The sequence below is a fragment of the Bradyrhizobium sp. UFLA05-109 genome (assembly GCF_054185165.1).
Genome location: NZ_JBBIAR010000063.1, coordinates 1 through 53,991 on the forward strand (window position 1 = coordinate 1; position 53,991 = coordinate 53,991).

Here is a 53,991-nt window from a genome sequence, read left to right on the forward strand (position 1 = left end):
GGTTCCGCAGGCTTCCATGCCGACCAGGCAAGGAGGAATCCTGCTAAAGAAGTCGATGACCTGCTTGCGCCGCAGCTAACCAATGATCTTGCATGGTAGGCGTTTCTAAACATGCGCGCTCGCCAGCGGCCTGTTCTCGCAAGAAGTCAGTCCGGCGCTTCACGCCCCTGGGTAGTCAGTTCGTATCGATCGCCGTTCTTCGTCAGCCAACCGCCCTCAACCATGCGGAGCACAAACGATTTCGTGCCAACTGGGTGAAAGGTGCCCGGGTGATAGATCTGGTTGTTTCGCTCGACCAGGTAGCCATAGAGCCGAGCCTGCCGCAGAATCTTTTGCATCCCTAATGAGAGAACCAACATAACAATTGTTCAAGCATCGGCTTGAAAGAGTGTTCCAAGGGTGGCGCGACATTGTCGGCGTGTTTTATTGCCGCACGCAGTCACAGCTCCCGCCCTATAGCCGGATGGATTCGGTTCTTGACCTTGATCCAGAATTTCTGCCGACCTGCGCGGTAAGGTCGATCGCGATGTTTAGAAACCAGAGCCTCTAACCCCATTCGGCAGGCGGCCGGGAATAGGTCTGGGCCGATCTCGTCCCGCTCGAAGGCAGCAATCGTGATCCCGTCCGCCAGCAATTGCTCGAGGTTGGTCTTGCGCATGTGTAAGGGCAGGGACCGCAGATCATTGCCGCCCAGGGCCAGAATGTCGAAGGCGTAGAGTTGGACTTCGTGATCGTGTTTGCGGGAGTCAGTGCATTGAAATCGGAAATGCCGTCAACGCCAAGGATCACGGCCTCGCCGTCAATGACGAAATGCTTCTGCCGGTTCTTTAGCGCGGCCCCAGCAATCAATGGATAGCGCTTTGTCCAGTCGCTGCCGTTCCGCGAGAGCAGGCGCACGCGCTCGTCCTCCCGGATTACCAGCATCCGGTAGCCGTCCGCTTTCACCTCATGAAGCCAATCCGGGCAGGACGGGACCCGCTTGCCGGCGGTCGCCAGACAGAGCTCGTACGCCATGCGCATAAAGCCAAAGATAGGGATTTGCTGATTATTTTGCGAATCGAGGAACGCGCCCGAGCTTTCGCCGTTCTGGATCTTCGGAGCGCATCTGGAAAACAGCAGCATGGCGGCCTCAGCTACGCTCCACGAGCTGGGGCCGCTTTTTGCGGCGCGCAGACACACGTTCTGTTCTTTTGCGACTGCAAAAGCACATTCAGATTGGGTCGTCGAGAATGAAACAAATCGAATCCGTCAGGCCCGAGGCGGTGGATCAGGGGCCCTGCCTTGTTCGCCGATCTCCGCCATGGTGCGTTCCGCTTCTGCCGCTAGCACCCCTTCTCAACCGAAAGACCGGCCACCGCATCAAGTACGCCAAGGTGGACGCTAATACAGGCGAGGAGGTCGACAAAGAGGACATCGTCAAGGGCTACAAGGTCGACACCGACACATTCATCGAGGTGACGAAGGAAGAGCTCGAGAACGTCGCGCTGGAATCGACGCGAACGATCGAGATTGACGATTCGTCGACCGCAGCGAGATTGATCCAAGAGATCTGATCCGTCCCTACTATCCGCGACCCGACGGTAAAGTTGGGCACGACGCTTTCGCGGTCATCCGCATTCGCGCGGTTCGCGATTGCGACGTATTGGAGCGCGAAGGAAAGCGAGAGATCAGAGACAATCCTCGATCCGGATTGGCAGTTTGCGTACGCGCTTGCCGATGGCATCGTGGACGGCGTTGGCGATCGCGTTCATCATGCTGGGCCAAACCATTATCCCAAGCAAAAAGTCAAACGCTTGACCGTACCTACGGATGCGGAGCGAAAGAGAACGGAACCGACTCGTGAGCCGGCGGTTGCGGCGTAGCGCCGCCACCTGAGCTCCCCGCAGAGCTCCATAAATCGGCGTCAAACGGATCCTGGCAGTACCCGCTAACAATCGATGTCCGCTTCGGTCTCGATTGCGACCGCTTTTGAGGACGCAGCAAATGATGCGAGGAGCCATAAGCTGACAAGTCACTTTTCCACAGAGTATGATATACAAGCGGCTCCGTCGTCGGAGCGACATAAAGGGAGCAGATTGACGCTCGATCGTTCAAAGGGCGGATAGACTGGGCTGGCTACGAGCTTTTCTTAGTTGGCAGGTGTTGCCACACCCTCAAAAATTCAGGATGAGCGGGGCTATTTTTTCTTGAGATAGGCAATTTCGATCAGCGCGAACGGCATACTAATAGTAACGGAGGCAGATATGAGCAGAATGTTTGTGGATTGCCGAGATTACCCAAGTGAGATGAACTGCACGGTCGCGATTTCAGCTGATACTAAAAAAGAAGTGTTGGAAGCGGCGGTGCAACACGCTGTTTCGGTGCACGGCCATCAAGATAGCCCACAATTGCGTGAGGAATTGGCAAAGATGATCAAGGCCCAATAGGCAGTCAGATTGGTCCGTGATCGCCACAAAAGCGGACAGTCAAGCGCTCGGTGCTTTGCCAATGCATGCGCGTTTATCTCGGGAACATTATTTACCAAGGGAGAAGAGCGTGACTGTGACGGCTTTCAATACTGTGCGCTTTCGCGTGAAGGCGGGGCGCGACCAAGAATTTTTGGACGCACACAAGACGATTGGAGTAACTTGGCATGGTCTACTCCATGCCAACATTATCAAGACCGGCGACCGTTCCTATTGCATTATCGCCGAGTGGAAAAATATGGACGCATGCATTGCCGCGCGACCTGATATGATTTCGACTCTAAATTCTTTTCGCGATACGCTCGAAGATCTCGGCGGCGGGCTCGGCGTGACTGATCCGGTTGCGGGTCCGGTCATCTTGTCTTTGAAATAGCGATTTTACTGTGCGGGGTGCTGGCCGACGAGGATTTCGTCGCAGAGCCGGGTAATCAGATCGTGAGCTTGAGCGGGCAACCGGCCGCCGGCTGGTTGGCGGCGGCAGCGCAGCGCTTGAGAATTGCGTAGGCGGTGATCATCTCGCGGGGGATCAGGTCGTGACCGACGCTGAAGTGCTCAAGGGAACGTTGCGTTTGCGCTCCCCACAGTTTGTGTGCCGGTACTTCGACCTTGCCCAGACTGTCCGATTCTACTCTGATTGCGGTCATGTTAGATCTGTCCGGTTTTGATGTGCGGTTAGTTTCGACGTGGTGAAAGATGCGGGACTAGGCTCAACGCCACGGCGAGGAGTGCGAGGCTGGCAGGCAGCACGACCGCTTTCAGTCCGAGAGCTGCCTCGCACACCCCGCCAAGGATGCAGCCGACGAGAAATCCAAGGATTGCCGGCCATGTATGGCTGGCGCGACGGCGCGCGGTTGCAATGCTGACCGCATTTCGCCCGAGAAAGATTTCAGCCACGTCGATCGCATAGAGGGTGACGTTGGTGGTCATGATCGCCGTGCCCGGCGCTTCCCTCAAGGAAAGTCGTACCAGGGCATTCTGAACGGCCATCGCCAAGACACCCAGCATGCCGGCCAGCGTCATGATTGCGGCGTCGTGACCGACATGGGGACCGGCGTCGAGGCAGACAGCGAGAAACGCCAGGAGCAAGACGAATTGCAGCAGGAGCAGGGGCGCCAGCGAAGCGATCCCAATTCGCTCCAAAGCGGCCGCGAGCACCTTGGCAAGAGCAAGACCGACTATGAAGACAGGAACTGCGATCAAATATGACATCGGCGCCTGCTCGCCAGCGACAAGCCTCGCGGCGAGAACCACGAGATTGCCAGTGACATGCGCGGTGAACAGTCCGTTCAGCCCGAGAAAGCCGATAGTGTCCGTGCTCCTGGCGATGATGCTCAGTAAAATCGGCAGCGCCCATCGCAAGAGAATCATCAACCGACGGCATTCGCCCGCCCGCGTCCCAATCGTGCGGAGGGGCAATCCCCGCACGGACACTTCCCGACCCAACAAGTTTCTGATGTGGCGGCATGCGAGACGACTTGATGTCCGTAAAACATCCGGAAATGTCCAAGGGCACCCCTTCATCAGGGGGCTTCAATTCCCGTTCATGAAGTCGAAGATAGCGACGCGACTGGTCGCAGGCTTTTCATCGCTTGCTGTGGCCTTGTCATCAGTTGATGACGAGATCGAAGCATGAGCGGACGACCTGCAGGTTCGTGCCAGATGTCGAAGAGGATCGCCGACATCCACTGACGAAACATCAAATCGTCTGTTGCCGCCAAGCTATTCAGGCGATCGGGCGACTAGAAAAATGCCGAACGCTAAGAAATGACAATGCCTCATCAAGCTACGCAAAGCCAAGACTGTCGAATCCTGAATTAATGGAATCATCCGGGCCGATTCAATCAGGATGCACATCAAGTTTGTCTTGATCGCTTTCGTTTTTCGGACCGCGCGGTCGAGGACACCAGCAACGGTGAGATCTCGTAGCTACGCCCCCCTTTGAAGGTGATGAACATGACCCAGGTATACTTCCACTGCTCCAATACAAGGAAGGTGTTCCTCGATCACCGCGGCGCCGTGGTAAGTGACCTCGCTGAGGCGCGCGATTATGCGACGCGCGTCGTGCAATCCTTCACCAACGAGCGCAGCCTTGAGGATTGGCGTGACTGGGTGCTGCATGTCAGCGGCGATGAGGGCGATGAGCGCTTTGTCGTGCCCTTCAGTTTCGTGCTCGGCATGCCACACTGAGCGGCGCCGCCCTCCGAGCGTTCGCCGTGGCCCCGGCAAAGTCCTCTCCCTCCCGAGGATCGACTGCGCCCTGCTCGAGGGCTCGCATGTACGTAGACTTAGAAAGCAAGGTCGAACAATTTCGGTGTACTTCATGACTTATGATCATTTCTTTTCCGCTGCACTTGCCGGCTGCACGCCGAGCGGCGCCACCGCGTGTTTGCCGATCTCGAGCGAATCGCTGGGCGATTTCCGCACGCAATATGGCATTCCCCGGACGGCCGACGCCCGGTAGTGATCTGGTGCTCGAATGATCACCTTGGCATGGGCCAGCACCCGAAGGTGATCAGCGCGATGGTCGAGGCAACCATTGAGATGGGCGCTGGCGCGGGCGGCACCCGCTACATTTCAGGCACCCACCATCCGCTCATCGAATTAGAGCGTGAGGTCGCCGACTTGCACGGCGAGGAAGCGGCGCTGGTCTTCACCTCGGGATACGTGTCCAACGAGACTGGCATCGCGACGATCGCCAAGCTGCTCCCAGCGCGAAGCTGATCCCGGAGCCCACGGAGCCAGACCCGTATATCGAGGAAGCCTATCGGTTGTGGGACCTCAAGCAGCGGGGCAAGTGAGAGCGCGCGGGGGGGCGATCTGCCCCCGCACCTCAGCATATCTTCGCATTGTCGGCCTCGTCGCAAATGTGGCCGGGCCAGCCCCGGACCGATGGACCGAACCATATTGGAATGCCGTCCCAGATAATCCAGCGGCCATCCGGTTCAACCGGAAGCCTCATGGGCATGCGGATTTTGACGCGCGGCTCGCGCGCCACGGCGGACGTTGTGAGCATGGCGATCGCGATCAATCCAATCGACAAGAGTTTGATTGTAGTCATTGAACTTGCCTTTTGGCCCTTGATGGGGCTGCAACCTTAACCCGTTTCTTCAACCTCGTTGCAGGCGAACCTGTGCCGCCGCTTGGTACTCAGCTTCGGCACGGGTACTTTCCCAACCTTGCAAGACGGCGTCGCCTAAGGAGTCACATACCCGCCATTCCCACTTACGAGGACGAGCAGTCTGTCTGTTGATCGCCCCATATATAGTAGTCTGACTTATTGCGAGGTTCACCATGAGGAAGACGTTATTGGCTCTCGCTGCCGCCGCGACTTTCGCCGTTTTAGCAGCCTCGCCAGCGTATCCGCGCGATGATTACGGACCCGGTGGCAATCCGTATCCGCGCACTTATCCCGGACCACCACGCGGCACTCCGTACTGGTCGGGCTATGTCGATGCCCCGGTTGGCGAGGCGATGCCTCCTTGCCACTGGAATACCCAGCGCTTCTGGGACGGGCAGGGCTGGCGCGAGCGCCGCGTGCGAACCTGCGGCAGCGATCCAGCTTGGACTTCCAGGCCTTAGAAGCTGAAGACGGCTCGCGCAGCGACACGCAAATGCCGCCGCCCTAGCATCGCCAACGTGGTCAGTGCGATGAATAGACGATCGTGCAGCCCCCGCAATGGTAGCAAAGCCGTTTCGCTGATCAATGCGGCGTCGCAGCTCGCCCTGCCGGGTGCGGCAGCCACGGCCATTTCTTCATCGGCCCGTGCCGTGTAAGGCTAGCTCCCCCGTCCACCATCTGGCGTCGGGAGGTGAGAAGAGCCAGGCTAGGTACGGATGCCGGGTCCTTTCACTGCCAACTGCCGGGCGCCCATGCTTGGTCCTTTGGCAAGGGACACTATACAGACACCATTTTCAAATTCAATCGCATTATCAATATGTTACATAGGAGTACATATTCCCACATGGGGAGAAGTCAGGGCAGGGCTAGGCCACAGAGACCGTAAACTCAGCAGAAAACTGTCGGGGGGAACGTAGGTAGCGCTCCCCCGCTGCCACCTTTCCCCACACTTCTTTGACTTGGTTCGGATAGGCCCTATCCCCGAGCAGAGCATTTAGCCGGCCTGCTATTTCCACGGCCACACTGCCTGGGCGCGCTGGGTCGCGGAACACAGTAACAGTCTCCACCAGGTCTCTGATGGCTTCTGCGGCTTCTCCGTCGCCCGCACTGGCACCCTTCGCTAGAGCTTCTTCGAGGCGCCCAAGTTGCTCCTCATAACGTTTGAGGATGGCCGGATGCAGCGCGACTTCTTTCGCGGCTGGCGGTTCACTCTGCAAATGCTCAGATATCCGCTTTCGTTCGGCATCCAAGGCCGTGGACCGGGGGCCGAGAAAGGATGGATCGCCATGCCCTTTTGCAATCGCATCCACAAGTCGTTCGATTTCCCGGTTTAATTGCCCAAGCTGCTGCTCAAGGCGCTGTCGTTTCGCGTTTGAAGAAGCCGCGAGGCGCTTCCGCTCCTCGAGATACGTGCGTACGTACTCCGCAATAACCTTCGGGGCGCGCAATTCGGCCTTTAGCCCGCTGAGGACCGCACTCTCGACCGCGTCTAAATAGAACGTCTTGGCGTCAGGACATGTGCCGCTCAACGAGCGTTCTCGACGCTTATCGATTCTCTCCGGGCGGAAAGAAGCGAAGCGTGACCTAGAGAGCTAAGTCTGGACGACCTTCGGGGAAGAGTTCAGTTCGATCCTCGCGGGGGCTTAACCGGGGGTCGTCGATATGTGCTGTGGATTTCTTGAGTCAAATCAATCGGGGTAGACGGTTCATACGACCGCTTGCCATCTCAAACCCGCCAAACAGAGCACCGCGGGCGCCGCGGGAACAGAGCCGATAGTGCCAGTGCCCGACGGGGCCAGCGCCGACAGTGCCAAGGGTCCTAGCGGCATGAGGATACGAACATGCGTGATGACGCGCAGATCGTGTCTGCTTTCAGAGACTTGCGGCCATAGTGGTGCCGTGGGGCCGGTTTAGGTGCGCAGCGAATGGACCCGTTGCGGACATTACCCCTCGGGCAGCTCGGTCGAGTCGGCTCGCGAAATTGCAACCGAACAAAAGTAGACAGCCTTGGTTTGTCGCGTGGACGAATAAACGAGGCACCATGCCGGACGCGGGTTTCGTGAAGCCCGGAGGAGGCGAAGGGCGCTATATGTCAGCTTCGGGTTCACGAGCGTCCATCGCCGAAGACGCCTGCACTTTCCGGAGGAGTTGTAAGAACGCGCATGGCTCCTCGACCGAGGTAATGCCAAGGCGGATACTGCACGCGTCCGAGGAAATTCCTACGTAGCAGTCCCCTCCGCTCCCCGGCCAACTTGGAGAGCACTAAAACCGGCCTGCTTAGGTGCAATGCTTTTGCGGCCCTAACCTTGAGAGGAGTGAGCTCCTCGGACTTGCGTCGCCAAAAAGATGCCCGGCTGAGGCAATAAAGGCCTTGGCAGGCGGGTGAGCTCATCAACACGGCCGGTGTCGAGCGCTCATGAGATCAACACCGACGCGCTTCTCTCATGTGAGACATGCGACCCGACCGACTTGCTGGTTGGTTATCGTTCCTCACGCGCTCTCAGCCGCAAAGCGCTAAACTTTAACCTTGCAGGTCCGGAGTTTGCGTCGCCGGCTTGTAGTCATCGAGATTAGAGGCGCTCGACCGCAACGGCGAAGACATACCCGACGCCGCGCTCAGTCTGTATCACGCGCGGGGCGCTGGGATCGCGCTCGAGTTTGCGCCGGAGGCGAAGGATCTGCACGTCGATGCTACGATCGAAAATGTCCTCGTGGGCGCGAGTTGCTTGTAGAAGGTGCTCTCGGCTAAGCGGACGTTGCGGGGCTTCGAGGAATGCGACCAGCATCGCGTATTCACCCTTAGTCAGCGCTACTTGATTGCCCGCCGGGTCGACAAGCCGTCGGGTCCTGCGGTCGAGCTGCCAGCCGGAAAATCGAAAGCGGCCACGTCCTGGATCGCGCATCGACGCGACTCTTCCGACATCGAACCGCCGCAGGACGGCGCGAACCCGCGCGAGCAATTCGCGCACAAGGGTCCGGATGTTGTTCTCCGCGAAATAGTTTAGGATCATGCGCTGCAAGGCGGGGTCATCCTCCACGACAAGGACACACACTTGGCGATCAGGACTTCCGCGAGAACCCGGTTCATTCGGTGACGACTCGCTCATTGCGTCCGTTTCCCTTAACCGCGCCGCCTGCGATGACGACGGCCGCAAATGCTTGCAGATTCCTATACCTCGTGCTGGCGCTCGTTTGCCCGTACGCGATTCCGCCGGCGGATGCTCAATCGCCTGCCTTTGACGCCCCCCCCAGCCAGGAGCCGATCACGCCAATTCCTGCGGCACGCGGGCTCGATCCGCAACGTGTGTTGCTCGGAGAGCAATTGTTCAGTGACCAGCGTCTGTCTCACAATAATACACACAGTTGTTCATCGTGCCACGATAAAGCGACGAACGGTGCCAGCGCCGACGTCCACGATACGCGCGAGGGTCAACCGATCGCGCTAAATACGCCGACGGTCTTCAATGTGAGCTTGAACTTTCGCCTGAATTGGGAAGGGAATTTCCGTTCGCTGGAGGAAGGAATAGAGCAAAGCCTTCGAAATCCTGCGATTATGGCAGCGAGCGCTGACGAGGTCGTCCGCAAGCTGCGTGCCGATCCCCAAATGGTCGACCAATTCCGCGACGCGTATGGAAGGGGGCCGGATGTTGCGGCACTGCTGGACGCGATCGCGACATACGAACGGTCGCTGGTTACGCCGGACAGCCGCTTCGACCGATGGCTGAGAGGGGAAGCTGACGCGATAACGCCGCACGAGCTGCTCGGCTATCAGGTTTTCAAATCGCTCGGCTGTGTCACCTGCCATCAGGGCGTCAATATCGGCGGTAATTTATTCCAGCGGCATGGCATCTTCCATCCCCTAGGTTCACCGGAGCCGGTGCTGCTCCGTGTCCCTAGCCTGCGCAATGTGGCAACTACCGCGCCGTATTTCCACGACGGCAGCGCTGCCACGCTACCAGAGGCGGTCAAGGCGATGGGCATTGCACAACTCGATCGGGTGCTAACTGACCAGCAAATCACCGCCATCGTCGCATTCCTCAACACACTGACTGGAACCTATCGGGATCGAGCGGTAAGCCCGGCCGCGCCCCGCGCAGGCTCAGTGATCAAATGAGAAACTTGCCAATTGTGCTTGGCGTATCGTTTCTGCTCGCGCTACTGACCTGGCTGTTGTTACGCGGGATCGATACGAACGCACCCGCCTACGCGCTAACTCTTCGGGCCTTCGATGATTACGCGCTCGCGGAGGCCTCGCTTCACCGCGACGTTTTGCAGGCGCGCGCGGGTCTGCTTCGCAACTACGATACCTTCACCACTGACGCGCAAGAGATGGAGGAAGCAGTTGGTAGAATCCGGTCTCACGCGCAGGCTGAAGGCCTCGACATGAAGCCTGCTAACCGACTTGCAGCAGCGGTTATCGAGCAGGAAAATCTGCTTGAGCGATTTAAGACCAGCAACGCATTGCTTCAGAACTCGCTGTCCTATGTTGGCCTTCTCAGTACTAGTCCGGAATTCCTTGCCCAAGACGTGCAACTCGCACCAGCAACAGGTGCACTGGCGGCAGCGATCCTCCATTTATCCCGGGACACATCTTCTGATGCACTCAAGGCGCTCCAGGAGCGCATAGAGCAGTTCGCGCAACAAGCACCCACGGCAGGACAGGAAGCGGAAACAGCACGGGCGATGCAGGCGCACGCGCGGCTGCTTTATGAACAGCTGCCAATCGTTGATGAGACGCTGAGGGCATTCATAGCGGTGCCCAGCGAGCGGGCTCTCGCTGAAACCCGCGCGCTGTTCTCCCGGCACCGGGTCATGGTCGAAGCCGTGGAGCAGCGCTATCGGACATTGCTGTATGTCGTCTCGTTGTTGCTGCTCGTTATGCTGGTATTTCTCGGCCTCAGGCTGCGTGCGCGCGCCGCCATACTGCGCCGGCGGGCGGCATTCGATCATATCATGGCCGAAAATTCGACACGTCTGATCAATTGCTCGCCGGCTGAAACCGGGACCCGACTGACGCAAGTGCTCGGCGAACTAAGCCGAACCATTGATGCAGATCGGGCGTATGTAGTGTTCGATGAAAAGCCTATCCGCGTGCACACATGGTCCAAGGATGGAGTAGCGTTCCCGAAAGATTGGCCCCGGCAGGCGCTGGCAGCAGCGGAGCAACTCGGCCTGGCTGAACCGAACGTTACCGTTCCAGATGCTGCCGCCTTGCCGTCCGGGCCGATCAAGGACGCGCTAACGCGGGCTGGCGTGCGCGCATGGGCGTACGTGCCGCTGATCCGACCGGCCCGGCTCCACGGCATCATGGGTTTCGACCGCTTCCGGCCGATACGGAACAAAATCTCTCCTGTGCCGATTGCCCGGCTTGCTGGGGACGCGGTGGCCAACGCCCTCGAGCGCGAGTTTCTTGAACAGGAACGGGCGAAACTCTCGGCGCGGCTGGAACGCGCGCGCCGTATGCAAATGGTCGGGTCGCTCGCAAGCGGGATCGCGCATAATTTCAACAACATCATTGCCGCCATTCTCGGCTATTCGGAGATGATCGAACCGCAACTTGCACGCGGCACCAAACCGGTGCAGCACATTGAAGAAATTCGCCGGGCGGCGGAACGTGGCCGTGATCTCGTGGACAGCATCCTGACTTTTGGACGCAGGACCGACGTGCGGTCTCGTCCGGTGCAGGTACGCACGCTGCTCAACGAGGCAGCCTCATTCTTGAGTGCTTCGCTGCCGTCGCGCGTCGAGCTAATCATGGATGACGTTTCGGACGCCATCGCCGTGTCTGGCGAACCAGCTCAGCTGCAACAGGTCATCCTTAATCTTTGCACCAATGCGGCGCAGGCAATTGACGAGCGCGGCCATATCCATTTGGCAGCAAAGCTGGAAGAAGTGACCGATCCGCTTCAAATCGGCGACGCGAAACTCCCGCAGGGCCGCTACGTCTGCTTCTCAATCAGCGACAATGGGCGCGGCTTCGATCACCGCATCGCGCGGCGAATGTTCGAGCCTTTCTTTACCACGCGCCTGGCCGGCACCGGCCTTGGTCTGGCAACCGTTCGCGAAATTGTACTGGATCATAATGGAGCTATCCGGGCCCAGAGCGAGCCTGGGCGGGGAAGCCGCTTTGAAGTTTGGTTGCCGGCAGCGGCGACAGGCAGCCCTGGGACGGCCGAGCCGGCCACACAGTCGATCGGGCGCGGCGAGACGGTGTTGATCCTGGAAGTCGAACGGGAGCGCCTACTGCGGGACGAAGAGACACTGGCAGCGTTGGGCTTTGAGCCCGTCGGATTCGAGCATTCAGACGATGCGCTTGTGGCGTGTGGTTCGGACCCAGATCGTTTCGATGTGATTTTGATTAGCTCTGGCTGGAAAGCCCAGGAAGGCCTCGACCTGGCGCGCGCCTTTGGCGAGGTAGCACCCTCGAAGCCCATCCTGCTTGCCGTCGCGTCCTCCATCGACATCAACGTTAACGCACTTGCAGAAGCCTGCATTTCCGAGGTTTTGCCTTGGCCGTTGGCGACGACGGAGCTTGCTTCGGCGCTGGAGCGCTGTCTGCAAAGACACGACAAGTTACAACCGTAACATAGCTGAAATTCGTCCGTAGGGCGGAGCCGTCATTTCTAACGGCTGCAACCGCGCACGCCTGCGCGGCATATTTGAAGTCCCGAAACTCAAGCGAGTTATTGCTCGCGAAACGGCGTTTGTCACAACGTTGAAAGGACGATCCTATGGCTATCAAAGCTAGTTTCTCGCCGACTGCAGGTCTGCTTTCGGTGTTCGACGATAACCTCAACAACACGATCGTCGTCAGCCGCGATGCGGCCGGAACGATCCTCATCAATGGCGGTGCGGTCACAGTCACGGGCGGCACGGCGACGGTAGCGAATACCTCCTTGATCCAAGTGTTCGGCACGGGCGGCGACGACATGATCTCGCTCGACGAAACCAACGGTGCGCTGCCTGCCGCCCGGTTGTTCGGCGGTACGGGTAACGACACGCTGATCGGCGGCTCGGGCAACGATCAGCTTTTCGGCGGCGCAGATAACGACACGCTGATCGGCAAAGGCGGTAACGATCTCCTGTTCGGCGGCGCCGGCAACGACACGCTGACTGGTGGCACCGGCAACGATCAGATGTTCGGCGGCGCCGGCAATGACCGCATGATCTGGAATCCGGGCGACGGCACCGATCTCATGGAAGGCGGCGCCGGCAACGATACCGCCGAGGTCAATGGCGGCAACGCGTCCGAGACATTCGCCATCACTGCTAACGGCAGCCGCGTGCGCTTCGATCGCCTCAGCCCGGCGCCGTTCTCGCTCGACATCGGCACCACCGAGAATTTTGTGCTTAACATGAACGGCGGCGACGACGTCTTCACCGCCGGAAACGGTCTTGCCAACCTGATCCAGCTCACCATCGACGGCGGCGACGGCAACGACACCATCACAGGCGGCGACGGCAACGACAGGCTGCTCGGCGGCACTGGCAACGACGTCATCACTGGCGGTCGCGGCAATGATTTCGCGAATCTCGGCAGCGGCGATGACACCTTCGTCTGGAATCCGGGTGACGGCAGCGACACGGTCGAAGGCGGTGACGGCACCGACACGCTGCAATTCAACGGCGCCAATGCCAGCGAGAACATGATCATCTCGGCCAATGGTACCCGCGCGCGGCTTACCCGCGACGTCGGCAACGTCACCATGGACCTCAACGGCATCGAGCACATCAATGTCGCGGCCCTGGGAGGTGCTGACACCATCACGGTTAACGATCTGGCCGGAACCGGCGTCAGCCAGGTCGCCTTCGACCTCGGCAGCGGCGCTGACCCGAACACGCCGGATACGGTCGTCATCAACGCGACCAGCGGCGATGACGTCATCAACATCGTCGACAACAATGGCGTGGTCACGATATCGGGTCTCGCCGAGAACGTGACGATCTCCGATTTCAATGCGAACGATCGGATCGTCATCAATGGTCTGGGTGGCGACGACACCATCAGCGCGACCGGGCTCGGGTCGGCCATGCAGCTTGTCGCCAATGGCGGCGATGGCAACGACGTCCTGCTCGGCGGTAACGGCATCGAGACGCTGAACGGCGAAGCTGGGGACGACATCCTCATCGGCGGCAGTGTGCAGAACGTCCTTAACGGTGGACCCGGCGCCAACGTCGTCATCCCGGGCGGCGCGGCAGCGCCCACCGCGCGTGCCGCCCTGATAGGGCAGTTCATGGCGTCGAGCTTCGTCGCGGCGGGTGACGGCCACGGCGCGGCGCCGATTGCCGATCCTGCGGTTGCACAGCAACCCCAGCTCGCGCCCCCGCACGCCGTTGCCTGACGTAAACGACTCGCCCTGGAGAACAGCTATGAGCAACCAAGCCCACAGCGTTAATCCGGCGGACCCCGGTCTTGAAGCGCTTGTAACGCTGTTGCATCTCCAGGGCGTTGCAGCCGATGCCCAGCAGATCGCGCATCGGCTGGGTACCAACAAGATCAGTGCACCCGAGATGCTCCGGTGCGCCAAAGATCTCGGCCTCAAGGCGCGCGCCTACCGAACCGACTGGTCACGGCTCAGCAGCACGCCCTTGCCCGCCATCGCCTCCCTGCGCGGTGGCGGGTTTCTGCTGGTCGCCAAGACCAGCGGGGATAAAGTCCTGGTCCAGTCGCCGCTGGAGCAGCGGCCCGAACTGATGACCCGAAATCAACTCACCTCCATCTGGGACGGTGGGTTGATTCTGATGACTCGCCGCGCCGGATTGTCGGATATCACGCGACGGTTCGACATCACATGGTTTGTCGCCGCAATTCAAAAGTACCGGCGGCTCCTAAGCGAGGTGCTGGTCGCGTCGTTCTTCCTGCAGCTGCTCGGCCTGGTCGCTCCGCTTTTCTTCCAGGTCGTGATCGACAAGGTGCTGGTGCACCGATCGCTCAGCACGCTCGATGTTCTTGTTCTCGGGCTGTTGACGATCTCGGTTTTCGAGACGGTGTTGGGAATTTTGCGGACTTATCTGTTCGCGCACACCACCAACCGCATCGATGTCGAGCTTGGGGCGCGCCTCTTCCGCCACCTGCTGGCCTTGCCGATGGCTTATTTTCAGGCGCGCCGTGTCGGCGATTCCGTGGCACGCGTCCGAGAGCTGGAGAACATCCGCAATTTCCTTACCAGCTCCGCGCTGACGCTCGTCATCGACCTGTTCTTCACCTTCGTCTTCCTGGGCGTGATGTTCTTCTACTCGCCGTTCCTGAGCTTGATCGTGCTCGGCTCGTTCCCGTTCTATATCGCGATCTCGGCCGGGGCCACGCCGCTATTCCGGCGGCGGCTGGACGAAAAATTCCGCCGCGGCGCCGAGAACCAGGCCTTCCTGGTCGAGAGCGTCACAGGAATCGAGACGCTCAAAGCCATGGCGGTCGAGCCGCAGATGCAACGCCGATGGGAAGAGCAGCTTGCCGGCTATGTGGCGGCGAGTTTCCGGGTCCTGAGCCTCGGCAACAGCGCGAGCCAGACGGTGCAGCTAGTCAGCAAGATCGTCACGGCAAGCATCCTCTATTGCGGCGCCAGGCTCGTGATCGACGGCAGCCTTTCGGTCGGCGAACTCGTCGCGTTCAATATCCTGGCGGGCAGAGTGAGCGCGCCGGTGCTACGATTGGCTCAGCTCTGGCAGGACTTCCATCAGGCGCGGCTGTCGATTGCGCGGCTCGGCGACATCCTCAACACTACAGCCGAGCCGACCTATTCGGCCAGCCGCGCGCGGCTGCCCGCAATTCGCGGCGACGTCAAGTTCGAGCACGTCTCGTTTCGCTACCGCATCGATGGTCCGGAAATCCTGCACGATGTCTCATTCGAGGTCCCCGCGGGCCAGACCGTCGGCATCGTAGGGCCTTCCGGGTCGGGCAAAAGCACGTTCGCGAAGCTCATTCAGCGCCTCTACCTTCCGGAGCGCGGGCGCGTCCTGGTGGACGGGATGGATCTCGCGATGGCCGATCCTGCCTGGCTTCGCCGCCAGATCGGCGTCGTCCTGCAGGAGAACGTGTTGTTCAATCGCTCGGTGCGCGACAACATTGCGCTTGCCGATCCCGCGATGCCGATGGAGCGCGTCATCAAAGCTGCTCGCCTCGCGGGGGCGCATGATTTCATCCTCGAGCTTGCCGAAGGCTACGATACCGTAGTCGGCGAGCGAGGCTCGACGTTGTCGGGCGGGCAGCGCCAGCGCGTCGCAATTGCGCGTGCGCTTGTCGCCGATCCACGCATCCTGATCTTCGACGAAGCGACCAGCGCCCTCGATTACGAGAGCGAGCGTATCATTCAGCAGAACATGAAAGAGATCGCTGACGGACGGACGGTGATCATCATCGCACACCGACTCTCGACCGTGCGCACGGCGGATCGAATCATCACGCTCGATAGCGGTCGGCTCGTCGAGGACGGAAGCCATGACGCATTAATCAAGACCGGCGGACGTTACGCATCGTTGCATCGGTTGCAAGGGGGACTACATGAAGTCAGCTGAATCGGTTGCGTCCGTTATGCCAACGCCTCGTGTGATTCCGCTTCGGCGCGCGCAACAGAGACGCCGTGAAGTGCTGGCATTTTTGCCGGCGGCGCTTGAAATCGTGGAGACACCGCCGTCGCCAATCGGCCGTGCAATCGGAAGCGTCATCATCCTCTTGTTCTGCCTGGCGCTGATCTGGGCGTGGTGGGGCAAGATCGATATCGTTGCCTCGGCAACCGGGAAGATCCTGCCGGGTGGCCGTGTCAAGGTGGTCCAGCCCTTCGAAACCGCCGTTGTACGTGCCATTCGGGTGCAGGATGGGCAGACGGTCAAAGCTGGCGACGCCTTGATCGAGCTCGATCCGACCGCCAACGAGGCAGAGCGCGATCATTTGCGCAGCGACCTACTCGCCGAACGGCTCAACATCGCGCGCTTGCGGGCAGCGTTGTCTGGCAGCGACGACCCAGCGACCGATTTCATGCCATCGGCCGATGCCGATCCTGAACTGATCAGGACCCAGCGCCAGTTATTGCTCAACCAGGTGACCGAGCATCGCGCCAAGATCGCGGCGCTCGCCCGCCAGCAAGCGCAAAAGGAAGCCGAGTTCGCCACAACGGCTGCGACGATCCACAAGCTCGAGACGATCATTCCCGTCATTCAGTCGCGCGTCGACATCCGCAAGACATTGGTGGAGAAGGAGCTGGGCTCCAAGCTCAGCTATTTCGAAGTGGTCCAGCTTCTGGTCGAACAACAGGAGGAGCTTGGCGTCCAGAAGAGCCACCTGCGGGAGACCGAGGCGGCGATCGCCGCCATCCACGAGACGGGCGGTCAGGCCGCGGCCGAATATCGGCGCACGATCTCCGATGACCTTGCTAAGTCCGAGCAGAAGGCGAACGGACTCGCGCAGGACCTGATCAAGGCCGAGCAGAAGATGAAGCTGCAACTGTTGACGGCTCCAGTCGACGGCGTGGTGCAGCAGCTCGCGGTGCACACGGTCGGCGGCGTGGTCACGCCCGCGCAGCCACTCCTGATCGTCGTACCCAGTGACAGCCGACTGGAGATCGAGGCCATGGTGTCAAACAGCGATATCGGTTTTATTCATGCCGGGCAACAAGCTCAGATAAAGGTCGATACCTTCAATTTCACGCGCTACGGGCTGTTGCATGGCGAAGTCCTTTCGATTTCGCGTGACGCGGTGATCAGCGATCGCCCGCAGGACCGCTCCGGCGAGCGGGGGCCAGGCGCAGCAAACGAGACCAGCGAACCGAAAAGTCAGGAGCTGAACTACAGTGCGCGCATTTCGCTCGACCGCACCCAGATGCAGATCGATGACAGGATGGTCGATCTGTCACCCGGCATGGCGGCAACTGTGGAAATCAAGACGGGATCGCGGAACATCCTGAGCTATCTGCTTTCGCCCTTGCGTCGCTACCGCCAGGAGGCGCTTCGAGAGCGCTAGGGAGAAACGATCTTCCAACCAATTACCGCAGGATTGAACCACCACAAAGCCGAGAAGTCCGATGAAAACTCCCTCAAAATTGCTGCTCAACGTTGCTTCAGTCACGTATCTTCTGCTGGCCGTCAGGGCGCCGGCACAATCGCTGTCGGCGATCGACAAGAATACGATCATCGCTACCCTTCATGCAGAGGGCGCCCAGATCTACGAGTGCAAACCGGATACTTCGAAGCCCGCCGGGCAGGCTCGTGCGCTGACGTGGCAGTTCCGTGAGCCCATCGCCACGCTCATGGTCGGCGGCCAATCGGTTGGCCGGCACTATGCCGGTCCGAGTTGGGATCTCGTCGATGGGGGCGCAATGAAGGGAAGGGTGGTAACGAGCACTCCCGCGCCTACTGCAAACGATATTCCGTGGCTGGAGCTTGAAGTGGTTGACCACCGCAACAAGGGGATTCTGTCCGATGCTGTCATCGTCTTGCGCATCAATACCAAAGGTGGACTTGCGCAGGGATCCTGTGAAAGTGAGGGCAAATACCTCGGCGTTCCGTATGCCGCGGATTACTTGTTTCTGCGCAAGCACGATTGATGCTGCAAGTTGCGACCGCCCAAAGCTGTGAACTCATACGACTGTTAAGTCAGCGGCTCGCACGGTCTAGCTCGCTACCAAAAACCTCTGTGGCGCTGAGGTTCTCGTTATTACGCGTTTCGAGCGTTAATTCGTAGGAGACAGAACGTGCCCCAGGTCTATTTTCACTGCTCCAACCCGAAGGCGGCTTTGATCGATCGCCGCGGCCTCGTAGTAGATGACCTCGCTGAGGCGCGTGATCAAGCGGCCTGTGTCGTGCGATCCCTTACCACGGCGCGCAGCCTCGAAGACTGGCGCGGCTGGATCCTGCGCGTCAACGATGATCTTGGCGATGAGCTCTTCGCGGTCCCCATCGCCTTCGTGCTTGGGAAGCCGCATTGAGGGTCGCCATGTTTGCGGTTCTATCGCCGATAGCGTCGCTCGGCCAATGCGTGCTTGGCATCAAGAGAAGATGCACCAAGCTTATCGCGACCACCTGCGGCTCGTATCGGCCCGAGCGTCACTATATGCGCGGACCCGGTCCTAAATGGTTTGCCAAGCATGGTGTCGTACCGCTCGGGAGATTCGTCGAAGCCCGAGGCCGTGGGCAATCGACGCGCGAAGAAGGTAGCAGTCGGCTAGCAAAATGTATTCGAGTCGGAGCTCCAGCATGATAACTGTACCGGAACTAGCGGCGAGCGCCTTGGAGGATTTTCTCGGTTCCTATATGCGTCGCCGATTTGGCTCCTCGCAGGCCCATCTTGCAGAGATAGTGCCGTCTGCCGCCCGCTCCGCTCTGGAGTGCATTGGAAATAGCGATGCACTCTACCACAATCTCGAGCACACGCTCCTGGTGACGCTTGCGGGCCACGATATACTCCGCGGTCGTACGCTATACTGCAACGTGACCGCTGACGATTACGCTCACGTGATCATTGCGTGCCTTACCCACGACATTGGCTTTGTCCGCGGTCTGTTCAAGGAGGATGACGACGCCGGCTTTGTCATTGATCCGACAGGTAAGAAGATGAAGCTGCCGCGCGGTTCTTCCGATGCGGCGTTGTTCCCTTATCATGTCAATCGATCGAAGCTTTATGTCATGGAGAGGATCGAGGGTATCGCCCTCCTCGACAAGAGACGTATCGCCGGTGCTATTGAGGGTACGAGGTTCCCGACAAGCGTTTTAGGCGAGGGGCAAGAATACCAGGAAGAGGCGTCGATCGTTCGCGCAGCCGACTTTATCGGGCAACTCGGTGATCCAAACTACATCAGAAAGGCAAATGCGCTGTTTCACGAATTTGAGGAGGTCGGCATGAATCGCCAGCTTAGTTATGATTCGCCGGCCGATATCGTCAGTCGCTATCCCCAGTTTTACTGGAACAGCGTGGCGCCTCACATCCAAACCGAAATCCAGTATCTGAACAAGACGTCGAGCGGTCGTCAGTGGATTGCAAACCTTTGCAGCAACGTTTTTTGTGCTGAGCACGAAATCTCGCTTTCTGGGCCGCAAAGATAGACCTGACGGCATCAAACACGGCGCGTTAATTCCATTCTTTTGAAGGTCAACCAGATCGGGACTACCGCTCGCACCTGTCCCTGTCGGAAACCTAATCCGGCTGGCGCGTGAGGCCGAATCGCGCGATGCTTCTGTCTTATGAGAGAAGCTTACGAGCCTGGTCTGGTCGGTGCTGGTCTTATTGTTCCGATCGCAGACTCATGCACCGCGGCAAATGTGGACAAGCGGTGGACTACGTTTAGACGTAATCGAGGCTATTATTCCGCCTGCAAACGTCCGCGGTGCAACGTCATATTACTCCGAGACTAGGATGAGTGTCGTCGAGTGCGACGTGCCTTCCGAAAGCGCCCTAGGCAAGACCCTGATCGAACACGCGGATTTTAGTGAGGCATACCGCGCACCACTGCGCCGCCCCGAAGCTGGCGTCGTTGAAATCTTCTTTGCGATCTTTGCCCACCGGCCGGTCTGGATGAACCTGTTACTGATTGCGCGGAACAAGTTTGCAGGCTTCGCTGGCCTTGAGACGCCGACCACCTCGGAAATCCTGAACATCGAACAGAGGGATCGTTATATCGTGGGACAGAAGATTGGCCCTTGGCCAATCTTCTTTCTGGGGCCGGACGAATTGGTTGCGGGACGGGACAACAAGCATATGGATTTCCGGCTGTCGATCATGAAGCTTCGCGATGGCAAAGGCCCATGCGTCGTCGTGTCTACTCTGTGCATGGTTCACAATCGCTTCGGGCGGTACTACCTGTCCTCCATCACTCCTTTCCACAAATTTGGTTTGCGCAAACTGATGGCGAGTGCCCTTGCCGCTGGGCGCCTGTAGAACCCATATCCTGCGACTGGGACACAATTTCACCAAGGTAACGGCCTTGCTGACGTCTGTTCAGTGTCAGGCAAGCGGCTGAAATGCCCGGGCCGATTGGTGAGGTTCGCGACTTCTGTTACGGGTCATTCGCGACTCGGCTGAGCGAGCAGCAAGTCAGGGTATGGTCCGCTATGCCCGGTGGAGTCTACCGTGGGTAGAGCGTCGCAACAACGTCAACGGCTCGCGGGGGCTTAACCGGGGGTCGTCGATATGTGCTGTGGATTTCTTGAGTCAAATCAATCGGGGTAGGCGGTTAAAGCGACCGCCTACTACGAGTCCGCATCATCCTATGTCGTGCCGGCCATTTCGCTATCTGCCGTGACGTCGGGTGTTGGGTGTCGACCGGACGGGGAGTTGCGTCGGGCTCTACCGCTGCTTTTGACCATACAGCCAAGACGCCCTTGGCGGATATGCCGACTCCCTTCCGATTGGTGTCTGCTTCCGTGGGGTAGATGCATTTGGCTGGTCAACAGCCACGACCGCCAACTGACCATAGCCTGAAATTTTCGAACTCAGCCGGCGCCGCTGGCGTTCGAAAATTATTAGCACGCAACAAATTCCCCGCCTCGTGACATAAAACATTTGACGCGCTAAATTTTCTCTGCGTTTAGATCAAGACATTCGTCGCGGGTAAAAGCGCCTGCACTCTTGAGGACCGTAATGCGCAACGCACGCACACACATCGCAAAGACTGCCGCCCACGTCCGGCTGCTTATTCGGCTGGCCGATTGGTCGTGCATGTCCGTGATGAAGTGGGGCCCGAATTTTCAGCTCGAAGTGGGGCTGATCCGCAAAGCAAGAGTATAACTCTCGGCGCAGGGCCGCTCCCTCCGCCGAACTGGCAGGAGGGGAAAATGAACGCCCGCAACGATGTCAAGAGACCATCCGATCAGAGCTTGGACCCGAGGCTTGTGCTGGCAGCGGCTCAACTGCGATTTGCCACGCGGGTTGATCTTCTCGTGGCTTGCTGGCTCGAGCGCTGCGCTACGAATGCCGAGGCCGCACAACGGTTGTTCAAGACCGATCGGAGGCCCACACGTGAGCTCGGGATGGGTGCGAGCCTTGTCGTTTCATCTCCACGATGGGATCCATGACGTTGTGGGGCGGGGATAGCGTAGTGAGGAGGCTACCCGCATGGCAGCCTCCCTCATTCTATTGCAGATCACCAGGGTTGACCTGATCCGTCCTAAACGCAGCGCTCTTCCTCTAACGCGCGGGCTTCAATGTTGACTCTTCACGTACCGGACCTGACCGACTGACCTGACGATTCTGCTTACGCCGCCAAGCAAAGGGCCGCTTGTTCGGGACGTTGCGGCGCTGCATCTTCGACGAAGGCTTGTTTGAATGCGCCTTTCAGCTTCCGGGGAAAGCTAACCAGTTAAGCGCAGGACTATGTTTGGATGGAAATCGCGTCGATGTGCTCTACAACTGGAAGCGCCCCGATCTCGACGGCGATAGACCTCGCGTCTGCCAACGATGCTGCTCGTTGCGCACCCTTGAATTGACCCAATCCTGCGTCCGCCATACTGGTCAATGCCTGCAGCAAAAAACCCTTTACGCCTGCGGAGCGCGCGATCGCGGCTGCTTCAATAAGATGATGCTCGGCCTTGACCGTGACCTGGGATCTTCGGTGGAAGATGGCTCGCGTGGCGGCTTTTCTGCAGATGCTGCCGCAAGATAGATTTGGCCAAGCACGAGATGGGCCCAGGCAACTATCCGCGAGTTTCGCCATTTCGCAAGCCGCGTAGTAGAGGCTTCCAGGTCTGCAATAGCTCCCGCCGGATCACCGGCAAACGCGCGTGCGGCAGCTTCGGGCACTTCAGACACAACCAAAAGACCAAGGAAGCCCACCTCTTTGATAAGACGATTGAATTCTCGCAGCGTGGCAAGGCTCTCGACTGGCTGGCCCGCACTTAACTGAGCAAGTCCACGAGCACATAGGGCGGCTACTCGCTCGGTCGCACCCGCCGAGGCATCATGTGCTTTCTGAGCGAGCTCCAAGGCCGCGCTTCCATTGCCCGCAACTGCGGCGACGAAGCTAGAGCTCATGAACCCCAATGAAAGCGCGGGCGGGTAGCCAGAACTTTCTCCAAGAGCAATGGAGCGATTCGCCCAATCTTGGGCGTCTGCAAGAAATCCCCTCTGCAGAGCGTCCGCAAACAGCGTATAATATGTCAGCGTCTCAAGGTAAGAATCGTTTAAGCGTTTGGCGGCTGCAAGGATCTCGTCGCCCAGCTCGAAATAGCGTGCCTGCGAGCGACCGTCTGGTGTAAGCAGATGGAGCCACATTATATCCCACCGCGCGTAGGCTATGCTTTCGTCCGATTTGATCTGCCTGCCAATCGACAAAGCGCGGGCGAGTATCTGCTCCGCTTGGTCAAACCGCTCACTATTCAGATATGCTTCGCCCATCCAAGCAAGCACGCGCGACAGCTGTCGGCTGGCGCCAAGGCGCTCGAGTGTTGGCAGATGCTTTTGGCCGAGCGGCACCATGCTGACGAAGTCGGATTCCCAGCAGCAGACCAGAAGGCGGTGAACCACGACGTCCGCAACCAATTCGTCGTCAGCGCAGGTGGAATCCCTCTCGATCAAGGCCAGGGCCTGCTCTAGATAAGAAAGCGCTTCCTTCAACGAGAACAGCCGTAAGCTCTTGTCCGCAGCGATCGCGAGATAACGCACGGCCCGATCAGATCTCTTTGTGCGTGTAAAATGGTGGGCGAGCAGATCAGCAATCTCCGGTGTTTTGACGCCAGCCCTCGCCTCCAGGTGCAGCCCAGTTTTCTCGTGTGCTGCGCCGCGCGCACCTGTGAGTAGGGATGCATAGAGGGCATCCTGAACAAGGACGTGCTTGAACGAGTACTCGTCGTCAGACGCTGCACTATCTCTGGCTATCGGCAATAGGATTCCATTTTCCACTAGCGCTGCGAGCAGCGCAGGAACTTTTCCATTTAGCTCCGAAACTTCAGTGACAAGATCGACAGAAAAGCGTCGGCCAATGACTGAGGCGGTTTGGAGTAGCTGGACCGCTTGAGGCTCAAGGCGGTGGACCGGTCGTTCGCATCGATATTGCCAGGTCCGCGTTCTCGTCCGCGCCGCGCGCCAGCCGGTGATGGCTGAGATGGGCCGGAATCTGGCGGCCGCCGCCCGCCGGCCGGGCCTTGGAATCATCGCGCGCGGTGACAACAACGTCGACACCCTCGCCCAGCGGCAGGAGGCCTGCCGGACCGCGGGAGCCGCGGCCGTTGAGATTGACGCCGGTCATTGGTGGATGACCGGCGGCGACCAGAACGCCATCCTGTCTGCGCTCACTGACCTATGGACGCGCGGAGGCTAACGGGAATTGCGGCCCTCGGTGATCTTCCGCAGAGGAGCGAACGGGTTCCGTTCGGAATGGGGCGCCAAGGTCTACGCCGACCTTTGCTCCATCGTTGCCACGGGCCGTCTCGCCAGCACACCGCATTCGCCGCCCCCCGTGACGCTCTGGCAGCCCCCGCGCACGAGCCAACAGCACGTAATCAGGTGGATAGGGGTGAGGGGTGAGTAATTACCTCACCGGACCTCATCGAAGTCGCGTTTCGGACGCCATGAGACTGGATCCGCGATCCAGCGGTTGATGTCGGATTCATGCCAGCCGGTGCCGTTGATGCTGATCGTGATTTGGGACGGGAACGTGCCCTCGGCGATCTTGCGATAAATGGTGGACCGGGACAGCCCGGTCCTGGCGAGCACGGTTTTCAAGCGGACGATACGATCTGGTTCGCGCATGGCCGCGCTGCCTCGTGCTGGTTGGTGCTGACGGCTTCTGAGACCAGACAGGACAGTACTTGCAGGTGGGCAAGAGCACTTTACGCGTCGTCGCACTGTGGCGTAGAGCCGGCAGCAAATAGGATGGTCAAGTTTCGGTGCCACGGCCTCTACCGAGGTCGATGCCGTGGGCGAAGGCCAGTTCGATACCGAGCCTGCGGCCTGAGCCGAACGCGATGCCGAGCTCCGGCTTGCGGTTGGTGAGGATTGATTCCATTTGCGGATCGCGTTCGAGGCTTCTCACCATATCGCCCATCGCCGAGCCCGTGGCCCTATAGCCGGACATGTCGCCCGCCTGATACTGGTGCAGGCGGGTCTGGCCGAGCTCCTGCCAGCGTCCCACAAAGCGGTCAGCGCGGCGGCTCGGATTGATGCGCATTTCGGTCTCGAGCTGGAGGGCGCGGACGGCACGGTTGACCCGGCCCGATCCGGCCTCGTGGGCAAGGTCCGGGTTCTTTTTGTAGGCGGCCTCGGCATCGACCGAGCCGTAGGGCCGCACGTCCTCGAAGACCCGGCGGGCCGCCTGCAATTCCTTTACCTGCTCGGGACTTGCCTTGCCGCCCATCTCCTGCGCCTCGAAGATCGCATCCACAGCGCGGGCATGGCGCACCAGCGCCCGTGTGCGCAGGGGTCGCGCTTCCGCTTCGGGATCTTGCGCCACCTTCGTTTCCGGCGCTTCGGTTTCGCGGCGCTCGGCTCCCGTACCACTCCTTTCCCTTTCCGGTGTTTCCCGCTCCCGCCTCGGTCCGCTATCCGGGCCGGGCGCATCTCCAGGAGAGCGAAGGCCGTCGAACATGGCGCGTACCTTTTCTGGCACGACCTTGCGCACGATCTCGGCAACGCGCTCGCGGAAAGTGATCCCACGCCGCTCGGCGTAGCTCTGTATCGGATCGGCGCGTTCGTAATCCGAGGCCATGTCCTTCGCGCGATCGCGCGACAGGTTGCGGACAAGCCGGTCCTGATTGGCAAAATCGTCGCGGCCATAGTGCAGGTCGACGCTGTTGCGGTGCCGCGACAAGGCGACATAGCTGCCATGGGCATCCAGGCCCGGCGTCGCCAGCACATAAGTGCGGTCCACCGTCATGCCCTGCGCCTTGTGGATGGTCGCGGCATAGCCGTGGTCGATCTTGTTGTAGTCCTTCAAGTCGAACTGCACGGAACAGCCATCGTCGGTCTGCACGGTCATAGATTGGGCGCTGACCTGCTCGACGGTCCCGAGAGTGCCGTTCTTCACGCCAAGCCTGCGCTCGTTCTGCAGGAACATGATGCGGTCACCGCCGGCGAAGTGGCGTGCGCCGCGTTCGACCGCCAGGCGCACGTCATCCCCCAGATCACCGGCAGCCCGCATCCGCTGCCGCGCAGTTTCGTTGAGGGCGCGGACCTCGTCGTTGGTATGGGTAAGGATGATCCGGCTGCGCTCCGGCGCCGCCTGCCGGTCGCGGTCCCAGCGGTCCACCAGATCGCCGCGCGCCTGCTCGCGGGTTTGGGCTTCATGCACCACGCCACGGGAGCGGTAGGCCTCCAGCGCCTTGCCGGCGTTGCCGGTGGCCAGGTCGCGCGTGGCGTCCCTGCCAGTCCTCCCGCTGGCGGCGCACCTCGCCGATTTCCGCCCCGCCATGGCGCTCATGGATCGACCGGAACGCCGCGCCGGCCTCGATGGCTTGTAGCTGCCTGGGATCACCGACCAGCACTACTTTCGCGCCGGCTTCTGCAGCACGGGACAGCACGCGCTCGAGTTGGCGCGTGCCGACCATGCCGGCCTCGTCGATCACCAAAACATCGCGCGCGGTGAGAAGGTCGCGGCCCTGTCCCCAGCCATGCTCCAGGCTGGCGATGGTGCGCGACGCGATGCCCGATCCGCTTTCGAGATTTTCCGCCGCGATGCCGGATAGGGCCACGCCGCGGACCTCGTAGCCCGCTGCTTCCCAGACCTCCCGCGCTACCCCCAACATCGCGCTTTTTCCCGTTCCGGCATGGCCGACCACGACGGCGAGATCGAGCCCGTCCGTGACATGCGCCAGCGCGTTGGCCTGCTCGCCCGAAGGCACAGGGCCGCGCTGTTCGGCACGCGCCAAAGCGGCTTTCCGGTCCGCGTCACGCACCTCGTGACGCTCCCGCTCCGCCATCAGTTCCGCGGCGCGATGCAGCCGTTGTTCCGCGTCGATCATGCCGCGAGTGGTGAAACGATCTTCACCGCGAGCGTCCCTGCCGAGTTCGACCAGATCGGGTGCTCCGCGCATCGCGCCCATGACTTCGTTGAACTGGTCGACCCCGTCGCTGTGCCGGTGCGCAAACTTCGCCATGTCGCGCTGCGTGAAGGTCGATTGCTGATGCGTGATGGCATCCAATGCGACCGAAGGATCGGCGATGATCTGCTCGCCATTGCCGCGCGCGATCTCGCGATGCATCTCGGCGCGGTCGGCCTCGGTCCCTTGGCCCTCGATGCCCCGACCCTCGATGCGTTTGGCGGGCGCACCGATCTGGCTTTGCGGTTCAAGCGCGAGGCCTTGTGCCTCAAGACTGCGGTGATCGATGCGCGCGTCGATGTCGAGTTCGGCAAGCCGATCATTGGCAAGCTCGGCCCAGCGCCTCCGCCAGCGCTCGACCATCTCGGTGCGGTTCCAGTCCCGCACCTTCCGACCAAAGCCGTTCTCGTCCACCGCGCGCATGGTCAGCATGACGTGGGCATGGGGCTTGGGCATGCCGTCTTCGGCCATGTCCCAATGCACATTGAGGTCGGCGATCATGCCTCGATCGACGAATTCGCCCCGAACGAAGTCGCGGGCGAGTTCGATGCCCTGCGCCTCACTCATCTCGCGCGGAAGGGCGAATTCGACTTCGCGGGCAAGCTGAGCATCCTTGCGGACCTCGAAGGCCTCGACATCGTTCCAGAGCCGTTCACGGTCGCTCCATGCCTCCTGCGCATTCTCCGGCAGCAGCACTTCGGAATGAACGACGCCGCGCTCGGCGGAAAAGTCGTGGCTGCGGTTAAGCCGCTCGTCGCGCAGCCGCGAGCCCGAGCGGTAGGCGGCTGACGCCACCGCGCTGGAGCCAGACTTGCGGCCAATAACCTTGATGTGAAGATGATAGATCGCCATCGCGACCAGATCATCTACACAGCGAAGAGCGCGTCGGAACGACGTATAAGCGCGCCCTCCCTCGAAAAATTCTCGGGAGGGACCATCCGGTGCCAGACCGTCCCGACGACTTTACAGCATTCAGCGTGGCGCTGGACTATCATTTCTCCATGAACACCGATGGAGACGATGGTGCGTAAGCCACGCGACTTTGACGCCGAACTTAAAGTACTTGGAGACAAGGCGCGTGACCTCAAGAGCCGAAAGGTGCAGCAGCTTGGCGAACTGGTGATCGCCGTTGGAGCCGACAACCTTAGCGTCAATGAACTGGCGGGCGCGCTGATCGTACTGGCCGAGACGAAGGACGCCGCAAAGAGGGAGGCATGGTCCAAGCGCGGGACCGCTTTCTTTCAAGGCCGGTCGCGCCGATCTGCTCCGGCACCTGAACGTGACGCTGGGGGCGCTCCGTCGCAACCAGGCGGCTCGCGACCGCCATCAGGCGGCAAGGGCGCGGCATGACATGCGCACCTGGCAAGTTGAGCGCCGCAAGCGCACGCGGCATCTCATCGAACTCGGCGGCCTTGTCGTCAAAGCCGGTATCGTCGACCTGACCGGCGATGATCGCGTCACCATTCTCGGTGCGTTGCTCTGGATGGCTGACAAGCTCAAAAGTGATCAGCACGAACATGCGCGGGCGCTTTGGGCCGCAAAGGGGAAGCAGGCGTTCGAGGCGGATGCGGCGACACCCAAGTAGACAGCGCTAACCATTCCAACAGTTCGTCGTTGAATGCGCATCGATGGCAATATCGGTCGAGGCATTTCCGCCAAGGAGGATTTACGATGCAAGCGGTCGGCGGTCTAGACCGGGCTCGGAGCCGCGGCTACCTGGGCGATAACGCCTGAGGCGATCCGAATGCTGAATGCTCAAAATTGAATGAAGCGGGTGCGACTTGCGGCATTGGTCTAAAGCGCTGATTTGAGCCTCAACTGCTGACTTCCGATCCAGTCTTAGCTTCGGGCATGTCGCCGCGCCGTGCACAAACTGTCGAGAAGGGCCATGTGTGGACGGCTCCGGGTTGGCAAGAGTTTTCTTCACGCTGCGGCGGTGGTCGGAGCGGCCATGTGTTCGGCCTGTTGGTGCGGTACTCATGACCGCCGGCCATAATGCCCTCCGCGGATCAGGTCCCGCGCATTCGACGATGCCGTGGCCCATGTGGGTTGTCCTGATCGCCGGATCGACCGGCGCTGCATTACGTGCTGTTCGCTCTCCCAACCGTTACGTCACGCCGAATATCCGGCGCGATTGCTTTACGCCGCGAGTGCGGCGGGCTCCCTGTAGCGCTCACCCCTGGCCATCATGGCCCATGCCATGCGGGCGATCTTGTTCGCGAGCGCGATCGCAGCAACCTTGGTCGGTCGACGCGCCAGCAGCCCCGTAAGCCAGGGCCGATGCCCTGTGCCATGGATCTTGGCATAGCGGATCACGGCGAGCGCGCCAGCCGTGAACAGGCTGCGCAAATAGCGATCGCCTTGTTTGCTGATACTGCCGAGCTTGTCCTTGCCCCCGCTCGAGTTCTGCTTCGGCACGAGCCCGACCCAGGCCGAGAAGTCCCGTCCCGATCGGAAGGCCTTCGGATCAGCAATGCCGGCGACCAGAGCCGTTGCCAGCACCGGACCAACGCCGGGGATCGCGTCAAGCTGCTTGCTCGTCGCATGTGATCGATGCCAGGCGATGATGCGGCGGTCGAACTCCAGGATCTGGGCCTTCAGTGACCGCAATTGACTGCCGAGAGCCGTGACGCAGGCGCGCGCCACCTCCGGGAGCCGCCGGTCGGCTGTATCGGCGACGACTTCCAGCAGTTGCTCGACACCCCGGCGCCCGACCGGGGCGACAATCCCGAACTCGGCAAGATAGGCGCGGATTGAATCGATGACGGCAGTCTGCTGGCGGATGAAGAGATGGCGCGCTCGATGAAGCATCAGACAACTCTGTTGCTCGACCGTCTTGGTCGGCACGAACCGCATGCTGGGTCTCGTTACCGCCTCGCAAATCGCCTCCGCGTCCGTGGTGTCGTTTTTCTGCCGCTTGACGTAGGGCTTCACATAGGCCGGAGGCATCAACCGCACCGCATGCCCCAACGCCTGCAGTTCGCGGGACCAATAATGGGATGACGCGCAAGCCTCGATCCCCACCAGGCACGCCGGCAACTTCTCAAAGAAGGACAGCACGAAACGGCGCTTGAGCTGGCGGCGGATCACCACCTGACCGGCTGCATCGACGCCATGCACTTGAAAGACCGACTTCGCGATATCCAGACCAATCGTCGAGACTAACTGCATAGGCTGCTCCTCCGAATCATGGGAGCCTCAAAACGGCGCCCACTCCTTGGCACTCTCGTGCCCGTGGAGGAGCCGTCCACAGCATCAAACCCGGAGGTCGCCACGACGCTACCTCCGGTTCAAATTGGTCGAGCGCGCGATTTTACCTGTGTCATGGCGACGCCGGAGATTGCGAGCAGCCCACCGACAATTAACTTTGGGGTCATGCGGTCGCCAAGGAACAACACGCTCGAAATCAGGGCGAACACCGGAAGCAGCAGACCGAAGGGGGCGACGCGGCCCATGGAGCAACGGGCGATCAGCCAGAACCAAAGCCCAAACCCAACGATTCCTCCGATAAAAATAGTGTAGGCGAGTGCCAGCCAACCACGTTCATCGGCCGTGACCAGGCTCGCCAGTTGTCCATATTCAAGGAGCAACGACATCAACATGACCTGCGGCACCGTGAGCAGCGACGACCATCCCATCAACATCAGGGGGTCAAAAGGGCCGTAGCGTTTCGTCAAGATGTTGGACACCGCGAATGCGAAAGCTGCCCCGACCACAAGCAACAGCGGAAGCGCGTTTGCCGACAGACCAGGCCCCGCTGCCAAGACGACCACGCCGACGAATGCAAGCACCACTCCAGTGGACGTGGTGAGAGACGGCCTCTCCGCGAGTAGCGGCCAGGCTAGCAGGACGGTGAAGGGCGTGGCGAGTTGATATGCGACGGCCGACATGCTTCCCGAGCCGAGCCCAAGGCCAACATAGAAGAGCCCGAAGTTCAGCCCCCCAGGAAAATCGAAATAGCTGCGATACGTCCGAGCTGTTGACGCGTAGGCCTTTTGACGAACGGAACAAGCAGCAGAGCGATGGCCAGGAAGCGCAGGGCGAGGAAGAAGAGAGGCGGAAACTCCGTAACGCCGACTTTGATGGCCACGAACTGATAACCCCAGAGCAAGGGAACGGTCACCGCGCAAATGATCTGGATTGCAGACATGGTATCCTCCTTTCACGACCGTTCAGTCCAGATATTGGCGCGCCAAAAGCGCGGGCGTCCGTAGGTTGTCTACCTGATGAAGCGGTCAAGAAGCGCGTCAGCGGTGGCTTGCGACGTGATCCGTGCAGGTGCCGTTTTGCCGATCACTCGCAGCCCCTCGACGAAACAGACGAGAATTTTTGCGGCACTTGAAGGCTCAACACCATCGGCCAACTTGCCCGCCGTCTTCGCACGGGAAAGTGCATCCGCCACCCTGGCCTCCATGGCTTTGAAGAAGCTCGCGATACGACGACCAGCTTCAGCATCCTGGCCAGCCAGTTCCATGGCTGTGGCCACCAGCAGGCATCCACGCCGACCATTGGAACCGCTTGTGCGATCAACGTAGCCGGCAAGGTAGGCCCGCAGGCCGTCGACCGGCTCTCTGCGGGGGTCGAGTTCGATATCCATCCGTGCGAGGGCATCGGCAATGTAGCGATCAAGCGCGCGCAAGAATAGCGAGTGCTTGTCACCGAAAGCTGCGTAAAGGCTGCCACGCGAGAGCTTCGTCGCACGAAGAAGGTCCGGGAGCGCCGTGGCGTGATAGCCGCGCGACCAGAACACACCCATCGCGTGTTCGACAGCGGCTTCAACGTCGAAACTTCGGGGGCGGCCACGGGGCAACTGCACTGAGGTTTGGTGGCTCATTGCCGATATATAGACCGATTGGTCGTTAAACTCAAGTGACGACTTTGAGTTGGTGCAAAGCAGACATGTTTGGGTGCAAAGCGTTGTGTACGGTCACAGCTAACCACAACCATGACCGCCTGAGCGCCGGATCTGGACTGATCACTTGGCAGAAGTCAGAATCAAATGGACTGATCGGCGGCGATCAGCATCATCGCCTTGCCCCCCAACTTCGGGGCGAGCTTCTGTTGCACTGCGACCACCGCCGGAAGCGGGCGCCAGGCCACGGTCATGCTGTCGACAAGACCTGCGTCGTTCAAATGCATGTGGTCCATGCCATCGATGACATGGTCATCGAGCCTGATCGTGAAGACGGCGACGAAGTCGCTTCGATCGCGCAGGAGCAGTTTCGGTTCGAAGGCATCGACTGTGCTGAGCAGCGCATCGAGCACCGCGGTCACTTGCTCTTTTCCCTGGAAGGGTGCTGGAACGATCGGGCTGCGGATGACAACATCATCAGCCATATGGGCTTTCGTTCCCTGGACATCGCGCCTGCCCATGGCTTCGAGGTACGCGTCGAGGTGTTCGGTACTGATCATGGGAGTCGTTTCCTGTTTTGCCGGATCGTTCTGGGTTAGCTAGGGACTGCGACGCCAAGGCGGGCAGCGACACGCCGTGCGGTCGCCTCTCGCTGGGTCGTAATGGCCTGCACGGACTGACGCGCCTGTTGCACGATCGCGGGAGGAGCCGTCTCTGGCGTGCCGCTGTTGAAGGGCGGTTCCGGCGCATACGCCATGTGGAGCTGGATCGCCTGCGCGACGTCGTCTCCGCGTAATTCCGCGGCGAGCCGCAGTGCTCCGTCGATTCCCGCCGTAACCCCGGCAGCAAAGACGTAGCTTCCATCCACGACGACACGTTCGTTGACGGGAATTGCACCGAACAACGGCAGCAGGTGAAACGAGGCCCAATGCGTGGTTGCCCTGCGTCCTTTCAACAGGCCAGCCGCTCCACACAGCAACGCGCCGGTACACACCGAAAAAATGCCGCACGCTCCTGCCGCCTGCTGACGTACCCACCCAAGTACTTCCGCGTCCTCCATTAGGGCTTCCTGACCAAATCCGCCCGGAACATGCAGGACGTCGAGCGGCGGCGCGTCAGCCAAGCTGGCGTCGGGCGTCAGTCGCAGTCCCCTGATGTCGCGAACTGGGCCGGCCCGCTTTCCGTAGATGCGATAAGTCGAATTGGGAATCCGCGACAGAACTTCGAAGGGTCCGGTCAAATCGATTTGGTCGATTCCCTCGAACAGCAGCGAGCCGATTTGCAGGTGAACATCGTGACGGATCATCTGAGTCTTCCTTTGCGCTATGGACAAAGGAACGATAGGGCACCATCTCTTGCCAATGACGCCAAAAGCCCCTCGCTTTCCGCCAAACAGCAGCCGCATTGTCGAAGTGCTGGCCTATCCGTCGGTCAAGCTGCTCGACGTCACTGGGCCAATCCAGGTGTTTGCAACCGCCAACGATTACATGGCCAAATCCGGCGAAGCGATGCCCTATGCGATCCGCGTTGTGGCGCAAGGCGGCGAACGAATAGAGGCGTCGGCCGGAGTGGAACTTGCGGTGCATCCGCTTTCATCCGTCGATGCTGACCTGGACACGCTGCTGATTGCGGGCGGTCCTGGCGTTGACGCTGCAGCGGCGGATCCCGCGTTGGTCGATTGGGTCCGCCAACGCGCCAGGCAGTCGCGTCGCACCGCATCGGTCTGTACCGGAGCTATTCTGCTCGCTGCATCAGGCATGCTTGACGGCCGGCGCGCAGTCACTCATTGGGCATTTTGTGCAGAACTTGCCCGACGTTTTCCGGCCGTCCGCGTCGAGCCTGACCCAATTTTCGTGCAAGACGGCACGGTCTGGACTTCGGCTGGAATCACCGCCGGCATCGACCTGGCCCTGGCATTGGTGGAGGAGGACCTCGGCCGGACGGCGGCGCTTGCGGTGGCTCGTTATCTGGTCGTCTTCCTCAAGCGACCCGGGGGGCAAGCGCAATTCAGCGAATTTCTGTCCCTTCAGGCTGCCGACGACAAGTTCGGGGCGCTTCATGACTGGATTAGCAACCATTTGGGCGGCGACCTTTCTCTTCCGGTTCTCTCCGGACGGGCGGGCATGAGCGAGCGCAGCTTCAGCCGGCACTATGCAGAGGCAACCGGGCAAACACCGGCGCGTGCTATTGAACGGCTGAGGGTGCAAGGAGCCCGGCATTTGCTCACGGAAACACGTCTGCCGGTCAAGCGCATTTCCCAGCGTTGCGGCTTTGGCTCGGAAGAGACGATGCGCCGCAGTTTCCTGCGACTGCTGGACACTACGCCGCAAGATTACAGGGCTAGATTCAGCCGATGATCCGGGCTCAGCGGGTGCTCACATCGTCAGTGCTGTTGTGGTCAAAGCGGCACGACGGCCTTGCGGCCGCCGCGCACCCTTAAGGAGGAAGCCACGACCTAGCGCTTACATGCATGTTGCTTACAACGCCGCCGGGTTCGGACGCAGGGTCAAAACTGCCGCGGAATGGTTGCGAGAATCTCCTCGCCGCGCTTCTCGAAGTCGACGATTTTCGCCTTCATTTCGTCGCTGGCCTCATCGACCGTCTTTGGCCCGAAGGGCGGATCGGGATAGTACTCGATTCCGAGCTGAATTCTTTCCGCGACCGTTTGACCGGCGATCTCGCGCGTCAGAAACAATCCCGTGTCAGCGCTCGCAGAAACACCGGCTCCAGTGATGATCTTCCCATCGCGGTGATACCGAGTTTTCTGCACCTTGCCGCCAAGCTTCGCCACTCGGTCACGTGCGAAGTAGTTGGTCGTCACTTCGACGCCATTGAGGATACCCGCGGTAGCGAGGATCTCGACGCCGTTGCAGATGCCTACAGTCCAAGTCGTCGTTTCATGCGATTTGCGGATGAAATCGAGGATTTGCGGGTCGCGTTGCGCGGCGTAAACGCCAAAGCCCCCCGGCACGTATAGGATGTCAGTGCCTTTTGCGTCTTCGAGCGTCTTCCAGGCATAGAGACCCAGAGCGCGCGTGTCGGCCGCGTATATACCAACTTCCTTCGCAACGAATTCCGTCTGCATGTTGGGGATACGGGCGAGTGATTCATAGCCCCCGACGATGTCCAGCGTCGTGAAACCGTCGTACAAGAGAATAGACATACGCATCGGTGCAGTCTCCGTTTATTGAAAGCAAGAGCACTCTGTCAGTCGGGTCTTATGGAGAGCATGATTTTGCCAATATGCCTTCCCTGTTCCAGGTGGCGGTGGGCTTCGACGGCCCGATCCAGCGTAAACCAACAATCGATGTGGGGCCGTACCTTCTTTCCGAGCAGCGGCCATGCCGCGTCGCGAAGACGGTTGGCGATGGCAATTTTACGATCCATGGGAAGAACACGGAGTAGAGCGCCTGTTAGACGAATACGGCTGGCCATGAGCGCTCGAAGGGGCAGCTTCGGCATTGCTCCTCCGCCTGCCGAAAGGAAGGCAAGGCGCCCATCAGTGGCGAGCGTCGCCAGATCCTGATCGATGTGCGCGCCACCGGACATGTCAAGAATGCAGTTGACACCGCGTCTGGCGGTCGCGTTGAGAACTCTCTCCTTCAACTCCGGGTCGTCATAGCGAAAACAACCGTTAGCGCCGAAGCGCATTGCGGCCTGGCACTTTTCATCGCTGCCTGCTGTTGCGTAGACGTCATGTCCCATCGCCTTGAGAAGCTGAATTCCTATGGATCCGACGCCGCTGGTTCCTCCGTGGATGAGGACGTTCTCTCCCTGCGACAGGTGCATCAGTTCAAAAAAGTTCAGCCAAATCGTAAACAGTCCTTCGGGCAAAGCGGCAGACGAAAGCCAATCCAGTTTGTCCAGCCGCGGAAGCGCGAGAGTCGCGGGGGCCGTGACGTACTCGGCGTAGCCCCCTCCATCTGTGAGCGCGACCACCTCCTCACCTAGACGGCTCGTTGAGACATCCGCTCCACAAGCGATGACGCGGCCCGATACCTCAAGGCCGGGGATTGGATTCGTGCCGTGCAGGGGGCCGGCCCTGCGCTGGTTACAATCGTGCCGGTTGACGCCGGCAGCGACGATTTCGATGAGAACCTCATCGGCCCGCGGGCGTGGTACTGCAATCTCCCGCAATACCAGTGCTTCGGGACCGCCCGCAAACGCGATTTCGATAGCACGTTGCCTGGTCGGGAGGGTCATGGCGGATCTCCAATTGCTCTTTCAAGGGTTGTCATCGCAAGGCCGGAAGCTCATGTGGCGCAGGTGATTTGACAGCGCGGTAGCCTTGCGGGTTCGCGCGGATCACGCCGGCAGATCGATGCCTAGTCTTCCAAATTGCGTCCCCTCGTCTCGGGGCCGAACCAGATCGCCAGAGCCCCGACCGCGTAGGCCGCTGTTACCGCCATCGCCGCTTTCGACAGTGAGCCTAGCGCGCTGACCATGAATCCCGCCACAAGTGGGCCTGCGGCGGTGAAAGTCCTTGCCAGATTCCAGCAGAAGCCTTGTCCGGTCGCGCGGATTCGTGTGGGAAAGAGTTCAGGAAGGTAGGCGGCGAAGGCGCCAAAACCGCCGATCGCGAAGAAACCGTAGAGGGCGACAAGCCAGAGAAGGCTGGTCAGATTTGTGACCCGGCTGAACAGCAGCAGCGCGGAGAGGATGGCTCCGAGCGCCATGATGAAATAGGACCAGCGCCGACCCGCCGCCGCGGACAGCCACATCAAGGCAATGTAGCCGCCGACTGCTCCGATGTTCATGGCGATGAACATCACGCTTGTGATTTTCACCTGCGACAGGTCCTGCACGGGAAACAGTTGGTGGACCCAGAGCGGCAGAAGGGTCGTGACACCCCAACTTCCGATCATCATCGCCGCCGAGACCGTCGCACCTACTACCACTCGCCTTCGCAGTCCCGGCGCGAAGATGCCGGCGAACGTGGTCCAGGCGCTACCATCTGTTTGCCGGCGTGCTTCCAACCAGCGCTCCGGCTCGGGCACGTAGCGGCGAATGAAGAGGGTGAACGCTGCGGGCAGCGCGCCGATCGCGAGTACCCATCGCCATCCGAACGGCCCCACCAGAAGACCCGTCGCCGCCGCCAGCAAAAAACCTCCGGCAAACGACATCTGCATGATCTGCATGAAGCGTGGACGCGATGTTTCCGGTGCGGTCTCGGCAACCAACGCTGCGCCGGCTGCCCATTCGCCTCCGATGCCGATGCCCGCGAGCGCCTGAAGGATGGCGAGTTGCCACCACGTCTGGGCGACGGCACTAAGCCCCGTGAAGCCCGAATAGATCAGCACTGTCACCATCATCGTTCTGCTGCGGCCGATACGATCGGCGACCACGCCGAAGATGATGCCACCGAGACCCCAAGCCAGCAGCTTCGCCGAAGAGACGATTCCCGCAAGGTAGGCCACGCCGGCGGGGTCGGTCGAACCTGTCAGGCTGCCGATGCAGGGAAACAGGATCACTGTGAACAGCTGAAGGTCGAAGGCGTCGAACATCCAGCCGAGGCATGCGGACAGCAATGCCAATCGGCTGCTTGCTGACTTCGGCGCCACGCGTGTCGGCGCTTTCGACTCGTGAACCGCTGCATCCATGCGGACTTTCCTCCAAAGCAATTCCATTAGGTGGAAGTTGCCCTCCATTTTTGGATAAACTTGTTCGTACGGAAGGAAGTGGTCAACCTGATATCCCTCCAAATTCAGCTGTGCGGAACAAGCAGATAACAGGATTCCGATCAGCGGAATTTGTCTCCAGTTAATTTGACTTTGCGGTCCACGGCGCGCCGAATGCGCCCAACGCATCAAGTCGCAAATGTCAGCGGGGAGGATCGACCGTGAACGGATTGGCAGAGAAGCAAAGCTTCGGGATCGAGCCTGCCGGTGCGCGTCGCCGACGGAACGAAGCCGGGCTGGCAAGCTCTCTGCTGCCCATCAACAGTCGGCCGCGCCGCGCCATGTTCGGCCCTTGCTTCGGAGGCGCATCCCGATGCTGATCGAAAACGAATTCGTGGTGGGGCTTCCTCCCGAGAAAGCGTTCGAGTCGTTGTTCGACGTCCAACTTGTCGCGAGTTGTGTGCCGGGCGCCGAACTCGTTGAAAGCATCTCGCCGACCCAGCACAGGGGCAGAGTCGCCGTCCGCCTTGGCCCCGTGAGCATGCGCTTCGCTGGTGTCGTCTCGATCGTCGAGCGGGATCCGGCCGCCCTGACCGGCCGCATCCAGGCCAAGGGGGCGGACGAAAAGGGGCGCGGATCCGCGCAATCCACGACGGAATTCAAGGTCGAGCCGGTCGCCGGTGGATCGCGCGTTCTTACCAAGACGGAGCTGAGCCTTTCCGGCCTTGCAGCCCAGTATGGCAGGGCCTCCGGGGTCGTGCGTGCGCTGGCCAACGAACTTGTCGCCGCGTTCGCAGGCAATCTGCGGGCTCGCCTGGATGCGCCAGAGACGGTGTCGCCGGACGGCGAACCTGGCAGCGTAGGGCCCGGTCACGGCGCAGCCGCGCCCGCTTTCTCGCTCTTTGGCCTTCTCTGGTCGGCGGTGAAACGCCGTATGCGTCGCGCCGACATCAGCATTGCAAAGCAGTCTCGACAGATAGGAGTGAGAAGATGACCGACTGGGCCATCGAAGGATCGATCGCGGAACGGGATGGGCAGTGGAAGCTCATCGGAGGCCGCTGTCTCGATTGTGGGGCGCTCGCCTTTCCGCGGCCGAAGGTGTGCGCCGGTTGTTGGAACGAGATGATCGAGCCCGCCGAACTGTCGACTGTCGGCGAACTCTATACCTACACGGTTGTTCATATCGGCCGCCCGGGCTGGCGCGCGCCTTACGCCATCGGTTACGTCGATCTGCCGGAGGGGCTGCGCATCTGCGCGCCGATTGATCGCAACGAGAACGAGCTTCGCGTTGGAGCGAAGGTCAGGCTCGCCGCCGGCGAGCTACGACGAAATCAACAAGGTGAGGCGGCCTTCAGTCACCGCTTCGAAATCGTCTGAGGAGTAAGGACATGGCGCGCGCTGCGATTGTCGGGGCTGCGATGAGCCCCTTCGGCAAACGTCCGGAGGTCAACCTGTGGGATCTCGGGTGGCCCGTCGTCAAGGCGGCGATGCGTGACGCAGGTCTCGACCGCGAGGCGGTCAACGCGGTCTACGCGGGCTCCGCGTTCTCCGATCGGCTGGTTGGCCAGCGCATTGTTCGATCCCTCGGCATGCTCGGCATTCCGGTCGTCAACTGCGAGAATGCCTGTTCCAGCGGAGGCACCGCCTTCAGGGAGGCGGTGCGTGCGGTCGAGGATGGGCATCACGACGTGGTGCTGGTCATCGGCATTGACAAGCTCACCGCGCTTGGCGGCGGCGTCCTGCCGGGGCAGGCGGAGGATTGGGAAGTCGCGGTGGGCCTGACGATGCCGGCGCTCTATGCGATGCGTGCGCGCCGCTACATGCACGAATACGGCGTGAGCGCGGAGCGGCTGTCCGCTGTTCCCGTCAAAGCCCACCGGCACGGCGCGCTCAATCCCTATGCGCAATTTCGCAACGAGGTTACGGTCGACGAAGTGCTGGCCGCCCGGCAGGTCGCCGATCCCTTCACAGTCTTCCACTGCTGCCCAACCGGCGACGGGGCCGCTGCGGTAGTCGTCGCGTCGGAAGCCTACGTCAAACGACACGGCTGTCGTCCAGTGTGGGTCGTGGCGACGGAGCTCAACTCTGGCAAGTTCCTCACCGGTTTTCGCGACATGACCTTGCCGGAGATCACCGCCAGGGGCGCGGTGCAGATCTACGAGGAAGCGGGGCTTGGCCCGGACGACATCGACGTCGCGGAGGTGCATGACGCGTTCTCGGTCGCCGAACTGTTCTACTACGAAGCGCTCGGGTTCTGCGGACGCGGCGAGGGCATTGGGTTGCTGGAAACCGGCGCCACGTCCATCGGCGGGCGCATTCCCATCAATCCGTCCGGAGGGCTGCTCTGCAAGGGACATCCCGTGGGAGCGACCGGCGTGGCCCAGCTCGTCGAGATCACGTGGCAACTGCGCGGCGAAGCCGGTGCACGTCAGGTCGAGGACGCTCGCACCGGCCTGACGCACTGTACTGGTGGTGGCATCGCCGGACTGGATCACGGTGCCTGCACCATCAACATCCTTGCGAGATGACATGGCAAATCAAGGCCTCACCAGAGCGCTCTACATCCTTGATCAGCTCGCGCGGGCTGGTGGCGACCTCAGCTTGGTTGAACTTGCCGAACTCACCCGGATTTCGGAAACCACTTTGCAGCGCGCGATCCAGCTTCTGGTCGACGAAGGCTACGTGCTGAAGGATGCCTCCCGGCAACGGTTGCAGATCGGTGCAAGGTCGCTCGAACTGGCGAACGCGATCATCACCAACGTGCCGTTCGCCCCGATCGTTCGCACGATCCTTCGCGAGACCGCAAATCTTACCGGCGAAACCGTGGCGCTGTACCGCTACTTGCAGGATCGCGGCCAGGCCGCAGCCGTGGCCTATCACGAGAGCGATCGCGAGTTGCAATATGAGGTCAGCGTCGGAGAGGTGAAGCCGCTGCATGCCGGAGCGTCGGGCAAGGCGATCCTTGCTTTTCTCGAGCCTGAGGCCCGAGTGGACATCCTAGCCCGGCACGGGCTCACGGCCCTGACCGACCGGACGATGACGGATCCGGCGATCCTGGAGCGCGAGCTCGACGGCATCAGGAAAGCCGGGTTTGCGATCTCGCGCGGCGAATATCTCGCCGGTGCCGTCGGTATCGCGGCTCCGGTCAGATCACGCCATGGCGACGTATATGGCTCGCTCGTCATCACGGTGCCCGAGCCGGCATTCGAGAATTCTCGCCTGACCATGCTCTCGGGGCACGTCATGGCCGCTGCGGCGAAATTCTCCCGATGCCTTGGCTACGTCGATTCTCCCAGAAGCACAATCATGGCGGCGGAATAGCAATGAAACCGGCTCCGTTCTCCTATCATTCGCCTGAGACGCTTTCCGAGGCGCTCGGCCTTTTGGCAAGCCTGGAAGAGGCGCGGCCGCTCGCCGGCGGCCAGTCGCTGATGCCAATGATGAACTTCCGCTTCGTACAACCCGGCGCGATCGTCGATCTCAACCGGATATCCGAACTCGTTGGACTCCGCTGCGACGCCACTTCGATCTCGTTCGGAGCGATGACGCGCCAGCGCGATATCTTCCGCTCGGAAACTGTCCAGGAAATGATGCCGGTGATCCCGGCTGCTCTCGCGCATGTCGGACATCGGCAAACCCGCGCCAGAGGAACCATCGGCGGTTCGCTGGCGCATTTCGATCCGTCTGCCGAGCTTTCGAATCTTGCCTGTCTTCTCGACTGCGAGTTCGTGGTGCGAAACAAACTGGGGCAGCGGACCCTGTCATTCCCGGACTATGCGCGCGGCTACCTGTCGACGGCGCTTGCGCCCGACGAGCTTTTGACGAGCCTTCGTTTTTGCGTCTGGCCGGCCAGGCACGGCTACGCCTTTCAGGAGTTCTCGTTACGGCACGGCGATTTCGCGATCGCGGCGACGTCCTGCCTTGTTCAGCTTGGTCGGGACGGACGTGTAGCGCGCGCGGCCATTGCTGTGTCCGGCGTCTCGGCTATCCCGCAGCGGCTGACGTCCGTCGAGGCCGCGATGGTCGGATGCCGGCCGGAGGTCGCGCTCTGCCGCGAGGCGGCCGAAGCCGCCCGCTCGCTGGATGCGATGTCGGACGCCTACGTACCTGCCAGTTATCGCACGCAATTGGCATCGGCGATGACCTGCCGCGCTGTGGAGCAGGCGCTGGTCGATGCCGTCGGAGGAAATTCGCTATGACATCCATTCAATCGGTCGAACTGTCGGTGAACGGTCGGGTCGTGTCGTCACAGGTCGAGGCCCGTCGATCTCTGGCCGATTTTCTCCGGCTCGATCTCGGACTAACCGGGACACATCTGGGCTGCGAGCACGGTGTTTGCGGCGCGTGCACGGTCCAGGTCGATGGCACCGCGGTCCGGAGTTGCCTGATGCTTGCGGTGCAAGCGCACGGACGATCAGTGCGAACCGTCGAGGGATTGGCAACAGGAAACGAACTCCATCCGCTCCAGCAGGCGTTTCGGCAATGCCACGCCCTTCAGTGTGGCTTCTGCACCGCCGGCGTGTTGATGACCATGGAGGAGTTTCTGCGTGAGCAGCCATCGCCCAGCGAAGCCGAGATCCGCGAAGCGCTGACCGGCAACATCTGCCGGTGCACCGGCTACCAGGGCATCGTGGACGCGGTCCTGTTCGCAGCCGGGCAACTGCAGACGGTCGGGGAGGACGCGTGATGGGTGCAAGATGGTTCGGCGCCAGCGTCCAGCGCAAGGAAGATCCTGCGCTTCTGCAGGGCAGGGGACGCTATATCGACGATCTCTCGCTGCCCGGCATGCTGCATGCCTGTTTCGTCCGCAGCACCGTGGCGCACGCGCGAATAGTCGGAATCGCGGAGGAAGCGGCGCGGCGAGCGCCCGGCGTGCATGCGGTGCTCTCATTTGCCGATCTGCCGGAGCAGTTGCAGTCCAATCCGATTCCCCTGCTGGTGCCTAGCCCGGCGCTCACCCAGCCGCTGATGCCGCACACGCTGGCGCATCGGGAGGTGCGCTATGTGGGCGAAATCATCGCAATCGTCGTTGCGGACACACGCGCGATCGCCGAGGACGCGGCCGGTCTGGTCGAGGTCGATTACGAGGTCTTGCCGGCGGTTCCCGACTGCCTCACCGCACTGCGGGAGGTGGGACCACGGGCGCATGCCGGATCACCGTCGAACGTCGCGGGCCGTTTCCCGATCGCGGTTGGTGAAACCGATCGCGCGTTCGCGTCGGCGGCACATATCTTCCGCGAGACCATCTTCCAGCACCGCGGTGGCGCCTTTTTCATGGAGTGTCGCGGTGCGGTTGCGAGCTGGGATCACACCCTTCAATCATTGAACTTCTTCGTTGCCTCGCAGGGCAGCCATCGTCACAAGCAGACGATCGCCGACATGTTCGATCTTGGCGAGGCGCAGCTCAGAGTGGTGACGCCCGATGTCGGTGGCGGCTTCGGCCCGAAGGGATCGTTCTATCCCGAATACCCCGCGCTCATCGCAGCTTCGATGCAATTGGGGCGACCGGTGAAATGGATCGAGGACCGGCGCGAGAACTTCCTTGCCACGCACCAGGAGCGTGACCAGCACTGGGATGTCGAAATCGCGGTGACCGGCGATGGCCGCATTCTCGGGGTCCGGGGCACGATGGTGCATGACATGGGTGCCTATACCCCCTGGGGCGTCATTTTGCCCTGGATCGCCGGAAGCACGGTCCCCGGTCCGTACGTGATTCCGAACTACCGGCTCGAAGTGACCTGCGCGCTGACCAACAAGGTGCCGACCACGCCGGTGCGCGGTGCCGGCCGTCCGCAAGCAGTGGTCGTGATGGAGCGGCTGATGGATCGGGTGGCATCGGAGCTCGGGCTGGATGCGGCCGAGGTCCGGCGACGCAATTTTATTCAACCGGCCCAGATGCCCTACAAGGTCGGCATCATCTTTCGCGACGGCAGGCCGGTGACCTACGACAGCGGCGACTATCCCGCCTGCCAGGCGGCAGCGCTGCGCGCCATCGATTATGAGGGCTTTCCTGAGCGGCGCCGGATCGCCGAGCGTGAGGGCCGGCGCTTGGGGATCGGCATCGGCAACGCGGTGGAAGGAACCGGCCTCGGACCCTACGAAGGAGCGACGGTCAGGGTCGGAACCGACGGACGCGTTCTCGTCCATACTGGCGCGACGCCGCAGGGACAGTCGCACAAGACGACTCTCGCTCAAATCGCAGCGGATCAGCTTGGCGTGGATTTCGATCGGGTCGAGATCGTTACCGGTGATACGGCCGGCATCTCGCTCGGGGTGGGATCCTTTGCGGCAAGAACGGCTGTCAATGCCGGCTCGTCGGTCCATCTTGCCGCGACCGCGGTCGCCGACAAGATCAAGCGTCTGGCGGGTGAGATGTTGGAGGTCTCGGCCGCCGACATCGAGCTGAAGGACGGCGTTGCCAGCGTTGTCGGCGTCGCCCAGATGAAGAAGAGTTTTCGTGAGCTGGCCAGGCGGGCTGCGGGCGTGCCGGGATTTTCAATGGCCGGTGGCCTCGACCCGGGACTGGAACACACCGCCTATTTCACGCCGGACCAATCCACTTATGCCAACGGCACCACCGTGTGCGAGGTCAGTGTCGATGTCGAAACCGGCCGCGTCACAATCGAGAGGCTCGTGATCGCGCATGACTGCGGTCGGGTCATCAACCCGATGGTCGTCGACGGGCAGGTGGTCGGAGGGGTGGCGCACGCGATCGGTAACGCCTTGATGGAGCGGATTGTTTTCGACGGGGAGGCCCAGCCGCTCACCACCAATTTCGGCGAGTACCTGCTGCCGCTCGCGACCGATGTTCCGCGGATCGAGATTATCCACCTGGAGACGCCGAGCCCGTTGAATCCGCTGGGCATCAAGGGAGCGGGAGAGGGCGGAACGATCCCCACCATCGCGGCGATCCTTAATGCGGTCAACAACGCCCTGGCCCCGCTAGGTGCTGTGCTGCGCGAAGTGCCGATCCTGCCGCATCGGGTGCTCGAAGCGGTCAACGAGGCGACGCTGTGGGGAACAACATGATTACCGCGCCGATCGGTCATGCGGATCGGCTGATCCTGCTGCTGACCGCCTTCGCCGAAGGCCCTGACGTCATGTCAGTCAAGGAGCTTGCCGAACAGCTAAGTCTACCACAAAGCAGCACCCATCGCCTGCTCGAATCGCTCGTCGCGACCGGATTGATCGGTCGGGCACCGCATCGAAAGTATCGCATCGGAACGGAGCTGTTCCGGCTCGCCGCAATCGTAGAGGACAGGTTCGAACTGGTCGCGACGGCCCGTCCGATCATGCAGCAGGTGGTCGCGGCTTGCGGCGAAACCTGCCTGCTTGCGCTGCTCACGCGCAGCAGGAGCACCTACCTCCTTGCCGAGAAGTGCGACTCTCCCAGTCCGCTGCGCTTTCGGTTTCAACTCCACCAGAATCTTTCGCTACTGTGGGGATCTGCCGGCCGCGCGATCCTGGGCTGGCTGGAGATGGCGGACATCCGTCGCGTGATCGAGGAAGCAGAAGAGGCGCCGGCCTCCCACGAGCGTGTGCCGCCCTATCAGGACCTGCTCGCCACGTTGGCGGAGGTCAAGCGGCAGGGATTTGCGCTCACCAAGGGGCAGCGTTCGGTCCCGGATGCCGTCGGGATGGCAGTGCCGTTCTTCGATGTCGGTGGGCAGGTTTGCGGTTCGCTGGCGGTGGTGGCGCCCGAGTTCCGGCTCAATGCAGAAAAGCAGCAACTGATCGTTCGCCACCTCAGGCGAAGTGCCGCCGAGCTCTCGCGTGCGCTTGGCTATGTCCCTCAAGTAAGGAAAATCTCGTAATGGTGAATCCTGAACCGGCTTCCGCTGGTCCATTGCAGCGGATCCGCGTGATCGATCTCACGCTCTTCCTCTCTGGGCCCTACGGGACGCAGATCCTCGGCGACCTCGGAGCCGAAGTCATCAAGGTCGAGCCACTTGACGGCGACAATACGCGCTACCTGCCGCCTCACTTCGTCGGAAAGGACAGCGCCTACTATTGCAGCGTCAACCGCAACAAGAAGAGCGTCGCGCTGAACTACAAGACCGCCGAAGGCAGGCAACTGCTGGAGCAGATGGTCACGACGGCAGATGTCTTCATTGAAAACCTGAAGCCGGATGCGCTGGCGCGCTATGGCATCACTCCCGATCGCATGCGCGAGCTCAATCCGCGATTGGTCTATTGCTCCATTTCCGGTTTCGGTCAGGATGGGCCCGACCGGCTCCGGCCTGCCTACGATATGGCGGTGCAGGCTTTGTCCGGCGGCATGAGCTTGACGGGAGAAGCGGGCGGCAAGCCCGTGCGTTCCGGCATTCCACTCGCCGACATTTGCGCGGGCATGTATGCCGTGATCGGCATCCTCGCGGCGCTCGAAGAGCGACGCAACACCGGCGTAGGCAAGCTGATCGACGTTGCAATGCTCGATTGCCAGATCGCCATGCTTTCCTACCAGGCAGCGTATTATCTCGCTTCCGAAAGGGTACCGGGACCGCAGGGACGCGGCCATGAATCGATCCCGACCTATCGGGCGTTCACCGCCGGTGATGGTTGCGATTTCGTGATCTGCGCCAACACGGACCGGATGTGGCGTTCGCTGTGCGATGTCATCGGGAGACCGGAGTTGAAGAACGATCCGCGTCTGTCAGATCGTACCGGACGTTACGCCCATCGCGACGAGATCTGGGCGGCTCTGGAGGCGGCTTTCCTGTCCAGACCGGCAAGTGCGTGGGTGGACGAGATGGTGAAGGCGGAAATTCCTGTCGGGACGGTCAACACACTCGATCGGGCGCTGAACAGCGCCCAGGTCAGGCACCGTGGGATGGTGATGACCCTGCAAGACGAAAATGACCGAACGCTTTTGGTTGCCGGCAATCCTCTGAAATTTCCCGAATTCCGTAGCGGACCTCCTGAGCAATTTCCGCCGCGGCTTGGGCAACATACGCGAGAGATCATCGGCAAAGGGCTGGGCCTCGACGACGGTGCAATCGAGAGACTCATCGATGCGGGTATTCTCAGTATCGAGGATGCCAACAACAAGGAGGCATTGGCATGACTGAACATCGTGGTTTCCGGGTCGATCGCGCGTGGTCGGTCGCAACCTTTGTTCTCGATCGGCCGGATCAGGGAAATCGTCTCACCAACCCGATGATCTCCGAACTCACGCGCGATCTGTCGACGGCGGTCTCGAACCGCGAGGTCGCGCTCATCGTCCTGAAAGGCGCTGGCAATGATTTCTGCCTGGGTCGCGATCCGCGTGAAGACGCTCGTGAAGGATTGAGTGCTTATGAGGTGCGGGCAAAAATCCATGACGTGATCCTCAATGCTTATCAGGCTCTGCGAACCGCTCGTGTTCCAACCGTGGCCGTGGTCTCCGGCAGGGCCTACGGTTTCGGAGCTGCGTTGGCGAGCGCATGCGACGTGGTAATCGCTTCGGAGGAGGCGAGCTTCGCGCTTCCCGAGATCGAACTCGGATTCGCCCCGACGCTCGCAATGAGTTCCCTGCTGGGAAAGATTCCCGACAAGTCGCTGGCGTTTATCGCCCTTGATGGTCAGCCGTTTTCTTCGGCACGAGCCCTTGAACTTGGCGTCGCCAGTGTCGTGCTGCCGAAGAACGAATTCGACACCCGTGCGATTGAATATATCGACCGGATGGCCCGCCGCCCGCTGCCGGCACTCGAGACCCTCAAGCTGTTCATGAGGGAGGGCAAGGGACTTGGCTCTGCCACGCTGGCCACCTTTGCGAGCTCGCTGCTGAGTCTTGCACACACGGCCAAGTGAGCCAAGCAACATGCCATTTCTTGATCTCGGCCGTGTCCGGTTGCACTATCTTGATGAAGGCGATGGTGCGCCCCTCGTGCTGCTGCATTCGCTTGGCGGCTCCTCGGCCATGTGGGCCGGGATCATGCCGGTACTGTGGCAGCGGTTTCGCGTGATCGCACCAGATCTCAGAGGCCACGGCCGCAGCACTCAAGGGATTGCAGCGGAGATCAGCCCCTGCGCGGACGATATCGTCGACCTGCTTGATCATCTCGGGATTGGCCGATCCGCCTTCATCGGGATCTCGATGGGTGGCCAGATCGCTATGAAAACCGCGACCCGCGGCGACCGGCGCGTTCAGGCCATGGTGCTTGCCAACACGTCGGCGGGCGCTGCGGTTCGAGATTCGTCGCGGCTTGATGATGTCCGCACCCGCATCGACCACACGGGATGGCCGCGCTTCGCCCGCGAATATGTTGCCAGCCGCTTGGCGCCCATGACATCCGGCCCGGAGGTCGAAGACTATGTTCGGGGCGTCATCGATACGACGCCGAAAATATTCATGCAGACGATGGCGTCAATTCTGGAGCAGGACCTGCGCCCGGTCCTCCCCAGGGTGGATTGCCCGACGCTCGTGCTCACCGGCGATAGCGACATAAGCACCCCACCGGCGGCCGCCGAAGAGCTTCGCGCCGCGATCCCAAAGGCGGAGCTGGTCGTGCTGTCTCGCGCCGGACATTTTTCAGTGCTCGATCAGCCCGAGGAATTCGCAGCAAGATCAGTTTCGTTTCTTGCTCGCTAGCCCACGCCCTAGCCGATCTCCGAGGGCAGCCAGCGCTACCTCGCGATAAAGACATATTGGTCCAAGCGGCTGTATTACGGCACAGCAGAGTGGCAACCATGTTTCAGGTAGAGCGATCGTCGACGTCGCTTCAAGAATGTTCTCTGGTTGTGAATAGGCGCCCAAGGTGTCAACCTAGAGTTCATATTGCCTTTCGGACGAGAAGGACGCAGCAACCTACCGCGTGTTGCCGCATAATGCCGAGATAGGATGCGGCATCAGCATCACTAGGATTTGTAAGTAGCGTGCCGTTGGGCAAATCATCAGCGGCAGATCTTCGGGCGCGATACCGAGCCGTTCGACCAGCTCGCGACCATCGGGCCGCCCGGGTTTGCCGCGCGTTCGCCTCTTAATCGACTCGATTGGCGCTGTTCTCGGCCCCGGACGGCGTCCTTGGCGGTTGTGCTAATCGATAAAGGCCGCAAGCTCCTCCGGTGTCCCTGAGGGGAAGGCTTCCTTGAGGAAGTCGAGGAACGCCGATACTCGGGCGCTGAGCAACCGCCGCGTCGGGTAGAGCGCCCAGAGGGCGATCTCGGGTCCGTCAACATCGCCCCAGTGGACGAGCTTGCCCGCGGCGAGATCGTGACTGACGAGCGACACGGGAAGCCGTGCGGCGCCTACGCCTGCGCGGACTGCATCGCGGATCATGATGAGCGACGACAGGCGAAGCACCGGATCGGTCGTGATCCGCGATTTTCGGCTTCGCGTCTTCACGTCCCAGGCGGGGCTCAGATCGCTCGCGCCGCGCGCCACGGTCGGAACGGCGAGGTCGCCCTTCGGACGACGCAGGGAAGGGCTCGCCACCACCACCAGCCGATCGCGCATTAAGATTCTTCCGACAAGACTTTCGTCCGGATCCGGATTGACCCTGATCACCAGGTCGTAGCCTTCATCGATCATGTCGACCGAGCGATCCTCCGTCGTGACCTCGAGCCGGACCTCCGGATATTTCAGCGCGAAGGCGGCGGCGAGCTTCCCCATCGCGGTCTGCGAGAACAACAGGGGTGCGCTGATCCGCAACCTGCCTCGCGGCTTGTCGCCGCCAGACGCGATCGCAGCCGCTGTCTCGTCGAGCTCCGCGAGCAAGGAGCCGGTCCGCTCGTAAAGCGCACGTCCTTCCTGGGTGAGCTTCAACGTGCGCGTCCCGCGCTCGAACAGACGCAGGTCGAGGCTCTTCTCCAGTTCAGAAACCCGGCGGGAGAGCGTGGCCTTGGGGCGTCCGGAGGCCCGGGCGGCCCGCCCGAAGCCTCTGTGACGGGCGACGAGGTTGAAATCGGCGAGGGCGAGCAAGTCCATCCGTTCCACCAGTGAGACGGTCTGTCTAAATATAGCGCCTATCGATCCGAATTTGGATCACTAATTTGCGGGGTGTCTAACAACCCCAACTGGAGTGATCCCTATGACCATCCTCGTTACCGGCGCCACCGGCACCGTCGGCCGCAACGTCGTCGAACAGCTCGCCAAGCGCGGCGCCGATGTCCGCGTCCTCGTCCGCGATCCTGCGAAAGCCGATTTCCCGGCGGGCGTGACCGCCGTGAAGGGCGACCTGCTGGACGTCGACTCGCTGCGCAGCGCGTTCTCGGGCGTCTCGACCTTGTTCCTGCTCAACGCCGTCGTGCCCGACGAGTTCACCCAGGCGCTGATCGCGCTCAACCTGGCGCGGGAAGCCGGCGTCGAACGGCTCGTCTATCTCTCGGTGATCCACAGCGACGTTTACGTGAACGTGCCGCACTTCGCCGGCAAGTTCGGCGTCGAGCGGATGATCGAGCAGATGGGCTTCAAGGCCACCATCCTGCGCCCCGCCTATTTCATGAACAACGAGCTCACGATCAAGGACGTGGTGACCGGATACAGCATCTACCCGATGCCGATCGGCAGCAAGGGCCTCGCCATGATCGACGCGCGCGACATCGGCGAGATCGCCGCCATCGAGCTCGTCCGCCGCGAGAAGTCCGCGACGCCGCTTCCGCTCGTTCGGATCAACCTGGTCGGTCCGGATACGCTGACGGGTACGAAGGCCGCCGGCATCTGGTCGGAGGTGCTGGGCCGCACGATCGCCTATCCGGGCGACGACACCGCCGGCTTCGAGAAGAACCTCCGTCAGTTCATGCCGAGCTGGATGGCCTTCGACATGCGGCTGATGGGCGAGCGTTTCCTCACGGACGGAATGCTACCCGAGGCCGGCGACGTCAAGCGTTTGACCACGCTGCTGGGTCGTCCTCTGCGCACCTATCGCGACTTCATCGCCGCGATCACGGCCGCTGCTTAAGGGCAGCGGCTTGACCCGAAGTCCACGAACGAAGGAATACTATCATGATCTATTCGACTGCCACCGTTCCGGTGAATCCGGAAGGCGAGAAACCGCTGACCCGCGCGCAAGCGTGGAAGGGCCTGGTTCTCAAGGCCCGCGACGCCCGGCTTTTTCTTCCGCCAAACCTCTGCACCCGCTGCGATGTCGTTGAGGAAAGCGCGACGCACATCGTGCGTGAAGCCACCATCGCTGGCGACGATCTACGGGAGATCATCGCCTTCGAGCTGGAGGAGAAGGTGACCTTCTTTCAGGCCAGTGGCCCGCGCGAAGGCGCCATCGTCAACGAACTGTTCGAAGACGAGGCCGGCGCACTGCAACTGCGGTTCTATTGCTACACCGGCCTGCGCGGCAAGGAGCCCTTCGGTCCCGCAGAGCAGGCCGAGCAGGCCAGGATGGACAGCGACAAGGGTTACAAGAGCGCGCTGCTGTCGACCCTGAAGCGGACCCGCGAACTGCTCGCGGACGGCCAGCTCTGAGCATCACTAATACCGAAACCGCGGGACGGCTTCCAAGGCATCCCGTCATCAAGGAGGCATCCATGAACAATTTCACGAACAATAGCGCCAGGACCGCCCAATCGAAGATACTGGTTCTTGGAGCAACCGGCGGCACCGGCCGTCTGATCGTCAGCCAGGCGCTGGCGCGCGGGCACGACGTCACGGCGCTGGTGCGTTCACCCGAGAAGGTGAGCGACCTGAAAGGCGCCAAGGTTGTCGTCGGAGACGTCCGCGATGAAAAAGCGCTGCTTGAAGCCCTCAGAGGCCAGGACGCCGTCGTCAGCGCCTTGGGTACACCGGCGAGCCCCTTCCGCGAGGTGAGACTGCTCTCGACGGCAACGCGCGCGCTGGTGAGCGCAATGAAGGCTGAGCACGTGTCCCGCCTGGTTTGCATCACAGGGATCGGTGCCGGCGACAGCGCCGGACACGGCGGGTTTCTCTTCGACAACGTGATCTTTCCGCTTCTCCTGAAGAAGGTGTACGCCGACAAGAAACTCCAGGAAGCCATCGTCAGAGACAGCGGGCTCGACTGGATCCTCGTCCGGCCCTCCGTCCAGAACGATAAGCCCAGAGACGGCTCGATCCGGGCGCTGACGGATCTCTCCGACTTTCATGGCGGAAGCATATCGCGACAAGACGTTGCGACGTTCGTCCTGGATCAACTACGCGCCGATGCCTGGCTGCAACGTGCTCCGTTGATCACACGGTGAACGCAATTCCGCGCACGGTCTGATCCGTAATGTGTATGAGTGCGCGGAATGCCACGGTACTCCTCGATCCCTAGCGACGCGCAGGCAAAAATCCCTTTCCGGCGGTAGTTCAAACGGTGGATTTTAGTCGAGAGAAATCGAAAATGCTTTGTCTTTCAATGGGGATTGACTGACACTCTCTCCGCCATTTGTGCGATTTTCCACGCCAGCCTACGATCTTGTACGATTCTGTGCGCCCTGACCGAGACGGTCCAGGGTTCTGTTTGCGCGCCATCTTTGAAGTCGCGCAGCTCGGGCTCATGGCACGGCGACTGAATCGCTCCGGACGCCCGTATTCCATTCATTATAGCGGATGCAGCATGCACCGTGAGATTGAAAATACCTACCAGTTGGCCAGGCGGCCGATTTGGTTTGCCTATACTCGAGGCTCGACCACAGGGATTGCTTCACCACCCCGCAAGTCGTTTAGCTCGACGCCGGTCACGGCATGCTTGAATGCCAGCTCGATCACGCCGACGATCTGTGTCGCGGCCTCTTCCGGCGGCAGACCTGCGGGGCGAATATTGGATATGCAATTTCGGTTCGAATCCATCGTGCCGATCCGTGGCCGCCACGTCATGTAGGCGCCGAGCGAGTCCGCCGCCGACAGACCCGGACGTTCGCCGATCAGGACGACGACCAGCCTCGCGCCAAGCATTTCACCAATCTCGTCACCGATTGCGACGCGTCCCTGCTGGACCAGAACGAGGGGACCGATCGTGAGGCCCCGGGCCAACAACAGCTGCCGCATATGATCGAGCAATGGCTGAAGGTTGATCTCGATGGCCGAAGCGGAGAGGCCATCGGCGGCGATGATAGCGACGTCGTTGCCACGCCGCTGGCAATCGATGGCAAGACGCCCCTCGGGCGAAAGGCGGCGTCCGAGATCCGGGCGGCGCAGATATTCGGCCCGATCGGCAGCGGCGCTCCGGACGGCAACGACGCTCCAGTCCCGCTCGCGAAGCGATTGCCTGATCGAATCGAAATCAAGCGTGGCGTGAACGGCGTCGCGCGCGCGGGCATGATCGAGCATGAAGCCGAGGCTCGTCGCGGTCAGTTGCCCGGACCCGCTTCGCCCAAGCGCGATGCGCGCCGGCGTGAAGCGTCGCAGGCTCGCGAGCTTGTCGATCACCGCAAGCTGATCGCTTTCACTCGGAGGGTCGTCTCGCATCATCAGGCCCTCATCGTCTCGATCAGCGCAATGGCCGGACCGATCGCTCCCGACGCCGCCTGATCGAGCAGGCGACCGTCTCGGTCGGTGAGGCCCATCCGCTGTAGCCAATCCTCGAACTCCGGAGCACATCGCCGACCGAGAGTCTGGCGGGCGTAGAGGATGTCGTGAAATGCCAGGCTCTGATAGTTCAGCATGACGTCATCGGCGCCGGGGACCGCGATGACGAAGGTGACGCCTGCGGCGCTGAGCAGCGTCAGCAGCGTATCCATGTCGTCCTGATCGGCTTCGGCGTGGTTGGTGTAGCAGACGTCGCATCCCATCGGCACGCCGAGCAGCTTGCCGCAGAAATGATCCTCAAGCCCGGCGCGCGTGATTTCCTTGCCGTTGTAGAGATATTCGGGACCGATGAAGCCGACGACAGTGTTGACGAGCAGCGGCGTGAACCGCCGCGCGATCGAGTAGGCGCGTGCCTCCATCGTCTGCTGGTCGATGCCAAAATGCGCGTCGGCGGACAATGCACTGCCTTGTCCGGTTTCAAAATACATGACGTTGCGGCCGACCGTGCCGCGCGCCAGCGAGAGCGCGGCATCGTGGGCCTCCGCCAGGACGGACAGGCTGATCCCGAACCCGCGATTGGCTTTTTCCGAGCCAGCGACGGATTGGAAGACGAGATCGACCGGGGCGCCGAGATTGATGGCGTGGATCGCGGTCGTGACATGACCCAGGCAGCAGGTCTGCGTCGGAACATCGAGGCGCTGGCGGACATCGTCGAGCAGGCTGACGACGCGCATATAGTCCTGCAAGGTTTCGGTCGCGGGATTGACGCCGATCACGGCATCGCCGGCGCCGAACAGGAGGCCGTCGAGCAGGCTCGCGGCGATTCCACGGGAATCGTCAGTCGGATGATTCGGTTGCAGCCGCGTGGAGAGACGGCCGGCCAATCCGATCGTGTTGCGGAAAGCTGTCACGACGCTGCATTTGGCGGCAACCGCGATCAGGTCCTGCGCGCGCATGATCTTGGAGACTGCGGCGGCCATCTCCGGGGTCAGACCGGGGGCCAGCGCCGTCAGTTGGCTTGTCGTAGTCCTTGTATCGAGCAGCCATTCGCGGAACCCGCCGACGGTCAGATGGGACACCGGTGCGAATGCCATGAGATCATGGCTGTCGAGGATCAGACGGGAGATCTCGTCTTCTTCATACGGCACGAGATCGACATTGAGGAAGGTCTTGAGTGGAAGATCAGCCAGCGCCATCTGGGCGGCGACACGCTCGATCGCGCTCTGCGCCGCGACGCCGGCCAGCGCATCGCCAGAGCGGGCCGGCGACGCCTTGGCAAGCAGCGTCTTGAGGTCGTGAAAGCTCCAGCGCGTGCCGTTGATCGTCGTGTGGTAGGACATGCAACAAGGCCTTACTCGGCCGGAGCGCCGGCTTGCCGCGATCGGCGGGCGAGCAGATTGGCGACGATCAGCAAAAGGATCGACAGGCCCATCATCAATGTAGCGGCCGCCGTGATCGCCGGGCTCAATTGCTCGCGCAGGCCGGTGAACATTTCGAGCGGCAGGGTGCGCTGCTGGGCGTTGGCGAGAAACTGTACGACGACCACCTCGTCGAAGGACGTCACGAAAGCGAAGGCTGCGCCGGAC

General features: G+C 61.2%; 52 protein-coding genes and 5 pseudogenes. 33 read left to right on the top strand and 24 right to left on the bottom strand.

From position 1 onward, the window contains the following. Window positions 1-146: 146 nt before the first annotated feature. The 3 genes and pseudogenes from Q3C01_RS34350 to Q3C01_RS34360 all read right to left on the bottom strand — a co-directional run. Window positions 147-359 carry a hypothetical protein gene (locus Q3C01_RS34350; RefSeq protein ID WP_458149702.1) on the bottom strand — a complete coding sequence of 71 codons (213 nt, stop codon included), beginning with the start codon at window positions 357-359 and terminating at the stop codon, window positions 147-149. Window positions 360-439: 80 nt separating this feature from the next. Continuing rightward, entirely contained in the window at window positions 440-703 is a 264-nt protein-coding gene (locus tag Q3C01_RS34355; RefSeq protein WP_458149751.1) for a DNA ligase-like domain-containing protein, read from the bottom strand. Window positions 704-831: 128 nt separating this feature from the next. After that, window positions 832-1,122, bottom strand: a pseudogene (locus tag Q3C01_RS34360) (ATP-dependent DNA ligase); the annotation flags it as partial. Between the two features lie 212 nt (window positions 1,123-1,334). On the opposite strand from Q3C01_RS34360, the pseudogene Q3C01_RS34365 reads away from it, so the two are divergent. From Q3C01_RS34365 to Q3C01_RS34375, 3 genes and pseudogenes are all read left to right on the top strand, one after another. Further along, window positions 1,335-1,639: pseudogene (locus Q3C01_RS34365) on the top strand (Ku protein); the annotation flags it as partial. Window positions 1,640-2,243: 604 nt separating this feature from the next. Beyond that, window positions 2,244-2,426, top strand: a complete 183-nt coding sequence (locus Q3C01_RS34370; protein WP_458149703.1) for a DUF1059 domain-containing protein — start codon at window positions 2,244-2,246, stop codon at window positions 2,424-2,426. A gap of 16 nt (window positions 2,427-2,442) precedes the next feature. Beyond that, window positions 2,443-2,838 (top strand): DUF718 domain-containing protein, encoded by a 396-nt coding sequence (locus Q3C01_RS34375; RefSeq protein WP_458149704.1) that lies wholly within the window; start codon window positions 2,443-2,445, stop codon window positions 2,836-2,838. Between the two features lie 55 nt (window positions 2,839-2,893). Here Q3C01_RS34375 and Q3C01_RS34380 read toward each other — a convergent pair whose 3' ends face one another. Together Q3C01_RS34380 and Q3C01_RS34385 are read right to left on the bottom strand one after the other, a co-directional pair. Beyond that, entirely contained in the window at window positions 2,894-3,109 is a 216-nt protein-coding gene (locus Q3C01_RS34380) for a hypothetical protein (protein ID WP_458149705.1), read from the bottom strand. Window positions 3,110-3,137: 28 nt separating this feature from the next. After that, complete coding sequence (locus tag Q3C01_RS34385; RefSeq protein ID WP_458149706.1) at window positions 3,138-3,833, bottom strand: YoaK family protein; 696 nt, start codon at window positions 3,831-3,833, stop codon at window positions 3,138-3,140. A gap of 585 nt (window positions 3,834-4,418) precedes the next feature. On the opposite strand from Q3C01_RS34385, the gene Q3C01_RS34390 reads away from it, so the two are divergent. From Q3C01_RS34390 to Q3C01_RS34405, 4 genes and pseudogenes are all read left to right on the top strand, one after another. Next, window positions 4,419-4,652, top strand: a complete 234-nt coding sequence (locus tag Q3C01_RS34390) for a DUF6894 family protein (RefSeq protein ID WP_458149707.1) — start codon at window positions 4,419-4,421, stop codon at window positions 4,650-4,652. A gap of 133 nt (window positions 4,653-4,785) precedes the next feature. Further along, window positions 4,786-5,174 (top strand): annotated as a pseudogene (locus tag Q3C01_RS34395) (aminotransferase class I/II-fold pyridoxal phosphate-dependent enzyme); the annotation flags it as partial. A 248-nt stretch (window positions 5,175-5,422) separates the two neighbouring features. Continuing rightward, window positions 5,423-5,563, top strand: a complete 141-nt coding sequence (locus Q3C01_RS34400; protein WP_458149708.1) for a hypothetical protein — start codon at window positions 5,423-5,425, stop codon at window positions 5,561-5,563. 193 nt (window positions 5,564-5,756) lie between these two features. Next, entirely contained in the window at window positions 5,757-6,044 is a 288-nt protein-coding gene (locus Q3C01_RS34405; RefSeq protein ID WP_458149709.1) for a hypothetical protein, read from the top strand. 405 nt (window positions 6,045-6,449) lie between these two features. On the opposite strand, the gene Q3C01_RS34410 is transcribed toward Q3C01_RS34405, so the two are convergent. Continuing rightward, window positions 6,450-7,112 carry a hypothetical protein gene (locus Q3C01_RS34410; protein WP_458149710.1) on the bottom strand — a complete coding sequence of 221 codons (663 nt, stop codon included), beginning with the start codon at window positions 7,110-7,112 and terminating at the stop codon, window positions 6,450-6,452. Window positions 7,113-8,153: 1,041 nt separating this feature from the next. Continuing rightward, window positions 8,154-8,552: pseudogene (locus tag Q3C01_RS34415) on the bottom strand (winged helix-turn-helix domain-containing protein); the annotation flags it as partial. A gap of 170 nt (window positions 8,553-8,722) precedes the next feature. Here Q3C01_RS34415 and Q3C01_RS34420 point away from each other — a divergent pair. From Q3C01_RS34420 to Q3C01_RS34460, 9 genes are all read left to right on the top strand, one after another. After that, complete coding sequence (locus Q3C01_RS34420; RefSeq protein WP_458149711.1) at window positions 8,723-9,697, top strand: cytochrome-c peroxidase; 975 nt, start codon at window positions 8,723-8,725, stop codon at window positions 9,695-9,697. Then, complete coding sequence (locus Q3C01_RS34425; protein WP_458149712.1) at window positions 9,694-12,168, top strand: two-component system VirA-like sensor kinase; 2,475 nt, start codon at window positions 9,694-9,696, stop codon at window positions 12,166-12,168. Before Q3C01_RS34420 ends, Q3C01_RS34425 begins: the two co-directional genes overlap by 4 nt. 146 nt (window positions 12,169-12,314) lie before the next feature. Beyond that, window positions 12,315-13,925 carry a calcium-binding protein gene (locus Q3C01_RS34430; protein WP_458149713.1) on the top strand — a complete coding sequence of 537 codons (1,611 nt, stop codon included), beginning with the start codon at window positions 12,315-12,317 and terminating at the stop codon, window positions 13,923-13,925. 28 nt (window positions 13,926-13,953) lie between these two features. Beyond that, entirely contained in the window at window positions 13,954-16,095 is a 2,142-nt protein-coding gene (locus tag Q3C01_RS34435; RefSeq protein WP_458149714.1) for a type I secretion system permease/ATPase, read from the top strand. Beyond that, on the top strand, window positions 16,082-17,536 hold the full coding sequence (locus Q3C01_RS34440; RefSeq protein WP_458149715.1) for an HlyD family type I secretion periplasmic adaptor subunit: 1,455 nt from the start codon (window positions 16,082-16,084) through the stop codon (window positions 17,534-17,536). Before Q3C01_RS34435 ends, Q3C01_RS34440 begins: the two co-directional genes overlap by 14 nt. A 61-nt stretch (window positions 17,537-17,597) precedes the next feature. After that, entirely contained in the window at window positions 17,598-18,119 is a 522-nt protein-coding gene (locus Q3C01_RS34445; RefSeq protein WP_458149716.1) for a DUF3455 domain-containing protein, read from the top strand. 147 nt (window positions 18,120-18,266) lie between these two features. Then, window positions 18,267-18,500 (top strand): DUF6894 family protein, encoded by a 234-nt coding sequence (locus Q3C01_RS34450; protein WP_458149717.1) that lies wholly within the window; start codon window positions 18,267-18,269, stop codon window positions 18,498-18,500. A 268-nt stretch (window positions 18,501-18,768) separates the two neighbouring features. After that, on the top strand, window positions 18,769-19,614 hold the full coding sequence (locus Q3C01_RS34455; protein ID WP_458149718.1) for a metal-dependent phosphohydrolase: 846 nt from the start codon (window positions 18,769-18,771) through the stop codon (window positions 19,612-19,614). A 310-nt stretch (window positions 19,615-19,924) separates the two neighbouring features. After that, entirely contained in the window at window positions 19,925-20,446 is a 522-nt protein-coding gene (locus Q3C01_RS34460) for a DUF2867 domain-containing protein (protein ID WP_458149719.1), read from the top strand. A gap of 1,596 nt (window positions 20,447-22,042) precedes the next feature. Here the strand turns inward: Q3C01_RS34460 and Q3C01_RS34465 are convergent. The 4 genes and pseudogenes from Q3C01_RS34465 to traA all read right to left on the bottom strand — a co-directional run bounded on the left by Q3C01_RS34465 (window position 22,043) and on the right by traA (window position 27,390). Continuing rightward, on the bottom strand, window positions 22,043-23,386 hold the full coding sequence (locus Q3C01_RS34465; RefSeq protein WP_458149720.1) for an ATP-binding protein: 1,344 nt from the start codon (window positions 23,384-23,386) through the stop codon (window positions 22,043-22,045). Window positions 23,387-23,522: 136 nt separating this feature from the next. Then, window positions 23,523-23,750, bottom strand: coding sequence for a hypothetical protein (locus Q3C01_RS34470; RefSeq protein WP_458149721.1), 228 nt, complete (start codon window positions 23,748-23,750; stop codon window positions 23,523-23,525). 287 nt (window positions 23,751-24,037) lie between these two features. Continuing rightward, on the bottom strand, window positions 24,038-24,253 hold the full coding sequence (locus Q3C01_RS34475; protein ID WP_458149722.1) for a helix-turn-helix transcriptional regulator: 216 nt from the start codon (window positions 24,251-24,253) through the stop codon (window positions 24,038-24,040). 127 nt (window positions 24,254-24,380) lie between these two features. Further along, window positions 24,381-27,390 (bottom strand): annotated as a pseudogene (gene traA / locus Q3C01_RS34480) (Ti-type conjugative transfer relaxase TraA). A 171-nt stretch (window positions 27,391-27,561) separates the two neighbouring features. Here traA and Q3C01_RS34485 point away from each other — a divergent pair. Together Q3C01_RS34485 and Q3C01_RS34490 are read left to right on the top strand one after the other, a co-directional pair. After that, a complete protein-coding gene (locus tag Q3C01_RS34485) occupies window positions 27,562-27,888 on the top strand; it encodes a conjugal transfer protein TraD (protein WP_458149752.1) in 327 nt (108 codons plus the stop codon). Between the two features lies 1 nt (window position 27,889). Beyond that, entirely contained in the window at window positions 27,890-28,123 is a 234-nt protein-coding gene (locus Q3C01_RS34490; RefSeq protein WP_458149723.1) for a conjugal transfer protein TraD, read from the top strand. Window positions 28,124-28,677: 554 nt separating this feature from the next. On the opposite strand, the gene Q3C01_RS34495 is transcribed toward Q3C01_RS34490, so the two are convergent. From Q3C01_RS34495 to Q3C01_RS34520, 6 genes are all read right to left on the bottom strand, one after another. Continuing rightward, complete coding sequence (locus tag Q3C01_RS34495; RefSeq protein WP_458149724.1) at window positions 28,678-29,709, bottom strand: IS110 family RNA-guided transposase; 1,032 nt, start codon at window positions 29,707-29,709, stop codon at window positions 28,678-28,680. Window positions 29,710-29,828: 119 nt separating this feature from the next. Continuing rightward, entirely contained in the window at window positions 29,829-30,428 is a 600-nt protein-coding gene (locus Q3C01_RS34500) for a DMT family transporter (protein ID WP_458149725.1), read from the bottom strand. Window positions 30,429-30,472: 44 nt separating this feature from the next. Next, the gene (locus tag Q3C01_RS34505) at window positions 30,473-30,688 is read right to left on the bottom strand and encodes an EamA family transporter (RefSeq protein WP_458149726.1); all 216 of its coding nucleotides are present in this window, start codon (window positions 30,686-30,688) and stop codon (window positions 30,473-30,475) included. 69 nt (window positions 30,689-30,757) lie between these two features. Continuing rightward, window positions 30,758-31,372 carry a TetR/AcrR family transcriptional regulator gene (locus Q3C01_RS34510; RefSeq protein WP_458149727.1) on the bottom strand — a complete coding sequence of 205 codons (615 nt, stop codon included), beginning with the start codon at window positions 31,370-31,372 and terminating at the stop codon, window positions 30,758-30,760. A gap of 161 nt (window positions 31,373-31,533) precedes the next feature. Continuing rightward, entirely contained in the window at window positions 31,534-31,950 is a 417-nt protein-coding gene (locus tag Q3C01_RS34515) for a nuclear transport factor 2 family protein (RefSeq protein ID WP_458149728.1), read from the bottom strand. Window positions 31,951-31,985: 35 nt separating this feature from the next. Further along, window positions 31,986-32,696, bottom strand: a complete 711-nt coding sequence (locus Q3C01_RS34520) for a DJ-1/PfpI family protein (RefSeq protein ID WP_458149729.1) — start codon at window positions 32,694-32,696, stop codon at window positions 31,986-31,988. 55 nt (window positions 32,697-32,751) lie between these two features. Here Q3C01_RS34520 and Q3C01_RS34525 point away from each other — a divergent pair, with 55 nt between their 5' ends. Further along, the gene (locus Q3C01_RS34525; protein WP_458149730.1) at window positions 32,752-33,747 is read left to right on the top strand and encodes a GlxA family transcriptional regulator; all 996 of its coding nucleotides are present in this window, start codon (window positions 32,752-32,754) and stop codon (window positions 33,745-33,747) included. Window positions 33,748-33,896: 149 nt separating this feature from the next. Here Q3C01_RS34525 and Q3C01_RS34530 read toward each other — a convergent pair whose 3' ends face one another. The 3 genes from Q3C01_RS34530 to Q3C01_RS34540 form a co-directional block, all read right to left on the bottom strand. Further along, on the bottom strand, window positions 33,897-34,559 hold the full coding sequence (locus Q3C01_RS34530; RefSeq protein ID WP_458149731.1) for a DJ-1/PfpI family protein: 663 nt from the start codon (window positions 34,557-34,559) through the stop codon (window positions 33,897-33,899). 38 nt (window positions 34,560-34,597) lie between these two features. Beyond that, entirely contained in the window at window positions 34,598-35,593 is a 996-nt protein-coding gene (locus Q3C01_RS34535) for an NAD(P)H-quinone oxidoreductase (protein WP_458149732.1), read from the bottom strand. Between the two features lie 122 nt (window positions 35,594-35,715). Then, window positions 35,716-37,197, bottom strand: coding sequence for an MFS transporter (locus Q3C01_RS34540; RefSeq protein WP_458149753.1), 1,482 nt, complete (start codon window positions 37,195-37,197; stop codon window positions 35,716-35,718). Window positions 37,198-37,381: 184 nt separating this feature from the next. Between Q3C01_RS34540 and Q3C01_RS34545 the strand changes: the two genes are divergently transcribed. Genes Q3C01_RS34545 through Q3C01_RS34595 form a run of 11 tightly spaced genes read left to right on the top strand, consistent with a single transcriptional unit; the run spans window position 37,382 to window position 47,578 of the window. Beyond that, a complete protein-coding gene (locus tag Q3C01_RS34545; protein ID WP_458149733.1) occupies window positions 37,382-38,002 on the top strand; it encodes an SRPBCC family protein in 621 nt (206 codons plus the stop codon). Further along, window positions 37,999-38,385, top strand: a complete 387-nt coding sequence (locus Q3C01_RS34550; protein WP_458149734.1) for a Zn-ribbon domain-containing OB-fold protein — start codon at window positions 37,999-38,001, stop codon at window positions 38,383-38,385. The genes Q3C01_RS34545 and Q3C01_RS34550 overlap by 4 nt, the downstream gene beginning before the upstream one ends. Before the next feature lie 11 nt (window positions 38,386-38,396). After that, on the top strand, window positions 38,397-39,536 hold the full coding sequence (locus Q3C01_RS34555; RefSeq protein WP_458149735.1) for a thiolase family protein: 1,140 nt from the start codon (window positions 38,397-38,399) through the stop codon (window positions 39,534-39,536). Between the two features lies 1 nt (window position 39,537). Beyond that, the gene (locus Q3C01_RS34560) at window positions 39,538-40,329 is read left to right on the top strand and encodes an IclR family transcriptional regulator (protein WP_458149736.1); all 792 of its coding nucleotides are present in this window, start codon (window positions 39,538-39,540) and stop codon (window positions 40,327-40,329) included. A gap of 2 nt (window positions 40,330-40,331) precedes the next feature. Next, window positions 40,332-41,207, top strand: coding sequence for an FAD binding domain-containing protein (locus Q3C01_RS34565; RefSeq protein WP_458149737.1), 876 nt, complete (start codon window positions 40,332-40,334; stop codon window positions 41,205-41,207). After that, complete coding sequence (locus Q3C01_RS34570) at window positions 41,204-41,695, top strand: (2Fe-2S)-binding protein (protein WP_458149738.1); 492 nt, start codon at window positions 41,204-41,206, stop codon at window positions 41,693-41,695. The genes Q3C01_RS34565 and Q3C01_RS34570 overlap by 4 nt, the downstream gene beginning before the upstream one ends. Next, window positions 41,695-44,037: a xanthine dehydrogenase family protein molybdopterin-binding subunit gene (locus Q3C01_RS34575; protein WP_458149739.1), complete on the top strand. Its 2,343-nt coding sequence runs from the start codon at window positions 41,695-41,697 to the stop codon at window positions 44,035-44,037. Before Q3C01_RS34570 ends, Q3C01_RS34575 begins: the two co-directional genes overlap by 1 nt. Continuing rightward, complete coding sequence (locus Q3C01_RS34580; protein ID WP_458149740.1) at window positions 44,034-44,822, top strand: IclR family transcriptional regulator; 789 nt, start codon at window positions 44,034-44,036, stop codon at window positions 44,820-44,822. Before Q3C01_RS34575 ends, Q3C01_RS34580 begins: the two co-directional genes overlap by 4 nt. After that, window positions 44,822-46,072, top strand: a complete 1,251-nt coding sequence (locus Q3C01_RS34585; protein ID WP_458149741.1) for a CaiB/BaiF CoA transferase family protein — start codon at window positions 44,822-44,824, stop codon at window positions 46,070-46,072. Before Q3C01_RS34580 ends, Q3C01_RS34585 begins: the two co-directional genes overlap by 1 nt. Continuing rightward, window positions 46,069-46,797, top strand: coding sequence for an enoyl-CoA hydratase/isomerase family protein (locus Q3C01_RS34590; RefSeq protein WP_458149742.1), 729 nt, complete (start codon window positions 46,069-46,071; stop codon window positions 46,795-46,797). Before Q3C01_RS34585 ends, Q3C01_RS34590 begins: the two co-directional genes overlap by 4 nt. 10 nt (window positions 46,798-46,807) lie before the next feature. Beyond that, entirely contained in the window at window positions 46,808-47,578 is a 771-nt protein-coding gene (locus tag Q3C01_RS34595; protein ID WP_458149743.1) for an alpha/beta fold hydrolase, read from the top strand. 444 nt (window positions 47,579-48,022) lie between these two features. Here the strand turns inward: Q3C01_RS34595 and Q3C01_RS34600 are convergent, their stop codons facing one another. Then, window positions 48,023-48,913 carry a LysR family transcriptional regulator gene (locus tag Q3C01_RS34600; protein WP_458149744.1) on the bottom strand — a complete coding sequence of 297 codons (891 nt, stop codon included), beginning with the start codon at window positions 48,911-48,913 and terminating at the stop codon, window positions 48,023-48,025. Window positions 48,914-49,016: 103 nt separating this feature from the next. Between Q3C01_RS34600 and Q3C01_RS34605 the strand changes: the two genes are divergently transcribed. The 3 genes from Q3C01_RS34605 to Q3C01_RS34615 all read left to right on the top strand — a co-directional run bounded on the left by Q3C01_RS34605 (window position 49,017) and on the right by Q3C01_RS34615 (window position 51,135). Beyond that, the gene (locus Q3C01_RS34605; protein WP_458149745.1) at window positions 49,017-49,886 is read left to right on the top strand and encodes an NmrA/HSCARG family protein; all 870 of its coding nucleotides are present in this window, start codon (window positions 49,017-49,019) and stop codon (window positions 49,884-49,886) included. Between the two features lie 44 nt (window positions 49,887-49,930). Beyond that, window positions 49,931-50,404, top strand: a complete 474-nt coding sequence (locus tag Q3C01_RS34610; protein WP_458149746.1) for an AtaL-like protein — start codon at window positions 49,931-49,933, stop codon at window positions 50,402-50,404. Window positions 50,405-50,466: 62 nt separating this feature from the next. Continuing rightward, window positions 50,467-51,135, top strand: a complete 669-nt coding sequence (locus Q3C01_RS34615; protein WP_458149747.1) for an NAD(P)-dependent oxidoreductase — start codon at window positions 50,467-50,469, stop codon at window positions 51,133-51,135. A 415-nt stretch (window positions 51,136-51,550) separates the two neighbouring features. On the opposite strand, the gene eutC is transcribed toward Q3C01_RS34615, so the two are convergent. From eutC to Q3C01_RS34630, 3 genes are all read right to left on the bottom strand, one after another. Continuing rightward, window positions 51,551-52,348: an ethanolamine ammonia-lyase subunit EutC gene (eutC, locus tag Q3C01_RS34620; protein ID WP_458149748.1), complete on the bottom strand. Its 798-nt coding sequence runs from the start codon at window positions 52,346-52,348 to the stop codon at window positions 51,551-51,553. Then, a complete protein-coding gene (locus tag Q3C01_RS34625; RefSeq protein ID WP_458149749.1) occupies window positions 52,348-53,745 on the bottom strand; it encodes an ethanolamine ammonia-lyase subunit EutB in 1,398 nt (465 codons plus the stop codon). Before Q3C01_RS34625 ends, eutC begins: the two co-directional genes overlap by 1 nt. A gap of 11 nt (window positions 53,746-53,756) precedes the next feature. Beyond that, the coding region (locus Q3C01_RS34630) for an ABC transporter permease (RefSeq protein WP_458149750.1) at window positions 53,757-53,991 on the bottom strand (235 nt) is incomplete at its 5' end.

Excerpts from the sequence above, each read along its gene's own strand:
- Q3C01_RS34350 (WP_458149702.1), bottom strand. The coding sequence starts at position 359 with ATGTTGGTTCTCTCATTAGGGATGCAAAAGATTCTGCGGCAGGCTCGG.
- Q3C01_RS34370 (WP_458149703.1), top strand. The coding sequence starts at position 2,244 with ATGAGCAGAATGTTTGTGGATTGCCGAGATTACCCAAGTGAGATGAAC.
- Q3C01_RS34380 (WP_458149705.1), bottom strand. The coding sequence starts at position 3,109 with ATGACCGCAATCAGAGTAGAATCGGACAGTCTGGGCAAGGTCGAAGTA.
- Q3C01_RS34385 (WP_458149706.1), bottom strand. The coding sequence starts at position 3,833 with ATGATTCTCTTGCGATGGGCGCTGCCGATTTTACTGAGCATCATCGCC.
- Q3C01_RS34390 (WP_458149707.1), top strand. The coding sequence starts at position 4,419 with ATGACCCAGGTATACTTCCACTGCTCCAATACAAGGAAGGTGTTCCTC.
- Q3C01_RS34400 (WP_458149708.1), top strand. The coding sequence starts at position 5,423 with ATGGGCATGCGGATTTTGACGCGCGGCTCGCGCGCCACGGCGGACGTT.
- Q3C01_RS34405 (WP_458149709.1), top strand. The coding sequence starts at position 5,757 with ATGAGGAAGACGTTATTGGCTCTCGCTGCCGCCGCGACTTTCGCCGTT.
- Q3C01_RS34420 (WP_458149711.1), top strand. The coding sequence starts at position 8,723 with ATGACGACGGCCGCAAATGCTTGCAGATTCCTATACCTCGTGCTGGCG.
- Q3C01_RS34425 (WP_458149712.1), top strand. The coding sequence starts at position 9,694 with ATGAGAAACTTGCCAATTGTGCTTGGCGTATCGTTTCTGCTCGCGCTA.
- Q3C01_RS34430 (WP_458149713.1), top strand. The coding sequence starts at position 12,315 with ATGGCTATCAAAGCTAGTTTCTCGCCGACTGCAGGTCTGCTTTCGGTG.
- Q3C01_RS34435 (WP_458149714.1), top strand. The coding sequence starts at position 13,954 with ATGAGCAACCAAGCCCACAGCGTTAATCCGGCGGACCCCGGTCTTGAA.
- Q3C01_RS34440 (WP_458149715.1), top strand. The coding sequence starts at position 16,082 with ATGAAGTCAGCTGAATCGGTTGCGTCCGTTATGCCAACGCCTCGTGTG.
- Q3C01_RS34445 (WP_458149716.1), top strand. The coding sequence starts at position 17,598 with ATGAAAACTCCCTCAAAATTGCTGCTCAACGTTGCTTCAGTCACGTAT.
- Q3C01_RS34455 (WP_458149718.1), top strand. The coding sequence starts at position 18,769 with ATGATAACTGTACCGGAACTAGCGGCGAGCGCCTTGGAGGATTTTCTC.
- Q3C01_RS34460 (WP_458149719.1), top strand. The coding sequence starts at position 19,925 with ATGAGTGTCGTCGAGTGCGACGTGCCTTCCGAAAGCGCCCTAGGCAAG.
- Q3C01_RS34470 (WP_458149721.1), bottom strand. The coding sequence starts at position 23,750 with ATGACCGGCGTCAATCTCAACGGCCGCGGCTCCCGCGGTCCGGCAGGC.
- Q3C01_RS34475 (WP_458149722.1), bottom strand. The coding sequence starts at position 24,253 with ATGCGCGAACCAGATCGTATCGTCCGCTTGAAAACCGTGCTCGCCAGG.
- Q3C01_RS34490 (WP_458149723.1), top strand. The coding sequence starts at position 27,890 with ATGCGCACCTGGCAAGTTGAGCGCCGCAAGCGCACGCGGCATCTCATC.
- Q3C01_RS34495 (WP_458149724.1), bottom strand. The coding sequence starts at position 29,709 with ATGCAGTTAGTCTCGACGATTGGTCTGGATATCGCGAAGTCGGTCTTT.
- Q3C01_RS34500 (WP_458149725.1), bottom strand. The coding sequence starts at position 30,428 with ATGTCGGCCGTCGCATATCAACTCGCCACGCCCTTCACCGTCCTGCTA.
- Q3C01_RS34505 (WP_458149726.1), bottom strand. The coding sequence starts at position 30,688 with ATGTCTGCAATCCAGATCATTTGCGCGGTGACCGTTCCCTTGCTCTGG.
- Q3C01_RS34510 (WP_458149727.1), bottom strand. The coding sequence starts at position 31,372 with ATGAGCCACCAAACCTCAGTGCAGTTGCCCCGTGGCCGCCCCCGAAGT.
- Q3C01_RS34515 (WP_458149728.1), bottom strand. The coding sequence starts at position 31,950 with ATGATCAGTACCGAACACCTCGACGCGTACCTCGAAGCCATGGGCAGG.
- Q3C01_RS34520 (WP_458149729.1), bottom strand. The coding sequence starts at position 32,696 with ATGATCCGTCACGATGTTCACCTGCAAATCGGCTCGCTGCTGTTCGAG.
- Q3C01_RS34525 (WP_458149730.1), top strand. The coding sequence starts at position 32,752 with ATGACGCCAAAAGCCCCTCGCTTTCCGCCAAACAGCAGCCGCATTGTC.
- Q3C01_RS34530 (WP_458149731.1), bottom strand. The coding sequence starts at position 34,559 with ATGCGTATGTCTATTCTCTTGTACGACGGTTTCACGACGCTGGACATC.
- Q3C01_RS34535 (WP_458149732.1), bottom strand. The coding sequence starts at position 35,593 with ATGACCCTCCCGACCAGGCAACGTGCTATCGAAATCGCGTTTGCGGGC.
- Q3C01_RS34540 (WP_458149753.1), bottom strand. The coding sequence starts at position 37,197 with ATGCGTTGGGCGCATTCGGCGCGCCGTGGACCGCAAAGTCAAATTAAC.
- Q3C01_RS34545 (WP_458149733.1), top strand. The coding sequence starts at position 37,382 with ATGCTGATCGAAAACGAATTCGTGGTGGGGCTTCCTCCCGAGAAAGCG.
- Q3C01_RS34550 (WP_458149734.1), top strand. The coding sequence starts at position 37,999 with ATGACCGACTGGGCCATCGAAGGATCGATCGCGGAACGGGATGGGCAG.
- Q3C01_RS34555 (WP_458149735.1), top strand. The coding sequence starts at position 38,397 with ATGGCGCGCGCTGCGATTGTCGGGGCTGCGATGAGCCCCTTCGGCAAA.
- Q3C01_RS34560 (WP_458149736.1), top strand. The coding sequence starts at position 39,538 with ATGGCAAATCAAGGCCTCACCAGAGCGCTCTACATCCTTGATCAGCTC.
- Q3C01_RS34565 (WP_458149737.1), top strand. The coding sequence starts at position 40,332 with ATGAAACCGGCTCCGTTCTCCTATCATTCGCCTGAGACGCTTTCCGAG.
- Q3C01_RS34570 (WP_458149738.1), top strand. The coding sequence starts at position 41,204 with ATGACATCCATTCAATCGGTCGAACTGTCGGTGAACGGTCGGGTCGTG.
- Q3C01_RS34575 (WP_458149739.1), top strand. The coding sequence starts at position 41,695 with ATGGGTGCAAGATGGTTCGGCGCCAGCGTCCAGCGCAAGGAAGATCCT.
- Q3C01_RS34580 (WP_458149740.1), top strand. The coding sequence starts at position 44,034 with ATGATTACCGCGCCGATCGGTCATGCGGATCGGCTGATCCTGCTGCTG.
- Q3C01_RS34585 (WP_458149741.1), top strand. The coding sequence starts at position 44,822 with ATGGTGAATCCTGAACCGGCTTCCGCTGGTCCATTGCAGCGGATCCGC.
- Q3C01_RS34590 (WP_458149742.1), top strand. The coding sequence starts at position 46,069 with ATGACTGAACATCGTGGTTTCCGGGTCGATCGCGCGTGGTCGGTCGCA.
- Q3C01_RS34595 (WP_458149743.1), top strand. The coding sequence starts at position 46,808 with ATGCCATTTCTTGATCTCGGCCGTGTCCGGTTGCACTATCTTGATGAA.
- Q3C01_RS34600 (WP_458149744.1), bottom strand. The coding sequence starts at position 48,913 with ATGGACTTGCTCGCCCTCGCCGATTTCAACCTCGTCGCCCGTCACAGA.
- Q3C01_RS34605 (WP_458149745.1), top strand. The coding sequence starts at position 49,017 with ATGACCATCCTCGTTACCGGCGCCACCGGCACCGTCGGCCGCAACGTC.
- Q3C01_RS34610 (WP_458149746.1), top strand. The coding sequence starts at position 49,931 with ATGATCTATTCGACTGCCACCGTTCCGGTGAATCCGGAAGGCGAGAAA.
- Q3C01_RS34615 (WP_458149747.1), top strand. The coding sequence starts at position 50,467 with ATGAACAATTTCACGAACAATAGCGCCAGGACCGCCCAATCGAAGATA.
- eutC (WP_458149748.1), bottom strand. The coding sequence starts at position 52,348 with ATGATGCGAGACGACCCTCCGAGTGAAAGCGATCAGCTTGCGGTGATC.
- Q3C01_RS34625 (WP_458149749.1), bottom strand. The coding sequence starts at position 53,745 with ATGTCCTACCACACGACGATCAACGGCACGCGCTGGAGCTTTCACGAC.